At 55.1% G+C, this 57,671-nt stretch carries 43 protein-coding genes (1 of these 43 running past the window's edge); 17 read left to right on the forward strand and 26 right to left on the reverse strand.

Features of this window, described 5'->3' with window-relative positions:
* Positions 1 to 639, forward strand: a 639-nt coding sequence (locus VGM48_RS00005) for a hypothetical protein (RefSeq protein ID WP_331575305.1), incomplete at its 5' end; no start/stop codon positions are given.
* A gap of 2 nt (positions 640 to 641) precedes the next feature.
* Here the strand turns inward: VGM48_RS00005 and VGM48_RS00010 are convergent.
* Positions 642 to 1,325: a DUF1345 domain-containing protein gene (locus VGM48_RS00010; protein ID WP_331575307.1), complete on the reverse strand. Its 684-nt coding sequence runs from the start codon at positions 1,323 to 1,325 to the stop codon at positions 642 to 644.
* A gap of 73 nt (positions 1,326 to 1,398) precedes the next feature.
* Here VGM48_RS00010 and VGM48_RS00015 point away from each other — a divergent pair, with 73 nt between their 5' ends.
* A complete protein-coding gene (locus tag VGM48_RS00015; protein WP_331575309.1) occupies positions 1,399 to 2,982 on the forward strand; it encodes a M1 family metallopeptidase in 1,584 nt (527 codons plus the stop codon).
* Here the strand turns inward: VGM48_RS00015 and VGM48_RS00020 are convergent.
* From VGM48_RS00020 to VGM48_RS00060, 9 genes are all read right to left on the reverse strand, one after another.
* Positions 2,969 to 4,471, reverse strand: coding sequence for a M56 family metallopeptidase (locus VGM48_RS00020; RefSeq protein WP_331575311.1), 1,503 nt, complete (start codon positions 4,469 to 4,471; stop codon positions 2,969 to 2,971). The genes VGM48_RS00015 and VGM48_RS00020 overlap by 14 nt on opposite strands.
* Before the next feature lie 4 nt (positions 4,472 to 4,475).
* Positions 4,476 to 4,862, reverse strand: coding sequence for a BlaI/MecI/CopY family transcriptional regulator (locus VGM48_RS00025; protein WP_331575313.1), 387 nt, complete (start codon positions 4,860 to 4,862; stop codon positions 4,476 to 4,478).
* 93 nt (positions 4,863 to 4,955) lie between these two features.
* Positions 4,956 to 6,290 carry a TldD/PmbA family protein gene (locus tag VGM48_RS00030; protein WP_331575315.1) on the reverse strand — a complete coding sequence of 445 codons (1,335 nt, stop codon included), beginning with the start codon at positions 6,288 to 6,290 and terminating at the stop codon, positions 4,956 to 4,958.
* Positions 6,291 to 6,300: 10 nt separating this feature from the next.
* Complete coding sequence (locus tag VGM48_RS00035) at positions 6,301 to 7,941, reverse strand: TldD/PmbA family protein (RefSeq protein WP_331575317.1); 1,641 nt, start codon at positions 7,939 to 7,941, stop codon at positions 6,301 to 6,303.
* A gap of 31 nt (positions 7,942 to 7,972) precedes the next feature.
* Positions 7,973 to 9,661, reverse strand: a complete 1,689-nt coding sequence (locus VGM48_RS00040) for a hypothetical protein (RefSeq protein ID WP_331575318.1) — start codon at positions 9,659 to 9,661, stop codon at positions 7,973 to 7,975.
* The gene (locus VGM48_RS00045) at positions 9,658 to 11,745 is read right to left on the reverse strand and encodes a DUF4175 family protein (RefSeq protein WP_331575320.1); all 2,088 of its coding nucleotides are present in this window, start codon (positions 11,743 to 11,745) and stop codon (positions 9,658 to 9,660) included. The genes VGM48_RS00040 and VGM48_RS00045 overlap by 4 nt, the downstream gene beginning before the upstream one ends.
* Positions 11,726 to 12,826, reverse strand: a complete 1,101-nt coding sequence (locus tag VGM48_RS00050; RefSeq protein WP_331575322.1) for a BatA domain-containing protein — start codon at positions 12,824 to 12,826, stop codon at positions 11,726 to 11,728. Before VGM48_RS00050 ends, VGM48_RS00045 begins: the two co-directional genes overlap by 20 nt.
* Positions 12,823 to 13,701: a DUF58 domain-containing protein gene (locus VGM48_RS00055; protein ID WP_331575324.1), complete on the reverse strand. Its 879-nt coding sequence runs from the start codon at positions 13,699 to 13,701 to the stop codon at positions 12,823 to 12,825. Before VGM48_RS00055 ends, VGM48_RS00050 begins: the two co-directional genes overlap by 4 nt.
* Entirely contained in the window at positions 13,698 to 14,705 is a 1,008-nt protein-coding gene (locus VGM48_RS00060) for a MoxR family ATPase (RefSeq protein WP_331575325.1), read from the reverse strand. The genes VGM48_RS00055 and VGM48_RS00060 overlap by 4 nt, the downstream gene beginning before the upstream one ends.
* 92 nt (positions 14,706 to 14,797) lie before the next feature.
* On the opposite strand from VGM48_RS00060, the gene VGM48_RS00065 reads away from it, so the two are divergent.
* The gene (locus tag VGM48_RS00065) at positions 14,798 to 15,415 is read left to right on the forward strand and encodes a DUF4159 domain-containing protein (protein WP_331575327.1); all 618 of its coding nucleotides are present in this window, start codon (positions 14,798 to 14,800) and stop codon (positions 15,413 to 15,415) included.
* A gap of 57 nt (positions 15,416 to 15,472) precedes the next feature.
* Here the strand turns inward: VGM48_RS00065 and VGM48_RS00070 are convergent, their stop codons facing one another.
* Entirely contained in the window at positions 15,473 to 16,264 is a 792-nt protein-coding gene (locus VGM48_RS00070; RefSeq protein ID WP_331575329.1) for an SDR family oxidoreductase, read from the reverse strand.
* Between the two features lie 69 nt (positions 16,265 to 16,333).
* Positions 16,334 to 16,885: a hypothetical protein gene (locus VGM48_RS00075; RefSeq protein ID WP_331575331.1), complete on the reverse strand. Its 552-nt coding sequence runs from the start codon at positions 16,883 to 16,885 to the stop codon at positions 16,334 to 16,336.
* A 178-nt stretch (positions 16,886 to 17,063) separates the two neighbouring features.
* Here VGM48_RS00075 and VGM48_RS00080 point away from each other — a divergent pair, with 178 nt between their 5' ends.
* The 3 genes from VGM48_RS00080 to VGM48_RS00090 all read left to right on the forward strand — a co-directional run bounded on the left by VGM48_RS00080 (position 17,064) and on the right by VGM48_RS00090 (position 21,210).
* Entirely contained in the window at positions 17,064 to 17,543 is a 480-nt protein-coding gene (locus VGM48_RS00080; RefSeq protein WP_331575332.1) for a (2Fe-2S)-binding protein, read from the forward strand.
* 6 nt (positions 17,544 to 17,549) lie between these two features.
* Positions 17,550 to 19,724 (forward strand): molybdopterin cofactor-binding domain-containing protein, encoded by a 2,175-nt coding sequence (locus VGM48_RS00085; protein ID WP_331575333.1) that lies wholly within the window; start codon positions 17,550 to 17,552, stop codon positions 19,722 to 19,724.
* Between the two features lie 184 nt (positions 19,725 to 19,908).
* Positions 19,909 to 21,210, forward strand: coding sequence for an ATP-binding protein (locus tag VGM48_RS00090; protein ID WP_331575335.1), 1,302 nt, complete (start codon positions 19,909 to 19,911; stop codon positions 21,208 to 21,210).
* A 17-nt stretch (positions 21,211 to 21,227) separates the two neighbouring features.
* On the opposite strand, the gene VGM48_RS00095 is transcribed toward VGM48_RS00090, so the two are convergent.
* Positions 21,228 to 22,163, reverse strand: a complete 936-nt coding sequence (locus VGM48_RS00095) for a glycosyltransferase family 2 protein (protein WP_331575337.1) — start codon at positions 22,161 to 22,163, stop codon at positions 21,228 to 21,230.
* Positions 22,164 to 22,617: 454 nt separating this feature from the next.
* Here VGM48_RS00095 and VGM48_RS00100 point away from each other — a divergent pair, with 454 nt between their 5' ends.
* Positions 22,618 to 23,025: a hypothetical protein gene (locus tag VGM48_RS00100; RefSeq protein WP_331575339.1), complete on the forward strand. Its 408-nt coding sequence runs from the start codon at positions 22,618 to 22,620 to the stop codon at positions 23,023 to 23,025.
* Between the two features lie 98 nt (positions 23,026 to 23,123).
* Here the strand turns inward: VGM48_RS00100 and VGM48_RS00105 are convergent, their stop codons facing one another.
* The 4 genes from VGM48_RS00105 to VGM48_RS00120 form a co-directional block, all read right to left on the reverse strand.
* A complete protein-coding gene (locus VGM48_RS00105) occupies positions 23,124 to 24,446 on the reverse strand; it encodes a histidine-type phosphatase (protein WP_331575341.1) in 1,323 nt (440 codons plus the stop codon).
* A 6-nt stretch (positions 24,447 to 24,452) separates the two neighbouring features.
* On the reverse strand, positions 24,453 to 25,820 hold the full coding sequence (locus VGM48_RS00110) for a hypothetical protein (RefSeq protein WP_331575343.1): 1,368 nt from the start codon (positions 25,818 to 25,820) through the stop codon (positions 24,453 to 24,455).
* Positions 25,821 to 25,839: 19 nt separating this feature from the next.
* Positions 25,840 to 28,659, reverse strand: coding sequence for a TonB-dependent receptor domain-containing protein (locus VGM48_RS00115; protein WP_331575345.1), 2,820 nt, complete (start codon positions 28,657 to 28,659; stop codon positions 25,840 to 25,842).
* A 210-nt stretch (positions 28,660 to 28,869) separates the two neighbouring features.
* On the reverse strand, positions 28,870 to 30,483 hold the full coding sequence (locus VGM48_RS00120; RefSeq protein WP_331575347.1) for a tetratricopeptide repeat protein: 1,614 nt from the start codon (positions 30,481 to 30,483) through the stop codon (positions 28,870 to 28,872).
* A 169-nt stretch (positions 30,484 to 30,652) separates the two neighbouring features.
* Between VGM48_RS00120 and VGM48_RS00125 the strand changes: the two genes are divergently transcribed.
* Together VGM48_RS00125 and VGM48_RS00130 are read left to right on the forward strand one after the other, a co-directional pair.
* Positions 30,653 to 31,441 (forward strand): ABC transporter ATP-binding protein, encoded by a 789-nt coding sequence (locus tag VGM48_RS00125; RefSeq protein ID WP_331575349.1) that lies wholly within the window; start codon positions 30,653 to 30,655, stop codon positions 31,439 to 31,441.
* 23 nt (positions 31,442 to 31,464) lie between these two features.
* Positions 31,465 to 32,262, forward strand: coding sequence for an ABC transporter permease (locus tag VGM48_RS00130; RefSeq protein ID WP_331575351.1), 798 nt, complete (start codon positions 31,465 to 31,467; stop codon positions 32,260 to 32,262).
* Between the two features lie 10 nt (positions 32,263 to 32,272).
* On the opposite strand, the gene VGM48_RS00135 is transcribed toward VGM48_RS00130, so the two are convergent.
* Entirely contained in the window at positions 32,273 to 34,636 is a 2,364-nt protein-coding gene (locus VGM48_RS00135) for an ABC transporter permease (protein ID WP_331575353.1), read from the reverse strand.
* 132 nt (positions 34,637 to 34,768) lie between these two features.
* Between VGM48_RS00135 and msrB the strand changes: the two genes are divergently transcribed.
* The 6 genes from msrB (at position 34,769) to VGM48_RS00165 (ending at position 43,054) form a co-directional block, all read left to right on the forward strand.
* Positions 34,769 to 35,293, forward strand: coding sequence for a peptide-methionine (R)-S-oxide reductase MsrB (msrB, locus tag VGM48_RS00140; RefSeq protein WP_331575354.1), 525 nt, complete (start codon positions 34,769 to 34,771; stop codon positions 35,291 to 35,293).
* Between the two features lies 1 nt (position 35,294).
* Positions 35,295 to 35,939, forward strand: a complete 645-nt coding sequence (gene msrA, locus VGM48_RS00145) for a peptide-methionine (S)-S-oxide reductase MsrA (protein ID WP_331575355.1) — start codon at positions 35,295 to 35,297, stop codon at positions 35,937 to 35,939.
* Positions 35,940 to 36,044: 105 nt separating this feature from the next.
* On the forward strand, positions 36,045 to 36,764 hold the full coding sequence (locus VGM48_RS00150) for a hypothetical protein (protein ID WP_331575357.1): 720 nt from the start codon (positions 36,045 to 36,047) through the stop codon (positions 36,762 to 36,764).
* Between the two features lie 2 nt (positions 36,765 to 36,766).
* Positions 36,767 to 39,526 (forward strand): TonB-dependent receptor, encoded by a 2,760-nt coding sequence (locus tag VGM48_RS00155; protein ID WP_331575359.1) that lies wholly within the window; start codon positions 36,767 to 36,769, stop codon positions 39,524 to 39,526.
* Positions 39,526 to 40,656 carry a DUF4249 domain-containing protein gene (locus tag VGM48_RS00160; protein ID WP_331575361.1) on the forward strand — a complete coding sequence of 377 codons (1,131 nt, stop codon included), beginning with the start codon at positions 39,526 to 39,528 and terminating at the stop codon, positions 40,654 to 40,656. The genes VGM48_RS00155 and VGM48_RS00160 overlap by 1 nt, the downstream gene beginning before the upstream one ends.
* Positions 40,657 to 40,678: 22 nt before the next feature.
* Positions 40,679 to 43,054, forward strand: coding sequence for a hypothetical protein (locus tag VGM48_RS00165; RefSeq protein WP_331575363.1), 2,376 nt, complete (start codon positions 40,679 to 40,681; stop codon positions 43,052 to 43,054).
* Positions 43,055 to 43,056: 2 nt separating this feature from the next.
* On the opposite strand, the gene VGM48_RS00170 is transcribed toward VGM48_RS00165, so the two are convergent.
* Positions 43,057 to 45,015, reverse strand: a complete 1,959-nt coding sequence (locus VGM48_RS00170) for a gamma-glutamyltransferase family protein (protein WP_331575365.1) — start codon at positions 45,013 to 45,015, stop codon at positions 43,057 to 43,059.
* Positions 44,996 to 46,009 carry a proline iminopeptidase-family hydrolase gene (locus VGM48_RS00175; RefSeq protein WP_331575367.1) on the reverse strand — a complete coding sequence of 338 codons (1,014 nt, stop codon included), beginning with the start codon at positions 46,007 to 46,009 and terminating at the stop codon, positions 44,996 to 44,998. Before VGM48_RS00175 ends, VGM48_RS00170 begins: the two co-directional genes overlap by 20 nt.
* A gap of 112 nt (positions 46,010 to 46,121) precedes the next feature.
* On the opposite strand from VGM48_RS00175, the gene VGM48_RS00180 reads away from it, so the two are divergent.
* Complete coding sequence (locus VGM48_RS00180; protein ID WP_331575369.1) at positions 46,122 to 47,195, forward strand: alpha/beta fold hydrolase; 1,074 nt, start codon at positions 46,122 to 46,124, stop codon at positions 47,193 to 47,195.
* Positions 47,196 to 47,210: 15 nt separating this feature from the next.
* On the opposite strand, the gene VGM48_RS00185 is transcribed toward VGM48_RS00180, so the two are convergent.
* Positions 47,211 to 48,806, reverse strand: coding sequence for a hypothetical protein (locus VGM48_RS00185; RefSeq protein ID WP_331575371.1), 1,596 nt, complete (start codon positions 48,804 to 48,806; stop codon positions 47,211 to 47,213).
* Positions 48,807 to 49,138: 332 nt separating this feature from the next.
* On the opposite strand from VGM48_RS00185, the gene VGM48_RS00190 reads away from it, so the two are divergent.
* On the forward strand, positions 49,139 to 51,718 hold the full coding sequence (locus tag VGM48_RS00190) for a DUF3857 domain-containing protein (protein ID WP_331575373.1): 2,580 nt from the start codon (positions 49,139 to 49,141) through the stop codon (positions 51,716 to 51,718).
* A gap of 32 nt (positions 51,719 to 51,750) precedes the next feature.
* On the opposite strand, the gene VGM48_RS00195 is transcribed toward VGM48_RS00190, so the two are convergent.
* The 5 genes from VGM48_RS00195 to VGM48_RS00215 form a co-directional block, all read right to left on the reverse strand.
* A complete protein-coding gene (locus VGM48_RS00195; RefSeq protein ID WP_331575375.1) occupies positions 51,751 to 53,022 on the reverse strand; it encodes a TIGR03118 family protein in 1,272 nt (423 codons plus the stop codon).
* Positions 53,023 to 53,202: 180 nt separating this feature from the next.
* Positions 53,203 to 54,021 carry a sugar phosphate isomerase/epimerase gene (locus VGM48_RS00200; protein ID WP_331575377.1) on the reverse strand — a complete coding sequence of 273 codons (819 nt, stop codon included), beginning with the start codon at positions 54,019 to 54,021 and terminating at the stop codon, positions 53,203 to 53,205.
* A gap of 53 nt (positions 54,022 to 54,074) precedes the next feature.
* Positions 54,075 to 55,391, reverse strand: a complete 1,317-nt coding sequence (locus VGM48_RS00205) for an alkaline phosphatase family protein (protein WP_331575379.1) — start codon at positions 55,389 to 55,391, stop codon at positions 54,075 to 54,077.
* Between the two features lie 12 nt (positions 55,392 to 55,403).
* Positions 55,404 to 57,260, reverse strand: coding sequence for a RagB/SusD family nutrient uptake outer membrane protein (locus tag VGM48_RS00210; RefSeq protein ID WP_331575381.1), 1,857 nt, complete (start codon positions 57,258 to 57,260; stop codon positions 55,404 to 55,406).
* A 26-nt stretch (positions 57,261 to 57,286) separates the two neighbouring features.
* A protein-coding gene (locus VGM48_RS00215) for a SusC/RagA family TonB-linked outer membrane protein (RefSeq protein WP_331575383.1) crosses the window boundary here: on the reverse strand, positions 57,287 to 57,671 show its end. Its footprint extends 2,906 nt past the window's final position; only the last 385 of its 3,291 coding nucleotides appear in the window; its start codon lies off the right edge, out of view; the stop codon is at positions 57,287 to 57,289.

Consider the following 57,671-nt stretch of genomic DNA (forward strand, 5'->3'; position numbering starts at 1 on the left):
CAGCCACTGCACCCCACCCCCCCAGGACTCATGAAAGCCGGCACACCATATTATCTCATCCCGGCGATCGCCTTCCTGGTAACAGCAGCCACCTCCTGCGCCAAACTCAACATCACCAAATACTACCACCGGCACCACACCTCCCTCGATAGCATCGAGGATACCTATCGCCGCGCCTATGAAAAAAAGCCCTTCTCCATAGAGTTCACCGATCGCCCCTTCGACCGCGTCTCCCTCGAACTTATCACCGACACCCTCACCTACATCTACGAATATCACGTCGGCGAACTCCGCCTCAACGACACCCTCCGCAAATACGGCTACGACCCGCATCCCATCGATTGGCTCATCACCCGCATGCGCTCAATGGAATGCACCTGGATCGACAAACTCGACTACTACGGCGAAGAACAACAGCATTCTCTCATCTACCTCTCCCTCTGGCCCCGCACCTTCAACTCCCCCTTCGTAAATAAAAAATACTACATCCTCACCTACTTCCAGCAACCTCAATACTTCGACGCCCAGGACCGCCTCCTCACCGGACGCCGCCGCCGCCACATCCGTAAGATCAACGCCGAAGTCTTCCTCCGTCTCAATGACAAGGTCGCCTACACCATCTCCGATCGGTTTAGATAACCCTACCCCTTGAGGTCGACGATCACATTGATCGTCAACGCCACGATCACCGTATTAAAAAGGAAAGAAAGCAGCCCATGCAAAAGGGCCACCCTGCGGATCGTCCGCGAAGAGATCTCGATATCGGAAACCTGAAAGGTCATCCCGATCACAAAAGAAAAATAGGCAAAGTCAAGATAGTCCGGCCACAGTTCATTCGGTATCTGCAAACCCACCGTATGAATATCCGGGTCCATCGGGTGCTCGCCATAATATAACAGGGCGTACCGGTACGCAAACATCGTATGCAACAGGATCCAGCTGCAAATAACCCCGGCAAGATAGATACCCGTCTCCAACCCCTTTCGCAGCAGCCAATGGTTCTTGTTCTGCAACAACAGCAACACCCCCAGCAAACTCCCCAATATCGCGATCAGCACGATAATAAAAACGACGATCCGTCCCGCATCCTCCTTCTTGGCCAGCACGCGGATCTGTCGCGGCCGCATACTGGAAAAGATAATCCCGCTGATTACGATCATACAGATGCAAAAACAATCCCATCCGATCATGACCCGCGTCATCCCCTCCATTCGAATCGATAACAAACAAACGGAAATGATCGTGGCAACACAAAAACTGATGAGCAGCTTATAAATAGAGGGTAACCTGTGGAACCAGTTCGGACAATTCAGATATTCAGGCACACTAACGAATTATTGAGTAAGATAAAATTAGCATAAATAAATGGTATATTTATATGAAATTCTTCTGCCTGCAATGAACAAGCTCATCGTCCGCCTGACCGTCATCTACACCCTCCTTTGCACCCAACTCTCCGCCCAGCCCTACAACCCCGCCATCGATGTCCGGAATTATGATTTCACGCTGTCCCTCTCCGACAGCAACAATATCATTCAGGGCACAGCCGCGGTAACTGTCCAGTTCCGCGAAAAGGTCCCGGAATTCCACCTCGACCTGACAAAAAAGAACAGCGAAGGCAAAGGCATGACCGTCACCGCGGTAACCGAAGCAAACGCCCCCGTCCCCTTCTCCCAGGAAAACGACCGCCTCGTCATCCATTCCGCTGGAAAACCGGGCAACCAACACACCTATACGATAAAATACGAAGGTATTCCCGCCGACGGGCTCATCATCTCCAAGAATAAATTTGGCCGCCGCGGCTTCTTCGGCGACAACTGGCCCAACCGCGCCCACAACTGGCTGCCCTGCGTGGATCACCCCTCCGACAAAGCAACCGTCTCCTTTAATATCACAGCCCCCGATCACTACACCGTTGTGGCAAACGGCTCACTGAAAATCGAACAAACCCTCCCCGACCATCGCAAGCTCACCCGCTGGAGCGAAGCCCAACCCCTCGCCCCAAAGGTCATGGTCATCGGCGTAGCCGACTTTGCCGTCGACCACCCCGGCGACGCCATGGGCGTTCCCGTCTGGAACTATGTCTATAAGGAAAACAAGGAAGAAGGCTTTAAAAGCTATGCCTATGCACTCGACATTCTCCCGTTCTATATCACCCACATCGGCCCCTATCCCTTCGAAAAATGCGGCAATGTCCAGTCAAAGACCCGCTTCGGCGGCCTCGAGAACGCCAGCGCCATCTTCTACTACGAGAACTCGGTAGGCTCCCCCGGCGTCGAATCCCTCATGGCCCACGAGATCGCCCACCAATGGTTTGGCGACGCCGCCACCGAAACTCAATGGCAACACCTCTGGCTCAGCGAAGGCTTCGCCACCTATATGACGCTATGCTATCTGGAAAATAAATACGGCTCGGACACCCTCAAAAAAAGCCTCCAGAAAGACCGGGCAAAAGTCATCGCCTTCGAAAAACGCCGGCTCACACCGGTCGTCGATTCCACAATAAAGGATGATTATATGAAGCTCCTCAATCCAAACAGCTACGAGAAAGGAGGCTGGGTGCTCCATATGCTCCGCCGGAAGATCGGCGACCAGGCCTTCTGGAAAGGGATATCGACTTATTATGCCACTTATCGCAATAAAAATGCTTCCACGGCGGACCTCGAAAAAATAATGGAGACGGCCAGCGGCAAAGACCTGCACGGCTTCTTCCACGAATGGCTTAACACCCCTGGCCATCCCCATTTAACTATATCCTGGAAATACGATCCCGATAAAAAGGCCGTCCTCCTCGATTGCACCCAAACAAATCCCAATGGGTTCACCTTCCCCCTCGAGATCGGCTTCGACGGCACCACCCAACACATCGACATCCACGACAAGACCACCCACATCGAAATTCCCATGGCGGCCAAACCCACCACACTCATACCCGATCCCAATACAAACGTCCTGGCGGATTTCGAGGTCATTTCCCGGTAACGGTGATAAATGCCTTCTGGCGCTTTACAAGCAACGCCGCCAGGTCCCGCCTGTCCTCCGCGGTATATTCGTTATTCACGACGATCTTCGTCAGCAATTCATGCTGCTCTACCGCCATTGGGATGAGCCTTACGTCATCTTTATATTGATCCATCGCCCCTTGCACCTGGATCCGCACCGAATCCAACCGCACCCGGCTCAGCGGACCGGTATCCTCGCTCTTCTTTGGCTCATGCATATCGCGTACCAGCACCAGATCCATCGGTCGCCGCAAACTCAGAACATGCTCCACCAAATCCAACTCCTCCCGGTTCAACCGCCCCCCATCGACATAGGCCGTCACCGCCTGCTTTCCATCCTGCGTCTTTACCATAAATAACTCATGATCCCGGCCCGCCTTGGTATAATGAAAGACCTGCTCCTTATAACCCGCCTGGTTATCCGCTAACACCTCCTGCATCCTCTCCCCCACCGCCGGTAACGCATCCTGCGCAACAACGCTCCGCGTGCATTGCGTCAATACGGCCACCACGGCCACCGCGCCCAGAACGCCAAGCACCGTCCCCCTCACCGACAACGTCGGTCGCTCCTGTGGCTCGACAAGCCGCATCACCCGCCGGTAAAACGACCGCCGCGCCGGCGCAACCGACAATCCCAACGCCAACCCCTTCTTCGCCAGCCCAAGATTAGTCAACGCTACCGCCATCTTCCGCTCATCCCCGCCGATGCGCGCACCCCAATCATCACAACAGTATTCCCGCTCCTCCCGCACCGCCGTCGAGATCATCCGGAAAAAAGGATTAAAGAAAAGCAACGCGTCAAAAATATGCTGTACCAGGTTCACCAGATAGTCCCGCCGCCGGATATGCGCCATCTCATGCGCCAATATCAGTTCCAGCTGATCGGCCGGCACCTGGCTCACATAATGAAGTGGCAACACCACTACCGCCCGGAAAAATCCAAACGTCATCGGTTCCGATATCCGGTCCGTGATCAGCAACCGCACCGCCCGCGACACCCCCAGCCGCACGCGCAACTCCTCCAACAGACGGGAAGTCCCCGCATCCGCAACGCCCGACAACCGTCGCATCCTCCTCAATTCAAAACCGCTGAGCACCAACCGCCCCGTATAAAATAATACCCCCGCGATCCAAAGCATCGACAAATAAGGACAGCATTTTGACAGCCAGTACACAAGCGAAAAACCCGCCGCCCTTCCCGGTGCCAGCACAACATCCACCACCGGCCCCTGTCGAACCGCCCCACCGCCTGCCTCCGCTATCCCCATCCCCGAAAAAGCCCTCCACTCCCAAAAGAACGTCCCCAGCAAACAAAACATCGCCAATCCCAACACGCCCAGCGCCGCCAGATAACGGATCCCGCTCCGGCGCACGTCGACAAAACCCAAAAACAATTTCAACCCCGCCAACAACCCAAGGCATTGCCACAAACTATGGAGGATAGTCCATCCAATTACGCTGAATACCATAAGATTACTTTTTGTCTTTTTTTAATTTTTTTACCAGATCGAGCAGCTCGTCCAGATCTTCCTCCTTCGAAGACTGCCCCAGCGCATGCAGCGCCAATTGCGAATACGACCCCCGAAAGAACCTGTCGATCAATTCCTTTACCTGGCTGTTTCGCACCCTGGCCTCCTCCACCGCAGCCTCATACGTATGGACCTGATCCGTGATCGTCCGCCTGACCAGCCCCTTGGCCGTCATGTTCTGCATGATCTTCAGTGTGGAAGTATAGGCACATTTCTTCCGCTGCGAGATGAGGTCATACACCTCCCGCACCGTAGCCCCCTTGTGCTGCCAAAGGATTTGCAGGATCTCGAGCTCCGCATCCGTAGGCACGCTTTTTTTCTCTTTTTTCATATTACCCGTGTTATCGTACGACAATTGTCGTAGGCTAAGGTAGAAAAAAATCCGGATTCCCCGGATTTTTTGCAAATTTATTTTTCAGCGCGGCTAGACCGCATCCGAAAGAGAGGTAAAAGTAAAATCCCGCACCTTCATCGGCGGCACAAGATAACTCCGGTACGACTCCACACTGATACTCCGCTCCGGCTTCCCAAGCGCGTCCACATTGTTCAGCATGATCACCGGACTCTCATTGAACCGGAAGTTCTTCACCGGGAACTTGATCTCCCCGTTCTCGATATAGAACGTACCGTCCCGCGTAAGCCCCGTCAGCAACAAGGTCTGCGGGTCCACCATCCGGATATACCAAAGCCGCGAAACAAGAACCCCTTTCTCCGTACTCTTGATCATATCCTCGATACTCTCCGTTCCCCCCTCCATGATGATATTACCGGGACCGGGCACAGGGTCGACATTCTTCTTCGACGCCCAATACCGCGAATAACTCAAATTCTTGACGACACCCTTCTCGATCCAGTTGCGCTTGGTCAGCAACTGACCCTCGCGGTTCCAGGTCGACGACGGCAGCTCGGGGTGAAACGGATCAGAATAGATCGTCACCTTCTGATCCATCAACTGCTCCCCAAGCCGGTTGCCGCCACCGGGCTTGCTCATAAAGCTCCGCCCCTCATCCGCGTTCCGGGCGTCCAGCCCAAAGAACATATTCTCCAGCATATAGGCCACTGCCACCGGCTCCAGAATAACGGTATACTTCCCCGGCTCGATCGCCTTGGCGCCGATGGATCCATTCGCCTTGGCCGTCGCGATCTTCGTCGCCGAGAAGGTGTCCAGCTTCGACACGTCGTTAAACCCGCGCGCCGCATAACCCGAACCCGTCCCCTCCTCGTTCCGCGTCGTGATCGAAAAGATCACATCGGTGTCCTTATTGTAGGCAAACAATCCCTTCGAATTCATGATCGCCAGAGAATTGGTGCTGTTTTCCAGATATCCCGCGGCCTGCAGTTTAGCGTCCTTGGACACCTGGATACTCTTGGCAACAGCCGCCGCCCGCGTATCGGGGGTAATCGCTTCCGTCGCCGCCACATAACCGATGGACTCGGGAAATTCCTGCGGTCCCAACAAGGGCATATGCTCGGGATTCTCCGGCGCCAGCTGCGCCAGCTCCTCGCTCCGCCGCACCACTTTCTCCAGCGAGGCGTCATCGAATTCGTCGATGGTGGCCGTACCTGTTTTCTTACCAAAGCTGGAACTGACCGACAAGCTCAGCCTGCTGATCTCCCCCGCCGTCGACACCGCATTGCGGGCATAGCGGATATTCCCGGCCTCCGAACCGTTGAGCGATACTTCGCACTCATCGGCTTTGGAATAACCCAGCGCTTTCTTTAATAGCTTCTGTGCTTCTTCTTTACTAAAAATGGACATACAAATATTTTTAACCTATTTTTCTTGCGGTATTAATTACGTTGACTCCATTGAATCGCGAGGTGGCACTGCCATGCGATACGGCATTCGACTGCCCCGGCTGCCCCTTCCCATCGTTGAAGGCCCCGCCAAGCCGGTAATCCCGTTCGTCGGCAACCGCCGCCAGCGAGTTCCAGAACTCCTGGTTCGTCGCCTGGTAAGCCACATCCTTCAGCATACCCACGATCTTCCCATCCTTGATCTCATAGAAGGTCTGACCGCCGAACTGGAAATTGTACCGTTGTTGATCGATCGAAAAACTGCCGTCGCCGATGATATAGATCCCTTTCTGCACATTCTTGATCATATCATCCACGGAAAGCCGTCCCTTACCCGGCTGCAGCGAGACATTCGGCATTCGCTGAAACTGGACATCGGCCCAGCTCTGCGCATAACAGCAACCCTGTGACGCCTTCAGTCCGATGATATGCGCCTGATCCCGGATGGCCTGATAGTTCACCAGTACCCCCTCCTTGACAAGATCCCATTTGCCGCATTTCACTCCCTCATCATCATAACCCACGGCGCCAAGCGATCCCGGCTGCAGCTTATCCGCAACGATATTCATCAGCTTGCTTCCAAAATGGAAATTCCCCGACTTCCATTTGTCAAGGCTCAGGAAGCTGGTACCCGCATAGTTGGCCTCATAGCCAAGCACCCGGTCCAGCTCCGTGGGATGCGCCACGGACTCGTGGATGGTCAGCCACAGATGCGAAGGATCGAGGATAAGATCATACTTACCCGGTTCGACACTCTTCGCCGTGATCTTCTGCGCGACATCCGCCGTGGCATTCTTCACGTCCTCCAATATATCATAACGGTCTTTATACCGGGTAACGATCCCCTGAACCTTGCTCTCCGGCGTCGGCGTCAGGTATTCATATCCCATCCCAACCGGGCTGCTGAGACTCCGCCGCGTCTGGAACCTGCCGGAAGCCTTGTCTATTTTTGTTACATTGAAATTCGGATAAAGTCGGTGGATATCCTGGTCGATATACGACCCATCGGTCGAAGCGAAATATTTTTGTTCGTTGATGGCAAGCAACGCCGAATTCACAAAACTCGCGCCACCCGACATGGCAATCCCGTTCACTTGCAAAAGCAGATCGATCTTCTCCTTCAGCGGAACCTCGAAGACGTTCTTGATGATCGGCGTCTTCCAGGCCACTTCGCCATAACCCTTTTGCGGGGCAAGCTGAACCGGCTCGGTGATGATCTTCGAATTCGCCTTGGCAACAGCCACCGCCCTGGCTGCGGTCTTGGCCACCCCATCCGGCGTGACGTCATTGGTGGCCGCAAAGCCCCAGCTGCCGTTGGCAATAACCCGGATACCGAGGCCAAAAGATTCCGCATTGGCAATCCCCTGAACCCGGTTTTCCCGCGTGACCACAAATTGGTTGAGGTATCTTCCGATGCGTACATCGGCATAGGTAGCGCCTCCCGACTTGGCGGCATTCAGGGCGATGTCTGCAAGGCTCTTCTTGGTAGCCACATCCATCCCGCCCTGTAGCGCCTCGGCTTCATCGATCATCCGTGAGCCGAAAGGAAGCATTGGCAGAGCAAGGGCCCCTAGCCCCATCCCCGCCATGTGTAGGAATTCTTTTCTTTTCATAGCCCAAGCTATCGAAAATTCAAGTATCAATCTATCCGTTCATCCCGCCCAGCTTTCTCTCAACCCATAAAAAGGCCACCCCCAACAAAAACAACCCCCAAAACCAGACCCTTGAAAACTCCACCCACTCCCGTGAAACCCGATCATGCGTAACCCGCTCATGCGTAACCCGCTCCCGTGTATCCCTGTTCGCCCGTCCTCCGGCCGTCGTATCCCTGTTCGCCCGTCCTCCATCTGCCGAAACCCCTGCAGCCACATAATTCCTCGTCTCCTCCATCCGCCGCATCCGCTCCACACCCTTCCACGCCCCCACCGGCCATACATACCACCACGCAGTATCACCCATCGGCCTGTATACCATCTGCCATCCAGCTTTCTCCGGCCAGTACCTTCCCCGCCAGTCAAAAGGCAACCCCGCATCCTCCGCCAGGTACACCGCCGTTCCCCCGATATCCCCCTGTGGAAAGCCCGCCGCGGTCTGCAACTGCACCTCCACTTCCTCGCCCACCCTCGGCAGCTCAGGCGAAAAACTCCACTCCTCCCGCGCCTCCCCACGCCGCGCCGCCTCTCTCAACAACCCCGACCAGTAGGAAGCATACGCCTCCCGCTCTCCGGAAAGCAACCGGCTATAACTCGTATTCAAAGCTGTAAACACCACCTTCCCTCTTCCCGCAACAAACGCCCCCACTACCACATGCCCCAGGCTATCGCGTGCCAATATCTTCCCGGCCCGGCCCCGCATCACCCGGACCATCGAGTCGAGCCCCGCGCTATCCACCCTCAACAGCAATCCCATCCCCCGCTGCTCGATCTCCCTCCACAACGCTTTCGACTGCACACTTTCGCGAACGGGTAACACCGCCCCATCCGCCACCACCACATCAAATCCCCCAAGCAAACCCGGCGTCAGCACCCCCAACCCCGCCGCCTCCCGGTTCACAAACGCCTCCTCTGCTTTCCCCCGGCTCACGATCGTCCTACTGGCAACAGCGTGCCCATTTCCCGAAAGCCATTTCATCAAAAAGCTATTTTCAAAATCCGGTGAAGCCGCCAGCAATAAGATCTTCAACGGCGCGCCCGCCTCCACCTCCACCGGCAACTCTTCCCGCGCAACCGTATCCTTCCCCTCCACAACCGCCAGCCGGTACACCGCCCGCCCAACCTGCGCCGGTACAGCGCCCAATGAAAAATCACCCGCGGCGGTCATCTTCGCCGAGTCGATCACTTCACCCATCCCCATCAGCAATACGGTGCCCGTCCCCCCTGCCCATCTCCCCTGTACAACAAACCGGTCCCCCCGCTTCAGTTTCCTTCGCCAGTCGACATCCACCACTCCATGTAAAACCCCCGGATGAAAATCGATCGCCGCAGGCCGCATCCTCATCCATTCTTCTTTCCTTAACCCATACCCGAAAACATGCAACCGACCGCCATCCACCCCCACAGTATCCATGTCCATCCCCGGATGCGCCCGCAAAAATTCCCCCACACTGTCCCGATCGTATCCCTCTGTTAATAGCACCCGTTCATCGTTCACAATCCCCCGCTCGCGCCAATAACCGATCGGCAACCCAAGACAAGCCAGCGCCCCGACTGCCACCGCCGTAGCGATAACCCGCCACAACAGCCGCGCCCGGTCCGCCCGCCGCCACTCCTGCCACAACAAAAAACCCAGCAACGCCAGGCAAAGCCCCAATACGATATCGTCCCAGATGCTCATTTGATATATCCAAAATAAAGCCGCTCAAGCCCGCCATCCGCCGCCGCCCCTTGCGCCACCGGCCAGGCCTCCGCCACCGGCAACAACGCAACGATCGCCCTCTCCGCCGCCAAAATATCCATCGCCCCCGGCCCCGCCTCACCCTTCATCGTCTCCGCCGCCAAAATATCCTTCAATCTCCTCATCCCCTCATACCCCGCCAAAAACTTCCCCGGCCTCGCCGCCGCTTCACTGGCCAACCGCCGCTCCACCATTCCCAATATCGCCCTGTCCCCCTCACCCGGCCGCACCCCAACCCGCATCCCCTCCAACACCGCAAGCCCCATCCGCAAAATATCCTCTTTCGACATTCCATCGTCCCGCCCCAACCGCTGCACCGGCGCCTGTATCGCCCCCAACTCCCCCGTCAGCCGCCTGGCAGGATTCAACGGCGTCAGCTTCACCCCCGTCTTCGCAACATAAGCCCTCGACTGCTGCTGCAGGTCCTTCAACAACCGCAACGCCTTATAACAATAGGGCAACGCCTCCCGCGGTTTAAATGTCCGCAACCGCAATTCCGCACTCCACATCTCCGACAAGGTGGCCTTCAGCTGCGCCTTCACCCCCGGCTCAAAAAACGTCGCATCCTCCGCATTATCGTGTTTGTCCGAATAGACATCCAATATCTTCGCCGCATCTCCAAACGCCCCAAACGTCGTCGTATCATTCCCGCCCCGTTCTCCTTCCTGTGCTTCCTCCCCAAGGAACTTCCCATAACGCAGTCGCAACAGCTTCTGGTCGATCCCGAGATCATTGCTCTTATCTTTAAACGCCTGCGCCGCCAGCGTGTCCTTCGCCTTTAGCAACTGCTCCGTCTCAATGATGATCTGCCGCTCACTGCGGAACAACTCCGGCTTGATATCCATCGGCAGCGTCATCCCCTCCAGGCTCATCAGCTGCGCCGTATCGGCAAGCGAAAGGATATACATCTCCGAACGGGATTCCTGCCCCCGATTATCCCTCGCCTTGCAATAAAAATAAAGCTCATCCCCGGGTTTCAATCCAATCGCCGCCAGGTCCAGCACCCGGCTCAACGCATAATGCCTCCCGCCGTCAAATCCCTGGTTCCAGTGCAACTCCTGCTCCTTGAATTTCACCGCCTCTCCCTTGCCGCTCGACACAGTCGCGAAGACCGACGAAGCGACAATCCCATAATCGTCGGCCAATTCTACTTGCAGCGGCACCCGCGTCGGTTCACCGTAATCGATCACGGTATAGGGTTTCGGCCTTACCACCCGCACCTTCGGCGCCTCGTCCTTCACCACCTCGAACCGGTATAACGCCGACAGCTGCCCGCCAACTTTTACCTGGTAAAAACCGGAATGCAGCGCCGTACTGGAAAACCGCCAACGCAAGCCCTCCTCCCTCCGCAACAGCCGAACCGCCGTATCGTTAAAAATAAAGGCAACCGTATCCACAGCCCTCGTGGTTGCTATCTCCCAGCTGATCTGCGCCCCATCCTCTGCGTCCAGCGAAAAATTATCCTGGCTCCGCAGCGCCCTGCCCGTATAAGCCGGTGGCGTGATCCGCACCTGTACCGACCGGATACCGGGCGCCGCAACTTCCCGGATCACCGGCGCCGCCGCCACACCCGAAGCACCGTGTGCCTGAATTCCACTGATAAAAAAACTCCCACACAACGCCATCGCCAACAATCCCAGTGCCCATAGTAATCGCCCGCCCATCGGCCTCGGCACCACCGCCACCAAAAGCCGCCCCTCCACCCGCTCCACCTGCAATCGCTCCAGGACCCCTAACTCTTCCACCGGCCGCAGCAACAATCCACAACTTTCTTCCAGTTCAGGCAGCCGCCGGTCGAGATAACTCGTCACATCGGCAACCCCCATCCGCCACAAAGGGAAAATCAAAAGCCCGACCCCAAAGCACCCGGCAAACAACGGGATCGCCACCCACAACGACCAGCCAAAGCCCGCATGGACCACCGCCGTTAAAAGAACGGCAACCGCCAGCGACAGAAGCAGACAGTAGACGATAGTTTCCGCCCGCCATCGCCGCCAGATAGTTCTAAGCTTTTTGGCGCCCATCGCGAAAAACTTTTATTCGTTCCAAAACAAACAATCCAAACACGATCGCCCACAACACCGGCCGCAGATCGATCCGCTCGTTATAGGTCCGTTCGCGATCTGGTCCCCCGCCATCCGTCCTCCCGCCATCCGTCCGCACAACCGCATAGTTCACCCGCACCGGCGCCACCTGCTCCGCATCGATTACCCGACGATCCATCTCCACTATTCCCATACGCCCAAACACCTCCCGTCCCAACACCACCGGCAACCGCCCATTCCAGGCAGCGGCCGCCCACTCCGGTCTACAGCGGATCACCTGCGCATGGTTTGTCCCTGCGGAAACAACCCGCAATCTCCTTCCCGTATAGTCACCGAGCGCCCGCAACGCCGCCCGCAAATAGTCTCCGTCTTGCCGGTTCCCCCCATCATCGATCACCACTTCCATCGCCGCCGTATCCACAACAACACCCTCATATTCTGTCGCCCTCGACACAACCCGCTCCCGCCGAAACTCCGTCCCCGTACTCCGGCCGATCCCCCGCAACACCAGAATACTGTCGGCGGTAACCCTCCATACTCCCTCCACCCACCGATTCACCGAATCAACCGGCGGATATACCTTCCAGTGAACTTCCCGTTTCGTCTCAGGCCGATCCCCCGCAAACCGGCTCACCAGCCCCGGCGTAAAAACAAAAAAGGTCGCACCCGCGGGCGCAAGCGCATCCGCGCGCCGAAAAGCCTCCCAATAATCCTGTCCGCTATCGATCACATACCGCTCATACCCCATCTTCACCAATGAATCTGCCAATACATTATTCCCGGCTACCAATACCCATCCTTTACCCGCCGCCGCCGGGCGAATAACATAAGGCCCCGCCAGCAGCATCGCCAGGGCGATCACCAACAAACACCGCAGAATCAACAACAAAAGTTGCGTCAACCGCGGACTCCAGGCCGCCCGCCGCGAAGTCCCGGTCAGCAACGCCACACTCCCGATACGCAACACCTTCCCCCGCCGGTCATTCCACAAATGCACGATCACCGGGATCAGCACCCCGGCCATCGCCAACAGTCCTATCGGTTGTAAAAATTGGATCAAATCAACCCGGCCCCCATCCGGCTCTTCAAATATTTCCGCAGCCCCGCATCCATCGGCTCATCCATCCGCATCAGTTGATAATCGATCTGCAGATCGAGACACCGCATCCGCACCGCCGCCAACCAGGCCCCCAACCGCGCCGCATACTCCTCGCGACCCGAGGTTCCCACCGGCACCCTTTCTCCCGTCTCAAGGTCCTCCACCTGGCTATATCCGCCAAGATCCAGCGAAAGCTCATTCCCTGCCAGTACATGAAACACGATGATCTCATGGCGCAACGCAGCCAACAACTCCAGCAACCGCCCGATCTCGCCGGAACGCTCATAGTGATCGGTGATAAAGATCAGCAGCTCGCGTTTCTGCTCGCCAAGAAAGATATGCTTGTATGAGATCGCATCGCCCAACGTCCCTTCCGCCGACAAGCCCTCCAGCTGATAGAACAGCCGCGCCAGATGCTGCGGGTCCCTCCGGGCCGGCAGCGGGAATACCTGGCCCTCGCGAAAAACATATAGTCCGACGGCATCCCCCTGCGAATGCGCCAGCCAGGCCAGCGCCGCAGCAAGATGCCGGGCATAATCCATCTTGGTAAAGTCACCATCCCGGTGATCCATACTCTTGCTGGCATCCACCAGCAACCGCACCGAGATACTCGTCTCCATCTCCGACTCCCGGATATAATACCGGTCCGTCCGCGCAAGCCGTTTCCAGTCCAGCCAGCGCAGGTCATCCCCCGGCTGATAGCTGCGATATTGACTGAATTCCAACCCCGCCCCCTTGACGCTGCTCTTGTTGATCCCCGACATAAAGCCGTCGATCGTCCGGCGCGCCGCCAGCGAAAGGTCCTTGATCGCCAATATATCCTCCGGCCGGATCATTTTAACAATCCTCCCGGCCGGCCAATCGTTTTCATTAAATGCCGCGCCACATCATCGGAATGGATGTTCTCCGCCTCGGCCTTAAAATTCACAAGCACCCGATGCCTCAGCACCGGCAACGCCATCGCATGGATATCCTCCGCGACAACCGCATACCGCTGATGGAACAAGGCCCGCGCCTTGGCCGTAAGGATCAGCGCCTGACCCGCACGCGGACCCGCACCCCAACGCACCCACTCACGCACATACTCATCCGTACTGTCTCCCGGCCGCGTCGCCCGGATCAGCGTCGCGACATACTGTACAAGGTCGTCGCTGATACTCACCTCCCGCACAAGTTCCTGCAGCTGCCGGATCTCCGAACCGCCAAGCACCGCGTTCACCACCGGCTTCCGCGTACCCGTGGTCTGACTGAGGATCATCGTCTCCTCTTCCGCACTGGGATATCCGATCCGGATATACAAGAGAAACCGGTCCAGCTGCGCTTCCGGCAACGGATAAGTGCCCGACTGCTCGATGGGATTCTGCGTGGCAAGAATAAAGAAGGGGCGGTCCAGCGGATACGTCACCCCGCCATACGTGATCTCAAACTCCTGCATCGCCTCCAGCAAAGCCGACTGCGTCTTCGGCGGCGTCCGGTTGATCTCATCGGCCAGCACGATATTGGCAAATAACGGCCCCTTATTGAACTTAAAAAATCTTCTGCCCGTCGAATGATCCTCTTCCAACACCTCCGTCCCCAGGATATCCGTCGGCATCAGATCGGGCGTAAACTGGATACGCCTGAAATTCAAATCAAGCGCCTGCGCCAGCGTCCGCACCATCAGCGTCTTGGCCAATCCCGGCACTCCCTCCAGCAGACAATGTCCGCCCGCCAGCATCGCCACCAGAAGTTCTTCCACGATGTCTTCCTGGCCCACGATCACCTTCCCGATCTCGCTTTTTAATTGTGATAACTTTCCCAACAGGGAGTCCACCTGACTTGCTACAAGCTCTTTATTCATTCCGTAAATAACTTTTAGACATATATGAGGAAATTAGCCATAAATTCATCAACTTTAAAAAAATTACATGACCGGTGAATCCTTTTACATTTATGCGTCTGCGCTACCGGTCCGGCGACTGGGACACCGACCAGCGGATGCCCACTAACCTGCTGAATTCGCTCATCGAATACACTACCATCCCCGTCAACTTACAGGAAAAAGTGGTGGCGCTCGACAGCCCCGATATCTTCCAATATCCTTTTGCCTATCTCAGCGGCCACAAGCTCGTCCAGTTCGACGCACAGGAAAGCGCCAACTTCAAACGCTATGTTCAGAATGGGGGATTTGTCTTCGCCGACGACTGCGACCACGATATCGACGGCCTGTTTGCCCGCAGCTTCGAGACCCAGATGACCACCCTCTTCGGCCCCGCCTCTCTGAAAAAGATCCCCAATAACCACGCGATCTACAATTCGTTTTTTCATTTCGAGAAAGGACCGCCCAACACCGGCTTCGAACTCAACGGCTGGGGCGACGACCTGGTACACGACTACCTCAAAGCGATCACGGTCAACGGCCGCATCGGCGTACTCTACAGCAACAAAGACTATGGTTGTGAATGGGATTACGATTTCCGCAACAAACGCTTCCTGGCGGAAGACAATACAAAATTCGGCGTCAACATCATCTTATACGCGCTGAATTCGCTCGGAGGAGGCAGGCAGTAGCGCTGCTATGAAGCATCCATGCGACGCTCCGTTCATCGGCATCGGGCTCTTCGGCAGCTATTTCGGCACAAATTTCGGCGCCAACTTCATGACCAGTCCCGGCGCCAGCCGGTTCAGCACAAGCGCCACCCATTCCAAACTCGTCTTGCCGATATAGGCTTCATATTTCCCCTTGCGTATCGCCCGCATCATCTTCGCCGCAGCTCGGTCCACCGGCAACCCCTTCTCGATATTCTGCGACGCCACGCCCAGCTTCGACCCGTCCTTCGTGACGGCATTCTGCGAGATATTCGTTTGGATATACCCCGGCGTCAGCACGGTCACCTGGATATTCATCGCCGACACCTCCGCCCGCAAACAATCGAAAAATCCATGCAGCGCATGCTTCGCCGCCGCATACGCACTCCGCATCGGCGTCCCGATCTTTCCCATGACACTGCTCATCACCACAAACTGCCCCGACTTCCGCTCGACAAAATGCGGTAGCATCGCTTTGGTCAGGGCGACATAGCTGAAATAGTCCAGCTCCATCACCTGCCGCTGCACCTCAAGCCCCGTCTCCGCCACATAACCCCGCTGCGTAACTCCGCCGTTATGGACCAGAATGTCCACCTGCCCAAAGGCCCCGACGGCTTCCCGGATCCGCTCTTCAAAAGAAGCAGTATCCAGCAGATCCATCGGCAACACCCGGGTCTTATCGGGATGAGCACACTGCCCCTTCACCCGTTCCAGCTCTTCGGTCCTCCGGGCCGATAACAGCAACCGGGCCCCCGCCGCCGAAAAAGCATAAGCCAGCGCTTCGCCGATCCCCGAGGAAGCGCCGGTGATCCAAACGACTTTGTTCTTCATGGTCCAAAAATAGCGCCGCCGCGCGTATAAACGCGCGGCGGCGACTCTGTTTATCAGCAAACCTAAGTATTATTTGGTGCCGGACCCGGTATTCGGCTCGGGCTGATATTCCGGTCCATCGCTGGAAGAAGACCCATTGCCGTTCGACGGCGAATTGCCGTTATTCTTCGGCTGCTGTTGCGGCTGTTGCGGCTGCTGCGGGTTATAGTTCCTCCGGCTGCGATCGAAATAATCGTGGCGGGCCTGGACGATAGCATTCTCCTTATCCACTTTCAGCTGATCGACCTTCGCCCTTCTCTCCTGACGGGTCAGCGACTTATCGTGCTTCACATCCTTTATCTGCAGGTCAAAGTCGGCCCTGATATCCCGTACCTGCAGCTCCAGCTGTGAAGGCATCGCGCCGTAGCCGTAATAATAAGGGGGATAAGGTGCGCCCCAGGGACCATACCAGCCATAAGGATATCCCCAGGGATACCCAAAGCCGAATCCAACTCCTACCCGGGGTACAACGACAACTCTTCCGCCACCATGATAAAATCCGCCCCCGGCATAGTGGCCCCGCTGGGCCGAAGCGCCAAAGGCGAGCCCAATCGAGAACAATAGAACAAATATCCGTTTCATATTCTTGAGTTTTTTGTTTTCCACTATAGGACTGCAAAAAGGATACTGGGATTAATGCACGAACCACCTATAACGTATTGATAACGTAAAGAAATGTTAACGCGCTCCACCCGTCACATTTTTTTCCTCGCCTCCCATTATTTCAGTAACTTAACTTTCTACCAAATCCATCCTCGCCATGCCAAAATACACCCTCCAGATAAACGGGAAAGCCACCCCCATTGAGGCAGACGAGAAAATGCCCCTCCTCTGGGCCATCCGCGATCTCATCGGCCTCACCGGAACAAAATTCGGCTGCGGCATGGCCCAATGCGGCGCTTGCACCGTCCTGCTCAACGGCAACCCGATCCGCTCATGCTCTATCCCGGCATCTGCCGTCACCGGCCAACCCATCATCACCATCGAAGGGTTGTCGCCCGACAATTCACATCCTGTTCAAAAAGCCTGGATTGCCGAACAGGTCCCGCAATGCGGTTACTGTCAGAGCGGCCAGATCCTCGCCGCCGCAGCGCTTCTTGCTAAACACCCGCACCCCAGCGACGAGGATATCGACACCGCCATGCAGGGAAATATCTGCCGCTGCGGCTGCTATCCCCGCATCCGCAAAGCCATAAAGACCGCCTCCGCCTCCAGCAAACCTGCCTCTACACTCCAATAAACGACTATGCAACCCACCATTCCCGCGCAATCCCGCCGACAATTCATAAAGGACACCGGCCTCTCCGGTCTCGCACTCGTCCTCGGCGCCTACCTGCCCGGCTGCTCCGGCAACAGCGAAGCACCCAGGGTCATCAACGTCTCCGGCACACTGCCCCCCGCTACCGAACTCATGACATGGATCTCCATCGACAAAACCGGCCAGGTTTCGATCCTCAACCACCGCGCGGAAATGGGCCAGGGCTCCTGGCAGGTCGTCCCGCAAATGATCGCCGAAGAACTCGAGGTCAGCATGGAACACATTAATATCCTCTCCGCCCCAGGCAACCAAAAGAAATACGGCAGCCAGATCACCGGCGGCAGCTCCACCGTTAGAGGTTCATACAAACATCTCCTGCATATCGGCGCCTCCGCCCGCGAAATGCTCACCGAAGCCGCCGCAAAAAAATGGAACGTCGATCAAAAGGATTGCTACGCCGAAAATGGCCACATCTTCCATAAACCCACCGGCAGGTCCTTCACCTATGGCCATCTCGTTGAAGACGCCGCAAAACTCCAACCGCCGGCAAACATCAAACTAAAACAAAGAAAAGACTACAAACTCGTCGGCAAACCCCTCCCCCGCAAGGATATCCCGCTAAAGACAAACGGAACAGCCATCTTCGGCATCGATAAAAAGATCCCCGGCATGCTCTACGCCGTCGTCGAACGCAACCCGCGCTTTCGTGGTAAGGTCAAAAGCTTCGACGATACCCAGACAAAAACCATCCCCGGCATCCGCCATGTCATCATAGTAAAACGCACCGTCTTCGATCATCTCCAGGAAGGCGTCGCCGTCGTCGCCGACAATCTCTGGGCCGCAATGCAGGGGCGAAAATTATTGAAAGTGGAATGGGACGACACCGGCTTCGAACACCTGAGCACCGAACAACTCTACGCCCGGATGCACGAAGACCTGAAAAAACCCGGCCTCTCCGACCGCACCGGCGGCGACTTCGAAACCGCCTTTCAACGATCATCCACAAAGGTCGAAGCCATCTACGAAGCCCCCTACCAGGCACATGCCTGCATGGAACCCCTCAACTGCATCGCAGACGTAAAAGACGGCAGCATCGAGATCTGGGGCCCCATCCAGGGACCCGACTGGGTGCAGTCAGATTTGAGCGAACGCATGGGCGTTCCCCTCGATAAAGTCACCGTCAACATGACCTTCCTCGGCGGCGGCTTTGGCCGCAAAGCCTTCCTCGACTACCCCCATGAAGCAGCCGTCATCTCAAAGGCCATCAAGGCGCCCGTTCAGGTTATCTGGACCCGCGAAGACGATATGACCCAGGGCCCCTTCCGCCCCGGCGCCGTATACGCCTGCAAAGCCGGCCTCAGCAAAGAAGGTCAGGTAGAAGCCTTCCAGACAAAGACGGCCACCCAGAACATGAACCACGAGAACCCCGGTGCCGACCTTCATTCTTACAACGGTGACACCCTCGACGGGTTCTGCAGACCCTATTATGACTCTTTTGGCAATTATAGTTTCGCCGATATCCCCACCGTCTCCCCCATCCCCGTGATGTGGTGGCGATCGGTCTACGCATCCACAAACGGCTTCGCCTACGAGAGCTTCATCGACGAAATGGCCCACGCCGCCGGAAAAGACCCGCTCGAATTCCGCCGGCAACATCTCGACAATGATCGCTACCAGGCCCTCATCGACCAGCTCATCACCCTCAGCGGCTGGAAATCCCGCGGCAAGAACCAGGGCTGGGGCGTCGCCATCACCGAATGCTTCAACAGCATCGTCGGCGAAGTGGTAAAAGTATCCCGCAAACCCGATGGGAAAATAAAGATCGACAAGGTGATCGCCCTCATGGACTGCGGCTGGTACGTAAATCCCGATATCATCCGCGCCCAGGTGGAAGGCAGCATCGTCATGGCCATCGGCGCCGCCGTCAAGCATAATCTCCACTTCAAAGACGGCAAGGCCGTCGAAACCAACTTCGACACCTATAATATGCCCCGCATCCACGAGATCCCCGATATCGAGGTGCATATCGTCGACAACGACGAAAAAGCCGGCGGCGTCGGCGAACCCGGCCTGCCCCCCATGGCGCCCGCCCTCTGCAACGCCATCTTCGATCTTACCGGCAAGCGTGTCCGAAGGCTCCCATTCGATCTGAATGAAATCTAAATTATACCCTTAAGGAGCATGTAGCCCTAACCGTCAGTTTTTACAACAGGTAAAGTGGCGAAAATAAGCGAAAACCCCTAGGCTGGCTAAATAAACCCAGCTACCCAAAATACAACTTATCAGGGGCCGTTTACCATAGACCCTGAGGTCCTGTGAAATTTATTAAGCTCTGAAACCCAAGCCGATGCTGTCTATGTCCCTTAAAGCAACAGTACTGGCCTGCCTCTTCTTGTCTTGCCTGGTATACAGCCTGATCCTTATTCTCAGACTGAAAAAGAAAACCCGGCAATTGCAAGTTTCGGCAGACCAGCAAACCCGATTGGCCGATGAAGCGATGCGCACCAAAAGCCTTTTCCTCGCCAACATGAGTCATGAGATCCGAACACCCATGAACGGTATCAACGGTATGTCCTCCCTCCTTACCCAAACCGATCTGACAAGGGAACAACGTGGTTACATCGAAGTCATCCGCAGCTGCAGCGATACGCTGCTCTCCGTTATAAATAATATCCTCGACTTTTCAACGATGGAATCCGGCAAGATCATCCTGGAAGAAAGAGAGACCGATCTTCGGCTCTGCGTGGATGAAGTATTGGAAGTCTTTATGGCCCGGGCCCTGAAAGCCGGCATCCTGCTCCACAGCCGGATAGAACAAGACGTTCCCATCCGCATCCTCACCGATAACGCCCGCCTCCGGCAGGTGCTGATCAATCTCGTCGGCAACGCCATGAAATTTACCGAACAGGGCGAGATTCGCGTCCGTGTCTTTCTTCCATCGACACCATTGCCCCCGGATACCCCACCCGGCCATGTCCAGATCGGCTTCGAGATCCAGGACACCGGTATCGGTATCGACCCCGCCCAGTATACCCATTTGTTCCAGTCCTTCGAACAGGGCGATTCCTCCGTTAGCCGCAGATACGGCGGCACCGGTCTCGGACTCACCATCTCCGACAAGCTGGTACAATTGATGAATGGACACATCAGCGTCGAAAGCGTCCCCGGTAAGGGCTCCACCTTCATGTTCACGATCCTCGCCCATCCCGCCGCACTAAAAAGCATCCCCTCCAGCGTATCCATCCCGATCCTGGCCCATAAATATCCGCTTTGTATCCTGCTGGCCGAAGATAATCCCATCAACCAGCAGCTGGCCTTGATCATCCTGACAAAGATGGGCTATAATCCGATGGTCGCCGTCAATGGGAAAGAAGTCCTGGAGCACCTGGCAAAAGCCCCCTTCGATCTCATCCTCATGGATGTCCAGATGCCCGAAATGGATGGCCTCGAAGCAACCCGTCTCATCCGCCGGGGTGGCGGACATCAGCCCGTCATCATCGCAATGACCGCCAACGCCACCCAGCAGGATCGCGACGAATGCCTCGCCGATGGCATGAATGACTACCTCAGCAAACCGGTCGACCTCGACCAGCTGGTCATCATGCTAAAAAAATGGGGGCATCTGATAAATACCCCCCATAAAGTTTAAGAGAACGCCGGCTGTGTTTAAGAGAACGCCGGCTGTCGCATATCCTTGAACCGGTAACGGATCAGCAGCTTTAGATACATCTTGACGACAAAGTATAGTGTGGTCGGGTTCTTGTCCATTTGGAAGGCGCTCTTCGCCTGCGCAAGAGCCTGCTGCGGATGATGATAACTATGATAGACCATATCCGACGTCCGGGCGAAATACCGCGAATAATGTCGCTTCGCACGCTCATACAACTTCGCACGTTTCTCCGCCGGCAGATAATCCTGCACGATCTCAATAGCTTTCTCTATATCCCGGATATTCTGTCCGTTGCAAAAATAATTACTGGTGATATTCTTCTTATGGACCCGGTATTTGGCCAGATGCCGCGGGGAATGGGCCACCGGATAATGCGCCGCGATCCGTACCCACATCTCCCAGTCCTCCCCGTAATGAAAGGCAAAAAAACCGCCCAGGTGCTCATAGACCCGCCGCCTTACCACCATCGCGGGAGTTTGCACCCGCTGCCCCTCGGCGATGACGCTCAGCCAGTCCTCGATGACACAGGGACGTTCCGATAAAGGATCATTGGGATAAAGCACCTCCGTCTCTTCGTTGACGTGCAGATAGCCGGTGAAGGCAGCCCCCGCTTCGGGGAATTGATTGAAAAGCGATTCTATCTCTTTGTAAAAACCCGGTTTGACAAGATCATCCCCATGTAAAAGATGAACCCACTCCCCGGTACTGCGATTCAGACAGGACTCGAAATTCCGCAGACTGCCCACATTCCTCTCCTGCCGGAAATACCCTACTCTCCCCTTCCCCAATTCCTCGACAACGGCACGGACATCCGCATCCGTACTGCAATCGTCAACCACTTCTATCTGCATCTTATCCGCACCCGGATCCTGTGCAAGCACACTGGACAGCGCCTGACGCAAATAATGGGTGCAATTGTACGTCGGTATCATTACCGAAAACAAGGGCCGCTTTCCTCCGGGTTTAACCGGGGCGATCAAGGGTGGTATTATAGGTATACGCTCAATACTCATAGGGAGAATAGAGGTTGTAAAGCTGAATTTTTAACTCACGCGCAAACAAGATACCAACCTTTTTTCATGTGTCAAAAAGAGTTGGTTATCATTCAATACACTCCCCTAATCATTTATAAACCAATAATTTGAAAGAATACCCTACCCCGTTGACATAATAAACAACGACTAAATACGGTTTCTGCACCCCCATATTCCGTTCTACATTTGTGTAACAAATCAGCAAAACGGCGCTCCGCCGGACTCGAATTGTAAGATTGCCCGCCCGATTGTCTCCGCCATAACCTCGATTGTCTCCGCCACCAACTTCAACGCATTGCCTGCCGACAAACGCTTTTGTTAACAATTTTGTAAAATATAAATGAATAATAGTATGAAAGCTGTAGCAAAGATTCTCGCAGTAGCAGTAACCGCCGCCGTAATCGTAGTTAGCAATCCGACAAGCACACTCGCAAATGGCGGTGAAAACAAAAAGGCTGCAACCGAACAGCAGGTAACCGTAAAATACCAGGGTACCAGCAACAACGCCATCTCCTTTAAGGTAGAGTTCGACAACCCTACCGCCGAAAAGTTCTCCCTGATCATCAAGAATGACAACGGTGACGTAGTTTTCCACCAGCAGTTCAATGACGCTCACTTCTCCAAGAACGTATTCTTCGAGAACACGGATGCCGACATCCACCCGACGTTCATCATCCGCACTGCCAACAACACCGAGATCGTTCGTCAGTTTCAGGTTAGCAAGACAGTAACGGAGAACACAACCGTAACTCTTCTCTAAGAAACCAGATAAAGCAAATTAAAAAGCGGGCCGGTTCACCGGTCCGCTTTTTTACTTATCCGGTACACCCCCTCCACCTGTTTCCACAATAGGGTAACCTACTTCAAACGCTTTAGCCAGGCGATCATATCTTCCTGCAGCCCAGCCTGCACCAGCTTCAGCCGTCCCATGCAATAGGCCCGCAGTTCCTTCCATGGATAATAAGGTCCACCGCCGATCGGCAACCGCACCTCCCGTTCGTTCAACAGGATCTTCACCAGCGTCCCTTCCCCATTTTGATAGACGATCCATTGAATATTGGCACTCAACGGAATGATCTTCTCCGCCCGCCAGTGATCCTGGTAGTGCCCGATGCTCGCCGCCGGCACACTTGCCTCCGGAATACCCAGCAGACTGGCAAAAGGCGAGATCGCCTCGGCATGCGTAAACCGCAACACCGCATCCCTCCCGCGTCCCGCAACCGCCGCATCCGCCGTCTGGATAAAATCCGCCAGCAACGGCGCCGCTATCTTCACCTGGATACCCAACGGGTCTCGCCCCGGCCCCTTCTCCAAAAAATCCGCGGCCCCGCTTTGAAAATCCTCCCAGCTCAGGTCCTCCCGGCTAAAGACAGGCGAAAGATCGACACTGTCCGCGGCAAATCCTCCCGCCCTGACCTCACCCGGCAACGAGAATTGCACCGAATAAAGGTCATACAGGTCGTTCGAAAAAGCCAACGCAACCGCGGGCGTCCTGCCAGCCAGAAACCCCGGCGTAAAAACCCTCGCACCCACCGCAGCAGCAACCGCAGCCGTCCGCGGGTCGTTATCGATCGAATCCATCCCCTTCTTCACCACCGGCCCCTTCTTGTATTTCAGATATGCAGGCGAAAGGTCATAAAACCGCAAAACGGCTTCCTGCGAATCCGCCAGCCGCGTAAAATGCGTCTCCCCACGATACCCGGAAAGCCCCGGCAGAAACGCATCGGCGCTCTGCTTCGTCCTGATCTTATACGTAACCGCTACATCGATTCCCCTGCCCTGAAAAGCCCCGGCACACCGGCTGAACATCCGCTGACCGATAGCCTTCTGCTCGGCCGCCCCAAGCAGGGTGATATTCTCATACTTGCCTTTCTCGATAGCACATAGCCGTTTCACCACCGCACGAACCCGCTGACCCAACGGCGTAAGTCCCCGCTCACCGGCCGCCAGGTCCAACACCCGCAAAGCCCCGGTATCCGCGCCGGCCTTCGTAAGAAAACGCGCCCCATGCCGGCCCACATAGTTCACAAACACCGGCCGATAGCCCGCCGGCACCGCCGTATAGCCGGCATCCGGTGCCGTATACGGGGTCTTCGTCCCTAAAAAGGGCGGCGGGGCCACAGCAGACCGCTGCGCCCACGCCACCCCTGCTACCAGGAGAATCCATTTGAATTTTCTCATGCCCTCTTAATTTGTCGAACTCAGACTCGAAGTAAAATGCTTATTGCCGCTGCCATCGGTGGGAAAAGCGCCCATATCCACATTGGGATCGACCGTATTCGCTCCAAACGACCCGCCCTGCGGCACCGTTCGCAACGCCTGGAAATTCGTAACCCCCTTATGATAGGCCGGGCTGCTCTGCAACAAAGTAAGATCATAACCCGCATCCGTCACGATCGTCATCGGCATGGCCGAAGCAGCCAGCGGCGGAGCAACCGTATTATAATCGAATTGGTCGACGTCGTAGATCTTAAACCGGGGATTATTATCCTTCGGCGTGGCACTCATAATATCCGCACCCTGCTTGACACCCACCCCGTCCACGGAATAGAATTGATTCAACAGATACTGCGCATTCCCGTAAAAGAATTGGTTATTGTAGGTAATGTTCTTCACATCCGCATCCGGCGTGATCCGCATCCCAAACCGGCAGTTGACGATGACATTGTTGTAGATCTTCCCCTGACAGCCTTTCTCATAGTCGATCGACCCGCCACGTCCCGCCTTTAGCTGACGAAAACCACAGTTCACCATCGTATTGTTATACAGGTAGGTCTTGTTCTCGATCGGCCCGCCGCCACTGTTCGAAACCTTAAAGGCATTCGTGGCAGCCCCGATAATGAGATTGTAAGCCACGTCGCCGACACAGCCGTTCTTCAGGTTCAATCCTTCCCCGCCCGTCGTTCCGCAGTCCTCGAAAGTATTCCGCATCACGCTGACATGCCCGTGCAACAATCGCATCCCATCATCCGATGTGCCAAAGATCCAGGAGTCCTCGACAATCACATTCCCATCGATATTGGTATAGGACAGGCTGTTCCGCGGGTCGCCCGGCGCAAACACATTCGGATCCGCCGCGGGCCCCGCAGGGCCACCCGCAAATTCGATATGCGTCCACTTGATGATGACATCCCCACTGGTCTCGCCACACTGAATGCCTCCCCAAAGTCCCTTGCCGATGCTCGCGGCATCCCGCAGGTTATCCGGCACCGTGATATAGTTATTGCTGTCTGCCGACCCGATGCTGATGAGCGAGCCGTTACAGGTGATCTGCGGGCTGGTAGCCGTGGTCTTGCCGTCACCGATGGCAATCAGCCTGGACCCCGGTTGCATAAACAGGGTATCCCCCTGGTTGATCGTAATATCGGAAGAGAAATAATAGGTCTTGCCCGAAAGAAGCGTCCCGGACACCGACCCGGTGAGGCTGTCACTGGTTATCGGATGACTCGCCGACACCTGGGCGGGACTGACATTCACCTTCTCCTCCTTGTGACAGGCGCCAAGCCCGGCCAAAACCGCCGCCGCCAGACCCACTTTAAAAAATTTCGTATACATGATAATATTTTTTGGATTGTTAGAGTTTAAATTTCACACCAAGCAGGTAATTGATGCCGTACGTGTCCTTCCGCATAAAGATGTTCTTACCCGGTGTCTGATAGGGGGCATAAGGATTCACGGTTCCAACCGCATAAGGCTGATGTACCTCCAGCTGATAGGGCGTGTTCAGGAGGTTGTTCACCTTGGCATAGACGTACCAGCGATGTGCCACCCGCTTCTCCAGCGAGAAATCCAACTGCGCAAATTCCTTCTGCCAGATATCATAATTATAGAATTGGGACACCGTATTGATCCGCCCGCTGGTATACTGGAAAGCCAGCTGAGCGTTCAACCCAAGTTTGTTGTCATCCTTGAATAAAAGCGAAAGGTTCGCGATATGCTTGGATTGCCCCTGCAAAGGACGGGTCTCTTCCGGCGTCTCGGTCTTTGTGCCGCCCGCAACCGGGAAAGTATGCTGCTTGGTCGTCTTGATCTTCGAATCGGTATAGGTATAGTTCGCCCTTACCCCAAACCACCGCCAGTACTTCGTGATATCCACCTCGGCACCCTTGTTGGTGGCATTCCCGAAGTTCTCGGGGATATAATAGGTGTTATTGCTGCTCGACTGCGGCTGGCTGGGATCTGGGATATTCGTGATCGAATATTCTATCGGGTTCTTGATACTCTTATAAAAGACTCCAACCAACACCTGGTCCAGCCCCTTGGGATAATATTCATACCGCAGGTCGAAGTTGTCGGCCGTCGTCCGCTTGAGATAGGGATTGCCCTTCTCCGTCTGCCCGCTCTCGGGATCATAAAGCGTATGCGGGATCACCTCATAGAAATTGGGCCGGCCGATCCCCGAATAATAAGACAACCGAAGGGCTTCCTTCCGGTCGATCGAATACTTGATATTCCCGCTGGGCAACACATCGTAATAGGAGATGCCGCCGGTCTTTCCCTTGATGGTATTCTCTACATTGCTGTTCCAGGTCAGGTCCGTATGCTCATAACGCGCACCACCGGTGATCAGCCAGGGACCCGCTTCGATCTTCACCATTCCATATCCCGCACCTACTTTTTCCTGGGCCGTATAGTTCAACGGGTCATCCGAAGTACCCTGCGGGTTCTTCACGACCCAGCCGTTCTGGCTGACATCGCCATTATAATTCTGACCGCCGGGATTCGGATCGAGGTTGTAGACATCATATTCGCTGGTCCGGTTCTTATCGCGGTACATTCCCCCGATGCTCCAGTCCACCGAAGCCCCGCCGATCTTCGACACATATCGCAGGTTCAGATAGCCGCTCTTGTCCTCATCCGTACTGTGCGTAAATTCCCGGCTGGACCCCTGCAGCGTCGGCGGATCCTGCACCTTGGCGCCCGTAACGGGGTCCTTTTGTACACCGCCATCCCAGCTCAGCGTAGACTCATCCGGATTGTTCAGCGTCGCCCTCGAATAGGCCGCCGTCCAGTCAAGGAAGAAATTGCCGCCAAGCGCATGCTCTCCTTTCAAAGTATAGTTGGATATCTGCTGCACCTCATGAAGATCCCGGTTGCTGTTGGAGACCCTGCCAAAACCCGGGCCCACCCGGTTAAGTTCCAGGTTGGTGTCGGAGACATTGCGGAATTCCTGCCGCATCAGGTTCATATAGCCGCCATAAAAGCTCAGCTTATTGTTGTCATTGAACCGGTAGTCAAGTCTTACGTGCGTGCCGCTGCGTTGTTGTTGCACGGAGAGATGCCGGTTGGCAACGCTGGATAAGGGCAATCCGCCATCCACCAGTTGATCGGGTTGTTCAAAAAGCACCGACTTCACATTTCGGAAATTATTCTGGAAACTCCCGGCAACCAGGATGCCCAACTTGTTGTCCAGCAATCTTCCGCCAAGCGACAAACCCAACACTTCCCCAAACGGGTTATGACTCGTACTATGACTGAATGCATTATTGGGAAGATCCTTCATCGTCGCAAGATAACTGCCGCCATTGAGCACCCGGGGCGAACGATTCAGGCTCGCGCCGCTGCTGAATTTCGAGAAGTCCTGGGTAAAGAAGTCATTGGCATAACCCAGGGCCCCATTGGCATTGACACTGAATTTCGCCGGCGCGTCTTTCATGATCATATTGACGGCGCCCCCGATAGCATCCCCCTCCATGTTCGGGGTCAGCGACTTGGTGATCTCCAGTCGCTCCAGAAGATCGGCAGGGAAAATGTCCAAAGGCACATACCGGTTCTTATTGTCCGGGCTGGGGATCTTGATGCCGTTCACCAGCGTGTAGATATAGCGTTTCTCCATCCCCCGGATGATCACATATTGGGATTCTCCATTATTTCCACGCTCCGTCGTAACCCCCGACACCCGTTGCGCCGTGCTGGCAACCGAAAGATCGGGCGATACCTCGATCGCCCTCGCGGACAAAGAGTTTTGTACGATATCCGCACGGCGGTCCGCCAGTTGGGAACCCCGCTCGCTCCCGCGTCCGCCGCTGGAACCCATAACGCTGACAGCCGCCAGCTCCTTGCGGGTAGGCTCAAGAGTAAAGCTCATGGTCTTCCCTGAGCCATCCGCCAGATCCATTTCCTGGGAAACATGTTCGTAACCCACCACCCTTACCGAAACTTCATAATGGCCGGCAGCAATATGCCGCAACACAAAACTTCCGTCAAGCCCGGATAATAAATGGATCTCCTTTTTCTTGCCATCGGCCCCCTTGGTAGAAAGTTCGATGCCGGCGCCCGGAAGGGGCTCCCCCGTTCGCTGGTCTTTTACAGTTCCGGCAAAAGGAGCCGTCTGCGCCTGGCCGGCTATCCAGCCGCCCGATAAAAAAATAAGTAAAGGGATTAGTCGCTTCATATTAGCTAGTTTTTAATTTTCTCCGCCAAAGATGCACTGCCCAAAAAGCACTCGGAAAAAAGGGGAGTGAACAAAACGACAACAGCCCTCAGGACACCGTATACGCACCGGCAGCACCGTTAACATGCTGCACACAAATACTTGTTTATCAATAAACTTAAGTGAAACAGAAACTCCATTATGAAATTGTTACCACAGCGAACCTCGATGCTACACCGACTGAACAAACGTCGCGAGGTTCTCGTCGGCCCCAAGATTGAGCTTTTTCTTCAACCGGTACCGCGATACCCGCAGGCTGTCCTGAGAGATCCCAAGCAAAGTGGAGATATCCGCTGACGCCAGATTGAGCTTTATCAGGGACAGGAGCCGCAGGTCATTACCGGTAAGCTCTTCGGAGTGCCTTTTTAAGGTATCAAAGAATTGCTGGTGCACCTGCCCAAACGTTTCCCTGAATTCATCCCAGTATTGATCATGGTTGAAGTTCTGATTGATCTGCTGGATCAGTTGCTGTAATTGCTTTTTCTGGTCCCGCTTGTCCTCCTTCACCAAAAATGCCAGCCGGTCCCGCAAACCTTCCAGCAGTTGGTTCTTTTGGATCACATGAAGCGTGTAGGACGTCAACCCCTTCACCTTTACCTCCAGTTCCTGGCTCTTCACATCCAGCTCCTTTCTGTCCGTTTCGAGCTCCCGTTTGAGCCGTTCCTCCTCCAACTGCTTCCTGGCCAGCTCGGCCTCCATCCGCTCCTGCTGCCGCCGCGACATCGTCCAGCCAAGCGCCACCAGCAGCGCTACCACGATGATCACTGCCACCGTCACGATCATGGTTATCTTTCGGGCATTCTCAAGCCGCACGATCTCGTCATTCTTCTTGTCGATATCGAACAGGACACTTAAAAATGCCGTCTGCCGGTTATTTTCCTTGCTATAGACATCGATTGTCGCCCGCCGCGACAGCTCCAGGTAATGATAGGCGCTGTCCTCCTGATGCAACAGGTCATACGCCTTTCCAAGGTCGCGATATGCCGCTCCCTTCTCATAGAGGTCGTTGGTCTTCTCCGCCAGCGCCAGGGCCTTCCCCGTCTGAACGATCGCCTCCCGGTACCGCCCCGTCTTCCGGTAAATATCCCCCAGGTTGTTCACCACCTCGATACTCGCCACCTCCTCACCCGCCTGCTCGTACATTTCCAGCGAACGCTTAAAGTAGTCCCACGACGAGTCATATCGTTCCAGGTCCTCATAAATGCTGCCCATGTTCTCATAGATCTTTGCCATCCCCTGCTTGTGCGCGATCCGGCTATACTCCTGCAAGGCAAGCCGCTGAAAATAAAAGGCGCTGTCATACCGCTGCCGCTTCTCAAAAAGATGCCCGATCCGCCCATAAGTATCCGCTATCCCTTCGATATTCCCCTTCTCCCGGTAAATACCCAGCGCTTCTTCATACTGCTTCCAGGCCAGCGGCGTCTGCCGGTTATAATAATAAAGGATGCCCATATCGTTCAGGTTGGCCGCCACCCGCTCCAGATCGGGCGACCCACCCTCCCGGAAAAGCTTATCCGCCTGTCCATGAAAATCCAACGCCTTGGGGAAATTGCCGAGATAATAACAGATCTGGCCCATCTGCTGCAGACAGCTGCCCGTGCCAAGCCGGTCCTTTCGCGCCAGCGCCTGGCTATACATTTCCCGCAACAACAAAAAAGCGCTGTCGGGAAACCGTTTGCTGAGTCGTTGGGTATAGAGCAGCTCAGCCCGGTCGCTCTCCTGCGCGGAAACTCTCAAAGCAGTCAACAATACAACAATAAGAACCAGCCGGCTTAAATAAGACATGGGACGGCAAGTTCGGCCTTTAATATTATGTAATTGTTACCCCCTGCCCCCGTCTGACATCGCCACATCGGAGGCTTTCGCCGCCTCAGGTAGGTGTTTCACCGGCAATTCCCCCAAAAATGACCGCCCCGCCCTTGCCCCGACGCCTTGCACGCTTTATCTTAGTAAGATGAACACGCCAACCAACCAATACCAACCTGTCCTCGAAGTAGAGAACCTGGATGTCCGCTACGGGAACTTCCAGGCCGTTCAAAAGGTTTCCTTCGAGGTAAAAGCCGGTGAGATCTTCGGTCTCCTCGGTCCCAACGGCGCCGGCAAGACAAGCACGCTCAGCGCCATCGAAGGACTGCTAAAGCCAAATGGCGGCGCCATCCGCGTTGCCGGCTACGACAGCCGGAAACAGCCCCTCGAGGCCCGCGCCGCCATGGGAGTCCAGCTCCAGTCCACCAGCTTTCAACCCGAACTGACGATATCGGAGATCATCCGGCTCTTTGCCGGCATCCACGGCATCGCCCTCTCCGCCGAACGAACATCCGCCATCCTTACAGATATCAAACTGGATGACTCGGCGTCAAAGCGCTTCGGCCAGCTGTCCGGTGGCCAGCAGCAGCGGGTATCCCTGGTCATCGCCACCATCCACCAGCCCCCGCTGGTGCTGATGGACGAGCCCACCACCGGCCTCGACCCCCAATCCCGCCGCCAGCTCTGGCTACGCATCGAAGCCATGCGGGAAAAAGGCCACTCCATCCTCCTGACCACCCACTCGATGGAAGAGGCCGAATCGGTCTGCGATCGCATCGCCATCATCGACCACGGCCAGATCATCACCATCGATACCCCCCAGGCCATCATCGACGACAATCGCGATAGACCCGAGGTCATCCGCGCCTCCCGAAAAGGCAAGATCACCCTCGAAGACGTATTCATCGGACTCACCGGCGACGCCATCCGCTCTTAAAAACTCAAGTAAAACAAAAACTCATGTCATCCAGCATAACATCAACCCCAACGATCACCCGGGACAGCCGCCCCACCTATACGCTGCCCTCTTCCGGAACCGTTTTCTCCAGCCTGCTGAAGGCCGATCTCACATCCCAATGGCGTAACCGCCGGGCAAGCATCATGGTCATCCTCATCCCTTCCATCATCCTCATTTCCTGGAAGGGACTGGTCGCCAAATTCGGCGGCGCCTTCGCCCTCTCCAATTGCATCACCGTCGGCCTCAACGCCATCGGCCTCATGGGCTATACCAACGCCGTCGCCCGCGACCGCGACAAAGGCATCTTCCAACGCCTCCGCGTAACCCCCGCCCCCCGCTGGACCATCATCGCCAGCCGTCTCGCCGTCCAACTCGTGATGATAACCATCACCACCCTCGTACTCTTCATCATCGGCTACCAGGTAGACCATATTAAAATGACCGCAACCAATTATATCTTCGCCTTCATCGCAGCCATCGTCGGCGGAGCTGTTTACCTCAGCCTCGGCCAGATGATCGTCGGCCTCGTCAGAAACCCCGAGACCGTCAACGTCACCACCCGTCTCGTGTTCTTCGCCTTTATCATGATCGGCCAGTTCGCCTCCTTCGGCATGCTCGGGATACAAATAGGTGATATCGCCAAATGGTCCCCCTACGGCACCACCAGCAATCTCATCTCCGCCGCCCTTACCCCCACCGGCTGGACAAACGAGACATCCATGACCCTCCTCGTCACCCTCGGCTACACAGCCGTATTCACCATCTTCGGCATCCGCTACTTCCGCTGGAGCACAAAATAAAACACGTCGCCTATTCACTCCGCAGACTCCTCGCCGGATTCGCCATCCCCGCCCGGATAGCCTGGAAGCTAACCGTCACCAAAGCGATCGTCAGCGATAACCCGGCCGCCAGCGCAAACACCCACCACTGGATATTCACCCGGTAGGGATAGTCCTGCAGCCATTTATACATCGCAAACCAGGCAATCGGCGCAGCCACCAAAAACGATACCCCCACCAACTGCAGAAAATCCTTCGACAGCAAAGCCGTAATACCCGTCACCGACGCACCCAACACCTTCCGCACCCCGATCTCCTTCACCCGGTTCTCCGCCATATAGGTCGCCAGTCCAAACAACCCCAGACAGGAGATAAAAATGGTCAGCGCGGCAAACAATCCCGCCAGCGTCCCGATCCGCTTCTCGTCATCGAACTTGCGGCTGTACTCCTCGTCGACAAGCTGATACTCAAACGGATATTGAGGATTATATCTCCGGAAGATGGCCTCCGCCTTCTTCAGATTGGTCTCCGTGGAGTTCTTGGTGTTAAACCGGACATTCAGCACACTATACCACGACTGCTTCGCCCCCACGATCACCATCGGCCGAATCGGCGTATACGGTGACTCGATAATAAAATCCTTGATCACCCCCACCACATGAAAAGCAACATCGTCATCCTTTATTTCCTGCCCGATCGCATCCTTGAAATGCATGGCCTTCACCGCGGACTCATTCAGCAGAATACCAAGACTGTCCGTCGGATAATGCTCGAGATCCAGGTCCCGCCCCTGCGCAAGTTTGACCCCCGTGGTAGCCACCACCCCTTCATCCGCACACTCCCGGATAAAATCGGTCTTGTCATTCGGGTCCTTCCCCCTCCACACAAAACCCCAGGTGTCGCTGTACCGCTGCGTCCACGGGCTGTTCGTCCGGCACACCGACGTCGCCACCCCCGAAGACAAAAGCTCCTGCTTGATGAGTTTGTAATTTTTCCCGATATCTCCGGTCATAAAATGATACATCATATTGGCCCGGTCATATCCCACCTCGCGATCCCGCGCATAGTTGATCTGCTGCGTAACGATCATCGTACAGATGATCAAAATGATCGCAAACGTGAATTGCAGCACGACAAGCACCTTACGCGGGGTCACCAGGGCATTCGCCGCCCTGAACGTCCCCTTCAGCACCTTCACCGGCTGAAACGAAGAAAGGAAAAAGGCCGGATAACTCCCCGCCAATAACCCCGTAAAGAGGATGAACAATACCCCCGACAACCAGAACCAAACGCTGCCGAAGGGAACATGCAGGTGCTTCTCGGTAAGCGCGTTAAAACCCGGCAGGCTGATCACCACGATCCCGAGCGCCACCAATGCCGCAAGAAAGGATAGTAGAACCGACTCCCCGATAAACTGGCCGATCAGCCCGCTCCTCGGCGCTCCGACAACCTTCCGGATACCCACCTCCTTCGCCCGCTTCTCACTCCGCGCCGTACTCAGGTTCATAAAATTGATACACGCAATCAACAGGATAAAGCTCGCGATGATGGCAAACAGCCGCACAAACGTGATCCGCCCGCCATCTTCCACCGCTCCCTTGAAATCCGAGTACAGCCTCCAGCGGCTCATCGGGTAAAGGAACATCTCCCACTTCTTTTCGGTACTGTCATACCGCGTCTTCATTCCCTTTACCTTCGGCGCTATCGAGGCCAGGGTGGAATTGGACCTCAGCAGAACATAGGTCCGGGTGCTGTTGTTCCCCCACCAGATATCGTCATTGCCCTCCTTACGAAGATGCGCCCAGGGCAGCAGGTACTCAAAATCGAACCGCGTATTGTTCGGCAGGTCCTTCAACACACCCGTCACCGTATAATTTTCCTTGTTGTCGATACGCACCACCTTTCCCATCGCATCCTCATTGCCAAACAGCTTTTTGGCCAGGGACTGCGTCACCACCACGCTATGGTTATCCATCAGGGCCGTCTTCGGATCCCCCTTCAGCAAAGGATAGCTAAATACCTGCAGAAAAACGGAATCCACTATATTCCCCCTGATCATCAATCGTTTATCCCCAACACTAAAAAGCAGCCGCCCGGTCCAGTCGACCCGGCAGGCATGCTCTACCTCGGGATAATCCCGTTGCATCGCCGCCGCCGCCACCTTCGGCGTCGTATTCCAACTGTGCACCTCCCCGCTGAACTCCGCCCGGTTCCAAAGCTCATAGATCCGGTCCCGTTTCTCATGAAAATCATCATAGCTCACCTCGTTCTGTATCCATAAAAGGATCAAAACAGCGCTGGCCATCCCGACCGCAAGGCCAACAATGTTGATAAATGAGAACCCCTTGTTCTTCCAAAGGTTGCGAAAGGCGACTTTCAGGTAGTTTTTAAACATGAGATCCTTTTTTTCATAGGACGGCCCATAGGCAAAAATGTTGCAGCAATTCTAACAAAATCCTCACTTTTTCCGCTTTAACAAACCCTCGTACCCTTTCTTTCGTTACTTAGACATACTAAACAACAACTCATGAAATTTAGCATTTGGACACTCGCCATCGCTTTCCTGGGGGTCCTGCCCGCCTCGGCGCAATCAAATAAATACCCGGACCCACCCGTCGTGGGAGAAAAAACAACCTTCCCGATGAAGCTCTCCGAAGCCGACTGGAAGGGCCGCCTCACCTCGGATCAGTTCTTCATCCTCCGCGAAAAAGGTACCGAACGGGCCTTCACCGGGAAATATGACCATTTCTACCAGAAAGGGACATATTATTCCGCCGCCTCGCTCCAGCCCGTATTCAGCTCGGACACCAAATTCGACTCCCACACCGGCTGGCCCAGTTTCTTCGCTCCGATAAACCCCGACGCAGTCCGTCTTGTAAGAGATCTCAGCGACGGGATGGAGAGACTGGAAGTGGTGGACAGCAAAAGCGGCTCCCATCTCGGCCATGTCTTTGACGACGGCCCCTCGCCAACCGGAAAACGCTATTGCATGAATTCCGCGGCCCTCATCTTCGTCCCCGAAGGCCAACCTGCACCCACAAAATCACACTAAAATGAAAAAATTCATCATAACCCTCAGCAGCCTCTTTATGCTGGCGGCCTGCGGCAACTCCCAACCGGTGAACATCCCGGTAAAAGAACAAACAAAACCCTCGCCGAATGAAGCCGTAGCCTACTTCGCCGAAGGCTGCTTCTGGCACTCGGAGATCGTCTTCCAAAGCCTCGTAGGCGTTCGCGATGCAGTCTCCGGCTATGCCGGCGGCGACGATAAACACCCGGATTATGAAAAAGTCTGCACCGGTTCCACCGGTCACGCCGAGGCGGTACAGGTATTCTATGATCCGTCGAAGATCTCCTACTCCACACTCGTAGCCGCATTCTTCGCCAGCATGGACCCCACCGAACTCAATCGGCAGGGTCCCGACGAAGGCACCCAATACCGGTCCATCGCCTTCTATCGCAACAACGAAGAAAAAAAGACCATCGACGAAGAGATCGCAAAGCTCACGGCTTCGAAGAAATATTCCGGTAAGATCGTTACCCAGGTCATGCCCTTCAACACCTTCTACCCCGCCGAGCCTTACCACCAGGAGTATATAAAGAACCATCCCGGAAATCCCTACGTCGAACACGTATCCATACCCGATTGGCTCCGCTTCAAACAAGCCAACAAAGCGACTTTTAACTTCAAGTCCTGATCGATATTTCAATAAAAAGCCGGGGCTGTCTTGACGACAGCCCCTTTTTTAATTTGAGGCGATACCTTTTTTGGCTATATTTAGAAGCATAAGACTTGATTGCCAATGCCGACCATTCAAACTAGCTGCTGCGCGCAGATATTGCTATGCCTATGCATCGCCACATCCGCCTCCGCGCAATCTGCCCCCGCCGACAGCTCCCAGTCCATCGCAACCGCAAGGGCCACCATCTTCTACCAGTCTTATGTCGGGCCGGATGCCGCCATCTATAACGGTATCGTCTACCAGGCAAACTACCGCGACACCCAGGGCGATCAATGGTTTCAGTCGGGTAACCTTACCACCGGAACCCTGATCTACGAAAACCTCACCTATACCCATATCCCATTATTATACGATCTCGTCCATGATCAGCTCGTCATCTCCGACCCCAAAGGCCAGCTCCTCGTCCCACCGCCGGGAAAAGTACGGCAATTCACCTTCGCCGACCACCTTTTCGTGTATCTCTCGGTAAACAACAGCCCCGGCTACTACGAACAGCTGTCCTCCGGCTACGCCTCCCTCTTCGTTCGCCACACAAAAAAATGGGAGGAAAGGATCGAAGGCGCCGAACTCCATCACTATATCACCTCCCACGACGAATATTTCATTTATAAACAGGATCACTTCTACTCCGTAGGATCCGACAAACGCCTGCTCACCCTCCTTTCCGACAAAAAGAAACAGCTCCAGCAATTCCAGAATGCACAGCATCTCCGGTTCAAAAAAGACCCGGCAACGGCCATGCAGGCCATCGTCGATCACTATAACCAACTATCCCACTGACTATGCGCCGGCCCTTCCCGCTCTTCCTTCTTGCCCTTATCCTCACCGGTATAACGGCCCACGCCCAACAACACCCGGCTCAAAAAGGCCTGAACCTAACCCTTAGCCATGTCCGCATCGACAGCCTCGTATCCGGGATCGAAGCCACGCTGCCCGTTCACTTCTACTACGATCCCGCCCAGTTCGACAGCCTGGACATCGTTCTCAGCGTAAAAAATGTCCCGCTCGACCAGCTGCTGGACCAGCTTTTTAGAAATACCCCCTATCACTATGCCATGGATGAGGACGGGAATGTGTTTCTTACAAAAGGCTGGATGATCCAGACCGGCCTGGCCCCCGCCGTCTCCAATCAACCCGATTCAACCTCCCGTACTACCGTCCGCTTCGGCGAAGAAAAGAATCTGCGGAGCAAAGGCAGCTCCGAATCCAAATTGTACGACATCGGCCCCAGAACCAATACCCTGGCCCCCGGAAAATCCGTGATCTCCGGTTATGTCCGCAATACCCGCACGGGTGAGCCCATCTCCGGCGTCGTCATCAGCCCCGAACCACCGGGCGTAGCCACCGTCACCGATCGCTATGGCTATTTTTCACTCTCCCTGTCCCGGGGCCACCACATGCTCAATGTACAGGGCCTCGGACTCCGCGACAGCCACTTCCAGGTGATGCTTTACTCCGACGGGAAAATGGATATGGACCTGCGCGAACAGGTGACCACCCTCCGCGAAGTGATCGTCTCCTCCCAAAAAACCCTCAACGTCAACCGCGTTCAGTTAGGCGTCGAACAACTCAATATCCAACAGATAAAACAGGTGCCCACCGTCATGGGCGAAGCCGATGTCCTCCGCGTCGTCCTTACCCTTCCCGGTGTCAAGAGCGTCGGCGAAGCAAGCACCGGTCTCAACGTTCGCGGCAGTTCCGCGGACCAAAACCTGATCCTCTTCAACGACGCCACGATCTATAACCCCTCTCACTTCTTCGGCTTCTTCTCCGCCTTCAACCCCGAAGTGGTAAAAGGGGTCGAACTGTTCAAAAGCAGCATCCCCGCCCAATACGGCGGTCGCGTAGCCTCCGTGCTGGATATCACCGCCCGCGAAGGCAACAAAAAAGATTTTACCGGCACCGCCGGCATCGGCCTGCTCACCAGCCGCGTCACCATCGAAGGCCCCCTCGACAAAGGCAAAACCTCCTTCATCGTCGGCGGCCGCTTCACCTATGCCGACTGGCTCCTCAATCTCCTGCCCGAACAATACAAACACAGCCGCGGTTCCTTCAACGACGTCAATCTGCTCATCAGCCATAATATCAACGAAAAGAACAATCTCTACTTCAGCGGCTATCTGAGCAACGACCGTTTCAATCTGAATAGCGACACCTTCTATAAATATGGCAACCGCGACGTCAACATAAAATGGAAACATGTCTTTAGCAGTAAGGTCACCGGCTCCTACCTGGTCGGCTACGATCGCTATCAGTACAATATCAACAGCGACGGCAACCCCGTCAACGGTTTCAAGCTGGATTTCGACATCAGCCAGTTCAACGTAAAAGCCGACCACACCTGGTATCTCAATTCGCATAACACGATCGATTTCGGCCTTAGCAGCATCCGCTATATCCTCCACCCGGGCGACTATGAACCCTATAATTCCCACTCCCTGGTGACGCCAAACAAAATGCAGGCGGAATACGGCCAGGAAAGCGCGGGCTATATCTCCGACCGGATCACCGTCACCCCCGCTCTATCTGTCGTCGCCGGTATCCGTTATTCCCTGTTCAACTATCTCGGCCCGCACACCGAATACAACTACCCCGCCGGCCAGCCGAAAACCGTCCTGGACCAACTCGGGTCCACCGAATACGCAAAAGGGAAATTCATAAAGACCTACCAGGGCCCCGAATACCGCCTCTCCGCCCGTTATGCCATTACCAACTCCTTCTCGATAAAAGCCGGTTACAACTCCCTGCGCCAGTACTCCCACATGCTCTCTAACACGACCTCGATGGCGCCTACCGACATCTGGAAACTGAGCGACCCCCATATCCGCCCGCAACTGGGCGACCAGCTGTCCCTGGGTTTCTATAAGAACCTTCACGCCAACAGCATCGAAACCTCCGTAGAAGTCTATTATAAAAAACTCCACGACTACCTCGACTACCGCTCCGGCGCCACCCTCATCCTCAACCCCCATATAGAAACAGACGTCCTCAACTCAAAAGGCAAAGCATACGGCGTCGAGCTGAGCATCCGCAAAACCGCCGGTAAGCTCAACGGCTGGGTTAGCTACACCTGGTCCCGCACCTTCCTCAAAACCGACGACCCCACAGCGGGAGAAGTAGTCAACCACGGCAACTGGTATCCCGCCGACTTCGACATTCCCAATGATGTTTCGGCAGCACTGAACTATAAGTTCAACCACCGCTTCAGCGTGTCCGGCAATATGCTCTACTACACAGGCAGACCCATCACCCTGCCCATTGCCGAATACCTTTACGCCAACTCGGCAAGAGTCCTCTACTCCGATCGCAATGCCTATCGTATCCCGGATTATTTCCGTGCCGACTTCTCCCTGAATATCGATGGTAACTATAAAGTCCACCAACTGACCCATAATTCCTGGACCATCGGCGTATACAATCTCACCGGCCGAAAGAACCCCTACAACGTCTATTTCGTCTCCGAGCACGGTGCGGTCAACGGATACAAGCTTTCCATCTTCGGCAGCGCTATCCCATTCGTTAATTTCAATATTCATTTCTAATGAACCATTATAAAACACTCTTCCTCATATTGCTGATTGCGTCGCTGGGCTGCCGGCAAACCTATCAGCCGCCCGCCATCGCCAACCCACCCGATTACCTCGTCGTGGAAGGATTTATCAATACCAATGCCGGCGACACCACGTTCTTCAACCTCTCCCATACCGTAAAGCTGGATACCAACGCCTACCATCCGGAATCAGGCGCAATGGTCACGGTGGAAGGCAACGACAACAGCTCATTCCCATTGAGAGAAATTACTCCCGGGATATATGGTTCGCAGCTTCCCGCACTCAACTACAGCGTTCCCTATCGCCTGCATATCGTCACCGCGGCCGGGAAACAATACGCCTCCGATTATGTCCAGCTCGTCGCCAACCCGCCCATCGACAGCATCAGCTGGAAACGACTGGACAACGACGTCCACCAGGGAATTCAGATCTATGCCAACACCCACGATCCGCAGAATAAGACCCACTACTATCGCTGGGACTACTCGGAGACCTGGGAATTTCATTCGCCTTACTTCGCTACCGTTAAATATGTCCCCGGCACCGGCCTGGTGGGATACTCTCCGAACACGATCACCACCTGCTGGCATAGCGATCGTGCCACCGGTATCTTCCTCGGGACATCGACCCAACTCTCCCAGGACCTCATCTATGAGGCCCCGCTCGTCCTGATCCCCATCGGCTCCCAGCAGATCACCGTCCGTTACAGTATCCTCGTCACTCAGTACGCACTGACACAGGAGGCCTTCAACTGGTGGCAGATCCTGCAAAAGAACACAGAACAGATCGGCTCCATCTTCGGCGTCCAGCCCTCCGCCAATAAAGGCAATATCCGCTGCCTCACCGATACCGCGGAAACGGTCCTGGGCTTCGTCAGCGGCGGCAATATTCAGTCACAGCGTATCTTCATCACAAACGATCAGGTCTTTCCCTGGTATTATGACCCCGATTGTCTGGATCAAAAGGTCACCAACAACATCGATAGCCTCAAATATTGGTTCAGCATCGGTTACCTGCCCTGGAGTCTCGACCTGAGTCCACCCAACAAGGCACATTTTGCCTATAAGACCTGCGTGGACTGCACCCTCACGGGCACCAATGTAAAACCCTCTTTTTGGTAACAGCACAACCGCCAAAAACAAAATGAAAAAACTCGCTCTCCTGCTCTGCCTTCTTCCCGCCCTCCCCGCACTGGCGCAATCCGATGCCCTCAACTCCGTGCAGACCCGCGCCGATACCTGGCAGAACGTCGTGTTGCAGGAAAAGCTTTTCGTTCATATCGACAAACCCTTCTACCTCGCGGGCGAACTGCTCTGGTGCCGGCTTTATTGCGTGGACGGTAATACCCATCGCCCGCTCGGCGTCAGCAAACTGGCCTATCTCGAACTGCTGGACATCGACAACAAACCGGCCCTCTCGGGAAAAATAGCCCTGGAAAAAGGGTTTGGCGAAGGCTCCTTCTTTATCCCTCCCGGTATCCCGACAGGCAATTACCAACTCCGGGCCTATACCAACTGGATGAAAAACTTCGGCCCGGAAACCTTCTTCACCCAACCGGTCACCATCGTCAACACCATCAAAGGGATCGATACCGCCGCCCTGACCCACGCCGACACCGTAGCCAATCCTTTTTCCCTTTCCTTCTTCCCCGAAGGCGGCGATTGGATCGCAGGTCTGCCCGCTACCCTCGCCTTCGAAGCCACCAACGACCAGGGTAAGGGTATCGAGGCCGAAGGCGCGATACTCATCGGCGCCAACGACACCGTCACGACCTTCCGCCCGCAAAAAGAAGGAATGGGAACCCTCCACTTTACCCCATCCTCCGGCCAGTCCTATAGAGCGATCCTACATTGCCCCGACGGGATCACCCGCACCTGGCCCCTTCCACCCGTTCTGCCCCAGGGCTATTCCCTCCACCTCCGCGAGGACGGCGGCCCTGATCTTACCCTGATCATCCGCGCCAGCGCCGGCCTCAACCCACAAAATACCCGGCTCTTCGTGCATTCGGGAACCCGCTCCGCCTTCACCGGCCGGCCACCCACGATTGCCGGCGACTCCGCAGTCTTTACCATCGATAGATCCGGTCTCCAGGATGGCAATACCCGGTTCACACTCTTTGACGCCGCCGGCCGCCCGCAGGCCGAACGGCTCTATTTCATTGCTCCCCGCAACAAACTGAACATAACCGCCGCCACCGACAGACCCGAATACGGCATAAGACAAAAAGTAAAACTCGATATCTCCGCATCCGACACCTCCGGCGCCCGGCTCTCCGTCGCCGTCTATCGTCTCGACTCCCTGCAAGGTTATCCCTCAACCGATATCCTTCGCTATCTGTGGGGATCCTCCGAGTGGATCGGCCGCATTCCCACCGATCATCTCTTCGATGACCCCACACTCGCCGGCCTCTATTGCTTAACCCATGGCTGGACAAGGTTCCGCTGGAACGAGGTCCTCTCTCATCCCTCCGGCCCCCGCATCTACCCGCCCGAGATCCGCGGACAGTTTATCACCGGCCGCCTTACCGACCCCCATACCGGCGCCCCCGCAAAAGAGGTCACCACCTGGCTGTCTACCCCCGGCTTTACCTTCCAGTTCGCTTCCACCCAAACCGACAGCGCCGGAAAATTTCAATTTGATATAAAAGATTTCTACGGCAGCGATGGCATCGTGATCCATACCGGCACCGACGGATACCCGTATAAAGTGGAAGCCTTCAGTCCTTTCTCCGAACAATACGCAAAGAACCCGATCCCGGCCTTCCATCTCGCCCGCGGACAGCTTCAGGGGCTGACCCGGCACAGCATCGGCATGCAGGTACAAAATATCTACACCGGCGATAGCCTCAGACACTATACCGCACCACGCATCGACACGACCCCGTTCTACAGCCACGCCGATTATACCTATTTGATGGATAATTACACCCGTTTTACGAGCGTGGAGGAAGTGTTGCGCGAATACGTTCGCGAGATCAATGTCACCCAACCCCGCGGTCACCTCCATCTGGTAATGCTGAACGAGCCCTTACACTCCACCTTCACCGACAACAAAACGCTCGTACTCCTCGACGGGGTACCCGTGCCGAACGATCGCATTTTCACCTATGATCCACTGAAACTAAAAAGACTGGACGTGATCCCCCGCGAATATATTCTCGGCCCCTCCCATTTTAGCGGGATCGCCAGTTTCACGACCTATAAGGGCGATTATGAAGGCCTGGAACTGGACTCCAGCTCCCTGCTGATCGAATACGAAGGAATGCAATATCGCCGGCAGTTTTATGCACCGGCCTATAATACAATCCGGCAGACGCAAGGGCGCCTGCCGGATTTCCGAAATGTCTTATACTGGTCGCCCGATATCCACACCGGGATAAATGCCACACCGGTTGAATTCTTTACCTCGGACCTCCCCGGGAATTACCTCATCGTCATCCAGGGCCTTTCCGCCGATGGCCGCGCAGGAGTCACCTACCGGCAATTCACCGTAAGACCCGCAGGCTCGGCCACCCGCTGATCCTACCATCCAATCCCATAATCCTCCCCGTTATTACTGCTGCCGCCCCAAAGGGTCCCATGTTTCGAGTCGATCATGATCGCATTGATGGGCCCGCTGGTGCGGTCACCATAAGTGGAGATATACCCCATCTTTCTCAGGTCCTGCCGGACATACGGCGGAGTCACATTCCCCAAAAGGATATGCCCCGGACGCGGCCGCCGGTCTTCCATCCGCTCTCCACCAAGCGAAAGCCATAGCTGATCGGAGTTGACATTAGGCGCTTCCGTAGCCTGCTGAACCGTCATCCCAAACTCCACCATATCGAGGAAGAATTGCAACAAATTCTGATCCTGCGTATCCCCACCCTGGACACTGAAACAGAGATACGGCTTGCCATCCTTCAGGGCCAGACTGGGACTGAGCGTTACCCTCGGCCGCTGATGGGGCTTGACGACATTGAACGGATCGATGATCGAATCCAACACAAAACTCTGCATCCGCTGACTCATCCCCACACCCGTATGCCCGGCAACACAAGCCGGATTCCAGCCACCGCTCGGCGTCACCGAGATCACCCAGCCGTCCTTATCCGCCGCTTCGATACTCGTAGTCCCCCGCCACAACCGGTCGTGATAAAGTGACTCATCGATCGGTACCCCCGGAGTCGTATGATCAAAAGCAAGATCATTGCTCCCCACCAACGCAGCACCCGAATTCATCGCTCCACCCGTACTCGGCGCACCCATCCCGGGACGCCCGCCGCCCATGGGCATGTGCGCCCTTTCCTTCAACAGTTCGGTAAAAGGATTCGTACGCCCTTCGAATGGATACGGATCACCCGGCGCCGCCATCGCATCGTTACGATCGAAGTTGATCAGCTTCGCCCGGTCCTTCGCATATTCCTTACTCAACAAACCCTTCATCGGCTGCCCCGTATTATTATAGGGATCCCCATAATAGAAGTCCCGGTCCGCAAATGCCAGGTTCATCGCCTGATACACCGTATGGATATATCGCGTGCTGTTAAAGCCCATCCCCTTCAGATCGAAATTCTCCAGGATATTCAAGGCCTGCAGCATCGAAGGTCCCTGCGTCCACTGCTGCAGCTTATATACTTCGATACCCTTGTAGCTCACATGCATCGGCTCCTCTTCGATCGGCTTCCACGCGGCAAGGTCCTCCATCGTGATCAAACCGCCCTGCTCCTGACAACCCCGCACGAATTCCTTTGCAATATCCCCCTTATAAAACCGGTCATAAGCGGCATAGATCGCCTCTTTCCGCGTCTTCTTGTGTTTTAACGCATCCTGCTCCGCCTCTACCATCTTGGTAAGGGTTTCGAGAAGATCCTTTTGCACAAAGACCTCCCCCGCCTCCGGCGCCTCCCGCTTCTCACCGGCATGCGGCAGGAACAGCGCCTTACTGTAGGGCCATTCCTTCAACCGCCGCTTCTGCCCTTCAAAGCTGTTCGCCGTCTGCGCCTCTATCGCATACCCCCTGGCCATCTCCATCGCCGGCGCAAGCACCTCCTTAAGACTCATCGTACCATATTCCGCCAGCATATAACAAAGCCCACCCGGCGTACCCGGCGTAACGGCCGCCAGCGGACCATACTCCGGCGGGAAATTATATCCCTTGCTCTTGAAGAAAGCCGGCGTCGCACCCGTGGGCGCAAACCCAAGCGCGTCAATCGCGATCACCTTGCCCGTCTTCGGATTATAGATCAACGCCTGCGTCTCCCCACCCCAGCTAAGCACATCCCACATGGTACACACCGCACCAAGCATCCCACACGCCGCATCTATCGCGTTTCCCCCCTTCTGGAAGATCTGCGCCCCCGCCTCGGCCGCCAACGGCTTACCCGTCACCGCCATCCAGTGATTTCCATGCAACGGCGGCTTCTCGGTCGGTTGGGCTTGCCCGGATAAAGAAATAAACAACAAAGCGGCCACGCCGGTCTTAGTTAGTTTGGTCCACATCTTTTAAAAATTTTATAAGTCCAGGAAAATAATGCGCCTGATCGTCCCACATATCACAATGACTCCCCTGCGGACAATATACATAACTCCCATTCTTCACCTGCTTGCTCATCCACTCCATGTACTTGGGGTCCATCGTGTCAAACTCCCCGCCAATCGTCAGCGTCGGGACCGTGATCTGCCCCAGATCCTTGCTCCGGTCCCAGGTGATCAGCCTGCCACCCGTCTTAAACTCACTCGGCCCCTGCATCGTGACATAGATCCCCTCGCTAAGATGGTTGAACATCCGGTTGATAGGGTCCGGCCAGTCCGCCAGCCGGCACAAATGCTGCTTGTAGTACTCCTTAAAGACCAACGCCTGGTATACACTGTCCTTATATAAGCCCTTATCCTCATACGCTTTCAGCGAGTCCACAAGAGATTTCCGCATCTTCGAACGCAATATGCCATTGTATTTTTCATACTCCGGCATACTGGCCATCATATTGGAAATGATCAGCCCCTTTAGATTCGCCTGGTACTTCAGCGCGTATTCCATCGCAAGGATACCGCCCCAGCTATGACCCAACAGATAGAAATTATCCTTGTTCAGACCCAGAGCCTGCCGCACCTGCTCCACTTCCTCCACAAAATGCTCCGTCGTCCACAGACTGCTGTCATTGGGCCGGTCGCTATACCACGAGTCCAGCTGATCGTAATAAATAAACTCGATCCCCTCCTTCGGCAGGAAATTCTCAAAACATTCAAAACACTCATGCGTCCCGCCGGGTCCGCCATGCAACAACAACACCCGGATCTTCGGGTTATGACCAAACCGCTTGGTCCATACATGGAACCTGCCCTTCGGCGTGGTGATCTCCACCATCTTCACATTCCCGGTCTGTACCCCGGAATCCTGCGTAGCAAAATAATCAGCCAATCCGCGTCCCGGCACAGGCTGGACACAGGAGGCAAAGCAAATCAATACAAGGACGAATAAAAAGCAATATCTCATAAGACTCATTTTTTGCGTAGTGAAGCAGAAAGGTAAAATCCGTATAACATTCATCAAGATCGGGAAACCGCAGAAAGAGCTTCAATTTAAGTAAAAATCCTACATTCACTCCATGAAAAAGCTCCTACTACTTTTGCTGCCTGCCTTTCTGATCTCCGCGCGCGGGTTGGCCCAACTCCCTGACTCAACCGAAGTCGATTACGAATTAAAGGACTTCAAATTCGAAAGCGGCGAAACGCTGCCCATACTAAAGCTGCACTACACCACCTTCGGCAAACCCATCAAAAACGCCAAAGGCCAGGTCACCAACGCCGTCTACATCATGCACGGCACCACCGGCAACAGCCACAACTTCACCGGTCGCCAGTTCGCCGGCAATCTCTTCCTGGCCGGCCAGTTACTCGACGCCAGTAAGTATTTTATTATCCTTCCCGACGGCATCGGTCATGGCAAATCCAGCAAGCCCAGCGAAGGCCTGCATATGAAATTTCCAAAATATACCTATGACGATATGATAAAGGCGGACTACACGGTCCTCACCGAAAAGATGGGCGTCAACCACCTCCGCCTCATCCTCGGCACATCCATGGGCGCAATGCATTGCTGGGTATGGGCCGAAACCTATCCCGACTTCATGGACGCCTGCATGGCCAACGCCAGCGAACCCGTCGAGATCGCCGGCCGCAACCGCATGACCCGCTTCGCCGCCATCCAATGCGTCGAGAACGACCCGGCCTGGAAAAATGGTGAATATACAGAACCACCCGCCGCTGGCCTGCGCGGCGCCTACACATCCATGATGTGGATGACCAGCAGCCCCTGGCAAATGCAACGCCACGAACCGACCCGCGAACTGGCCGAAAGAGCTTACAACAGGAGCGTGGAAGGCTTTATCAAGCGCCAGGACGCCAATGACATGATCTACGCCTTCGACGCATCCCGTTTATATAACCCCGAACCAAATCTGGAAAAGATAAAATGCGTCTTCTATGCCGTCAACTCCGCGGACGATGAATGCAACCCGCCCGAAATGAACGTCATGGAACCCGCCATCAAAAAGGTGCCAAAGGGAAGATATATCCTGCTGCCCATCACCGAAAAAACCACCGGTCACGGCACGCATTCCAACCCCACCATCTGGGGCAACTATTTAAAAGAATTACTGGACGCCAGCGCATCGAAATAGCAAGCGAAAGATCGATCATCGGAACAACACGACGGCAAACCCAACCTTTCCATTGGCGTTCCCGTTGACATAAATGTCATACGGGATCACCACCTGGTCCGGCGCCACCTGCCGTGAATTCTGGAAGTCAAGCGTATTCTTCAAACCCCAGAAAAGGATACCCTCATTGGTCACCTGTTCACCGCGGGGATCGATCACCGTTGTGGAAGCAAACATCTTTTCCCCATGGATAAAGCTGTTGTACAGGAGCACGATCCGGTCCTGCATCGGCACCATCATGTAGGAAAGATTGGGGGAGTTCAGCTCCGTCACCTGCGCCTGACTGATCATCCCGCTCCAACAACTGTCCCTCCTGCTGGCCGGGAAAAAGTACAGGCTTAGATCGCCGCGATCATGATACACCGGGTTTGCCGTCGCCCGGTACCGCGCATATCCATACCTGGGCTCGGGCAGCCGCATCCGCGCAGGCGAAGGCCCCGCACTGGCATCGGGGATATCATTGGACGCAAACAGAAAGGCCGGATCCCACCCCTCATCATAGTCCTGATCATCCATCTCCCGCTCATAAGCCCGGCCATATTCCTTCATCAACAAAAATCCCCGGCCCGGCACCGCGACAAAATTCTCTTTCACCAGGTTGTCGTTTCTTATCCGCCGGCCGCCGAGCGTGTTCAACCGGTACGAGGAATCAAAACTAAAGGTCTTCGTCCTCATAGAATAATGCACAACCTGCACATTCTTCAATGGCGAATAATGAAAGGTGGAAAGGATGCCCGCAACCGCATCTCCGGTACCATTATCGATCGACAGGCAGATATCCTCCATCATCGAAGTCCCCGGCAACATAATTTCCCGGCAGGAGATCGCGGTGTCCACGGGTGAAAACTGGTAAAGATTGAAATTACTGTTCAACCGCGAAGGCGTCAGCATCAGCCACTGCCCGTCATCGGCTAATTTGATCGGCGTCTTATCGAAGTCTTCCAGCGGATAAGTGGAATAGTCGTCCTGGATGATCGGCTGCGTCAGAAAAGGATGCCGGTAAACCCGCTGAGACAGCAGATGCCAGTCCTGGTCGTATAAAAAGGCATGCAAACGGGGCGGCGAAGAAGAAAGGAATTCAAACCCCAGCAGCAGACTACGCTTGCGGTCCAGGCTGCGCACCAGCATAAAACTCGTGCCCGGCTCGGTAAAGGGAAAGATCCCGATCGTATGATCGGGCTCGAGCGCCTCGCCCCCCGCCTCATACCGCTGCAACCTTACCTCCGTCTCACGCCCGCTCCTCAGCAGGTTGATGCGATCAAAGTGCTCGTCCGCCACCACCAGGTATTCCCGGATGGAATTCATCGTATAAAGCGGGTCCTCGATCATCCCCTTCACGCCCATCCGGCCATCATAGACCACAAAATCACGTTCTTCGGTAGTCGAAAATTCATTCCCATGACGGATCATCCGCTTCCGGTTGATCGCCGACACCCAAAAGTAGTCCCCGACTTTTCCCAGCATCTCCTGACGAAGCGTAAACCGGTCACTGTACGGCTCGCAATACGAAACCTGTTGGGCAAAAAGAGAAGAACAGCTTAGTGATAATAAAGTGTGTAGTGTTATCGTCATCCGCCATCCCATACCGACTCCTTCTTCTTGAAGTTAATTAATATTATTTAATACATCGGCCCACCCGCAGCATTCCTGCAATGGGAAAATTTTTCCTTTCCTGGGAGAAAAACGGCCATGCTTTTATTCCTGCCGTTTCGCATAACAATGGATACAGAATCGTAAACACCTAAAAATCAATAGGGTAAAAAAGATTTTTGAACCCCGGGGTCCGGTTGCCCGTTCCGGCACGCAGGTTGCCTTATACTATTCGGTTTTTCATAGGATATTGGATTTAAAAACGGGGCTGGATTTCTATCCTGGCCCTTTTTTTTTGTTTTAAATTTGTCTTCATGCGTATCGCATTGTCCATCATCCTGGGCCTGTTCCTATCCCTTAAAATATCCGCCCTTCCTACGGTCAAAACCGGCGCCCTCCCCGGCTGGCTCTTTATCACCCATCCCAACCTCGAAAAGCAACCCGCCCGGGACGAGATCAGCGACGGCTACTACTACCAGCTCATCGATTGGCAGACCAGCCTCCCCAACAAGACCAGATACATCCACTATATCATAAACATCGCCAATGAATCCGGCGTCCAGAATGCCTCGGAAGTCTCCGTCACCTTCACCCCCGAATTCCAACAGGTTGTCTTCCATCGGATCACGATCATCCGCGACGGCGCCACGCTCAACCGGCTGGATGTTTCCCGGATCAGGGTGATCCAGGAAGAAAAGGATGCGGACGAGTTTGAATACAACGGATTAAAAAGGGCGTTTATCACCCTGAAAGATGTTAGGAAGGGAGATCGGATCGAGGTAGCTTATTCGATTATCGGCTTCAATCCCGTTTTTGGAAACAAATATTCCGACGACTTTTCCTTTAGCAGCAAAACGGCCGTTTGTAATTATTATGAGACGGTTCTCACCACCGCCGCCCGCCCCCTCCGGATCCTCCCGGTCAACAATGCGCCGCAACCCACCGAACTGCACCAGGGCAACAACATCATCTATACCTGGACCAATCCCAATCTTGAAACAAAGGACGCCGGCGACAATACCCCCTCCTGGTTCGACAGGGCACCTACGATCTATATCACAGAGTACAAAAATTGGGCAGAAGTGATCGACTGGGGACTGAATACTTTTAATCACTATCGCTTCACCCTCCCTGCCGGCCTGCAACAAAAGATGACCGGCTGGAATACCCGGGCAAAAGGCAATAGAGACCTCTTTGCCAATATCGCCGCCCGCTTCGTACAGAACGAAGTTCGCTACCTCGGCCTGGAGATCGGCGTCAACACCCATCAGCCCCATGCCCCTTCGGATGTATTCAACCAGCGCTTCGGAGACTGTAAGGATAAGGCCTTGTTACTCACCGCGATCCTAAAGCAGGAAGGGATCCCTGCATCCGTAGCCCTCGTCAGCACCGACACCCGCGGCCACCTGGCTGACATCGCACCCTCCCCCGGCGACTTCGACCACGCCATCGTCGCCATCCGGCGATCAAAAGGAGTCTACACCTATATCGATCCAACCAACTCAGACCAGCGTGGTGAACTGACTAATCTCTTCATCCCCGCTTATGGTTACGCACTGGTCCTGGAAGAAGGCGAAACCGGGCTCCAATCCGTCACCCCCGGCCACATAAATGACTTTACCATCTCCGAACAGCTGATCACCAGATATTCCGACAGCTCCCGATTCAACATCACCTCTGTCTACACAGGCGGCGCGGCCGACGATGTCCGCAGTTCCTTCGAAGAAGCCAGCCTGAAAGACATCGAAGAAAGTTACCGCAAATATTATGCTCCACTTTTCGAGGGCATCCACCTGACAAGCCCCATCACCTATACCGACGACAGCATAAAAAACGAATTCTCGGTTCACAAACAATACGCTATCCCGCATCTATGGAACTCCGATAAAAAGGGCAGAAAATATTTTGACTTTACCGCAAGGATATTGGATCAGGCGTTCCCCGACCCCACAGACGCAGCCGAAGACGAACCGCTGGCCCTTCAATATCCCTACACCGTTCACTATACCTTGAACATAACCTTCCCGGAAGCCTGGGAGTTCGGCAGCGGCGAATTACATATAAAAAACGACTCCTATCAATTCGATTTCACCCCGGTCGTCAAAGACAGCAACATGACGCTCGTCTATGTCCTGACAACCTTCAAAGACCATATTCCAGCAGCCGACATCCGCCAGTATAAAGAAGATTACAAAAATATCCTTGGAAAGGTTTCCTTTCAGCCCTTCAAGGCCACCATCCCCGACGCCTCCGTTTCGGCAGGATCCCCAACTTCAAAGCCCGCCGGCTCTCCGGCCGTCGTCACCCACGTCTGGAAGGTCTGCTGGCCCGCCATCTGGCTCACGTTTTTCTTTTCGCTGTTCTTCGCCCGCCTCTTCATCTGGCTCAACCCCCGCAGCGAAGAGACCCTCTACGCCCCGGGTACCGGCTACCCCCTCGGCGGCCGGGTTATCCTGCTGGGGTTCAGCATCGGCCTGAACCTCCTCATCGAGGGACTCGAGCTCTTCCGCGGGAATTATTACAGCAACGCCAATTGGAACCTGTTCGGCAACGCCGGCGGATCCAACCTGCAATACCTGTTCATCTCCGACCTCGCACTCCACCTTAGCTTTATCGCCGGCGGCGGAGCCGTATTATTCTGGTTTATAAAAAAACGGGACATCTTCCCGCGCATGTTCCTCTGGTACCTCGGCATCCTTCTCTCCGGCCGTCTCCTCCAGGCCCTCCTCTATACGGTCGTCCCCGTCCCCGCATCACTCAACACCTATACCTATGAACTGACCGGGCATCTGCTCCGCACCATCACCTACGCCGCCATCTGCGTCATCTTTGTCCTCCGCTCCGGCCAGGTAAAAAGCACCTTCCTCGAACCCTTCCGCGAACGGATCCGTTAAAAAATAGGGGGCCACTCAAGACCCCCCTGTCATTATTCTTTTATCAAATACCCAAACAACCCATCAGTTTCCTTAGCCGGTCCAGCCGTAAAGTACAGCCGCATCGGATCGATGGCAGTCGCCGTGGTCGGCGCAAACCTGATCGCCCAAAGCCCGCTGATCACGATCACCTTGTGCTGCGTCATCAGCTGACCAAGATATTTCCCCTCTGGCGAGAATACGTTGATCCGGCCGTCACCGAAGTTGCCGATAAGGATTACCGGTCCCATCGTAGCGGTGTCGCCGCCATTGTTCCCGCCATTACCCGGTCCACGATTGTCATCTCCACCGCCATTTCCACCCCCACCTCCGGGACCCCGGTTGTCCCCACCACCACGGTTTCCGCCATGATCATCCGTCGTCTGCGTACTATCAATGTCACTCCTATGCAGGAATCCGGCCGGCGCCATCGTAACACCCCAGGGCGCATTCAAACTCCCACCGGAAGCAAACCGATCTACAAAAGAACCATCCGTATTGAAAATATCGACAAAACCCTTGCCGGCGCCGGCAGCCGACCGGCCATCAGGACCAACCTGGGCATACGTCACGTACAACCAGCTTCCCACCGCCTGGATATTAAAGGGTGCATAACCCGAAGGGATCGAATGGTCCCGGAACGAAAAATGCATCTCCGACCAGGCCGTATCCCATACATCGATCCTGCCCGCACGGAAATTAGCCGCATAGATAAAAGACGTGCCGCCAAAAGACGCCAGCGCAAGCCCCGTATATGCGGAATGCGCACTCCGGTCGGCAATCGTCTCCGCCCGGGCGCCAGCGGCACCATTCCAGGCCGATACGATACCATCCACCCCTACAAAGATGAACGACGCCGCTGTCCCGTTTGTCAGCTTGAATCCCTTCGTCGAATTAAAGACAATACCCGTAGGATTGCCGCCAATAGTATCCCCCGGCGAAGGGATCTTCACCGGTGCACGAACGATCGCCCCTTCCGCCGTATACAACGCACTGACATGCCCCGCCTGCGAATTCACCCAGGCAATACCATTCGGCGACCAAGCCAGCCCCCAAGCATTCTGCAGGGTGGAATCAACCAGCTTGGGGTCATACCCCATGTTGTTCGCAACAAGATTCACCTGCGTAAATCCCGCAAGGTCTTCATTGTTGTTGTTATTGTTATTATTATGGTCGTGAATAATGAGCTTCCGGCAGGCAGTCGTAAGCAGAATACAGGCAAGCAATACGTAGCCCAGCCTCAACGGCAGGAGACGTACTTGCCATTTTCTTAAAATGTAATTCATAATCAGCAATTTTTTGTTGTTAGATTTTGATTTGGCATAAAAGTGGGGTCACTTCGCCTGAAAAGGCGAATAGTCAACTGGCCGGCCGGCATTTCTACGGGAAGATCAAAAACAACAAACGAAACATTGTTAATGGCAGTTGCCTGTACCGCAACTGCCTCGTTACAATCACCATTTCCGCTAATTCAGGGTCTTCACCACACCCCTGAAATACCCCGCGGATTCAGCAATCCCCGGCAAAGGATCATTCATATCCAGCTCGTGCTCGATACTGCAGTACCCGGTATACCGGTTATGTCTAAGCGTCCTCAGGACCCCAACGATGTCTAACACCCCCGTGCCCAGATCGATAGCATGTTCTTCCTTCGTGATAACAGACAAGTCCTTGAGATGCAGGTCAAGTACGCGCGGCGCATAGTCCCGCAACATCTTCACCGGATCGGCTCCCGCCCGGGCCGTATGCCCGATATCCACGCAAAGCCCTATCCGCCGGTCCAATCCCTTGATATGCTCATATACCTCTACCGGCGTCGGATACAAATCCCCGGGCCCATGATTATGAACGGCTACCCGGATATTAGTGCTCTTCACCTTCTCCTCCATATACGCCAGCAACTCAGGATTGGGCACCCCGATGATCAAATCGATCCCCAGCATCTTCGCATACTCGAAAGCCCGGTCCACCTCCCCCCGGGTCTTCATATATATAACTCCCGCCGCATAGATACGGATGCCTGCAGCGGAAAATTTATTCACCACCCCCTTCACCGCCGCCGCATCGCTGTCCAGCGGCAGATAGAAGTCCTTGATGGACAAAGCGTCGATCCCCACCCGCTTCATCATCGCAATCCCTTGATCGATCGGCACATGCGCAAAACTATACCCCGCAATCCCAAGCTTGAGCGGCGCGGCGTCCGGCACCGCGGCAGGGATCGCAGGCATTTTCAACCCCGCAAATCCCAATCCCACCGTCTGTATGAACTTTCTTCTGGCTACCATAAAAAAAGGGTCCGCAGATACGGACCCTTCTAATATACTGATTTATTCGGTACTTACTTAAACACTTCCTTCGGCGCCTTCCCATCCGCACTCGGGAAATCCAATCCCAGCAGCCTCGCAACCGTCGGCGCAGTATCCCGCTCATTCATCTCGTGGATAACCCCTCCGGCCCGGACCCCCGGACCCGCAATCACAAAACCCGTCCTGATCTCAAAGAAATCCGGGAAATACCCATGCGTCCCGCCATGCCCCGGCCGCACCGCCTCCCCACTCATCGCATTCCCAAAAGAAGCGCCATTCATCGCACTCAACGCAAACTCAACATCGGGATTGCCGCCTATCTTATCCAGTTCCTTCCGGCTGATGACCCGGATCAGCCGCTTCACACTATCCGGCTGGCCGTCCAACACCTCCCGCACCCGCCGCAACGTCTCCTTATCACTCCGGTCCTTTAAATTGAGATAGCTCGATCCGCCGACGGAAAAAAACTGCGCCTTCCATTCATCCTTCTTCACATCCGTGATCAACCCCGCCTGCACAAGCCATACATTGGGGTTCACCGAAACGGTCACATTCCCAAATCCATGATCCCCGGTAACGATGATCGCCGTCTCCCGCCAGATACCCGCCTTCCTCAACGCATCCATTATGATCCCAACCGCACTGTCCGCACCCATCACAGCCTTCCGCACAAGCTCCCCATCCCGCCCCTGCAGATGTTCATTGTGATCCACCGAGAACAAATGAATGGTCATCAGGTTGGGCTTCGCCTGCTTGATCACATAGGCCGCAATCTGCGCCACATTCACATCCCGCCCGTACTCGATCTTCTCCTCCCCGCCAAAAACATCCTTCCGAACCTCATCCACAAAACCCGCCGGCTTGGAATACTGCTCCCGCACCTTCTCCCCCATACTCCCGATATCCGGAATATCATACTGCACCGGCGCATCCGCACTCACCGGCCAGAAAAGCGCCGCCACCGTCATGCCCTTCGCCTGCGCCGCACCCCAAAGGGTCGGCACATGAATGCTGCTGGCATTCCAATACATCTTCCCCGTTGGGCCATTGGGCTCGAACATATTGTTATAATAAATACCATGCTTCGCCGGCTGCACCCCCGTGACGATCGTCGTATGCGAAGGATAGGTCATCGAAGGAAAAACACTGTTCACTCCCTCCGCATACGTCCCGTTCGCCATCAACTCACGGATATGCACCGCATGCCAGCTGCTGTCCAGATAAAAATCCGGCCGGAAGCCGTCAACCGTGATGACCACGACATGTTTCGCCAACGGCGCCTCCTGGGCAAAAGCCCCGCCGGCTACAAAAGCCAGCAGGGTCGCCATCATAATCAAGATTTTTTTCATTGTACGTTATTTTTATTGCCAGACAGGATTCTGCCCAAGATTCGGATTCAGCAGCAACTCGCTGTTAGGTATAGGGTAAAGATATTTATAATTGTGCCATTGCCGCGGCACATTGTCCAGCCAGTGGATCTCGCCATATGTCCCATTCGAAAGCTGCATCGGATTCACCGTTCCATTCAGCGTCGGCGATACATTGATAAAGGTCACCCCGCTGATATTCGCAGGCTGCGTCCCCTGATAAAAACATACATCCAGCACGCCATCCCCATTCAGGTCCATCGGTACGTTCAACGCCGGCACATACATCCCGTTCCAGGATTGCTGCAACAGATCGCCCAGCCGCCACCGGCAAAGGTCGTTAAACCGGAACCCCTCCAGCACCAGTTCGATCCCCCGCTCCCGGCGGATCTCCAGCAACACCGGATCGGCTATCTTCGCCACCGCCGGCGAGGTCTGATCCGTCGGCGTGTAATATTGCTGGATATACGGATCAACCGTCGTAGGCAATCCCAGATTCCCCGTGATCCCGGCCCGGCTCCGCAACGCACCGATCGTCTTCGTCCACTCTGCACCACTCAGCCCCGGTCCTCCATAATTCTTCAGTTCCTCCGTCGCCTCCGCATAGTTGAGCAACATCTCCGCATATCGCATCAGACACACGGAATTGATATTGGTCGTATTGGCATCATAATAGGTGTCATCCATGGACCACTTTATCGGCATATAACCCGTATAGGTATAGGAGAAGACCGGCGGTGCCGCAACCGTCTTGCCGCTGCTGATCCGCGTATAGCTGCCCATCCGGATGGTCTGCGAAAGCCGGCCGTCCCGATTCTTCGTCTCCTTGACAAAAGGGAGGGTGTCATATCTCGTAATATCCGTAAACGGCGTCCCGTCCGCATTCAGATACGTGTTGATGAACCGGCGCGTAAAAGAATACCGCGTGCCATACGTAGCACTCGTATAATACCAGTTGGCATCGTTCAACACCGCCAGCGACTGACTCATCACAGTCGACAGCATCACCTCAGAGCTCACCGGGCTCGTGCTGATAAACAGGTTGCGATAAGCAAGGGTATTGCCGCCCGCGGTATTCAGCGTGAATCCGCTGCTGTCCATCACAGCCTTCGCCGCACTGGCCGCGTTCTGCAGCCAGCTCTGAGCCTCGCCCCGCATCGCCGCCGTCTCCAGCGAGTCGCTTTGATACCGCCGCCAGGTACCCTCATACAAACACATCCGCGATTTCAACCCATACGCCACCCACTTGGTAACCATACTCGAAGTAGGGTCGGTCGTCACATTGATATTCGCGATCGCATAGTTGATATCGGCCAGAACAGAATCCATTACAGTCGTCCGGTCCGTCCGCGCCGAATACAACGCACTGTCACTTACTCCCAGCGGCTTGCCTACCCAGGGCACATTCCCAAACTGCTGCACCATGCTGAAATAGAAATAGGCACGGAAAAAACGGGCCAGCCCGATATAGCTCAGCCGCGTGGCCTCCGGCACACCCGGGTTGGGAGCCGCATTCGCGATAAAATAGTTGAGGTTCCGCAACGTCGTCCAGGTCCAGCCCGTCGCCTGCCGCGAACCGAAAGCGCCGTCCTGCAGATAGATCGGCGCGGCATTCCGGGCGCCATAGTCGGCATCCCCATACTGGTCATCGCCCCGGACCGTGGTAGCCGCCGTAGGCAGCCCGTCATAAAAAGAATTGGCATAAAGCTGTAACCCCTGCACACTGCCGAAGACCGCCGAATTGGTAGCCGTCGCCTGTGGCACCTGGTTGAGGTTCTTGCTGCAGCCATTGAGGATCACCACCGCCAGCGGCAGCGCCAGAAAGAGAGGCAATCGGATATTTTGTCTCATATAAGTTGATTTAAAAGAATAGATGGTTATAAGGTGACGGAAAGACCCAGCGTATAACTCTTGAGAAAAGGATAGTTGTTCGTATTGCCGCTGCTGCTGTACGTCCCGGCATTGTTCGTCCCCAGCACAGGATCACTGCCGCCGATACTTTCCGGATCGACATTATGCGTCAGCTTGAACATCGGAGTATAGGTCCACAGGTTCTCCGCCGACAAATAGACCCTGACGGCCGTAAGATGCGCCCGCTGCACCAATCCCCCAGGCAGGTTATAGCCTACCTGAAGGTTCTTCAACCGGATGAAGGAGGCATTCTGCAGGTACTTGGTCTGCGGATTGTATAGCTCGCCCGCGCTGTTCTGCGCAACATATCCCCGCAGTCTCGGGAAATACGCATTCGGGTTCGAAGGCGAC

It is taken from the genome of Puia sp., from assembly GCF_036500295.1.
In the GTDB taxonomy this organism is placed as follows: domain Bacteria; phylum Bacteroidota; class Bacteroidia; order Chitinophagales; family Chitinophagaceae; genus Puia.

Coding starts and splice junctions, on each gene's coding strand:
- VGM48_RS00150 (WP_331575357.1), top strand. CDS start 36,045: ATGCCGACCATTCAAACTAGCTGCTGCGCGCAGATATTGCTATGCCTA.
- VGM48_RS00195 (WP_331575375.1), bottom strand. CDS start 53,022: ATGAATTACATTTTAAGAAAATGGCAAGTACGTCTCCTGCCGTTGAGG.
- msrB (WP_331575354.1), top strand. CDS start 34,769: ATGAAATTTAGCATTTGGACACTCGCCATCGCTTTCCTGGGGGTCCTG.
- VGM48_RS00040 (WP_331575318.1), bottom strand. CDS start 9,661: ATGAGCATCTGGGACGATATCGTATTGGGGCTTTGCCTGGCGTTGCTG.
- VGM48_RS00130 (WP_331575351.1), top strand. CDS start 31,465: ATGTCATCCAGCATAACATCAACCCCAACGATCACCCGGGACAGCCGC.
- VGM48_RS00015 (WP_331575309.1), top strand. CDS start 1,399: ATGAACAAGCTCATCGTCCGCCTGACCGTCATCTACACCCTCCTTTGC.
- VGM48_RS00210 (WP_331575381.1), bottom strand. CDS start 57,260: ATGAGACAAAATATCCGATTGCCTCTCTTTCTGGCGCTGCCGCTGGCG.
- VGM48_RS00170 (WP_331575365.1), bottom strand. CDS start 45,015: ATGTGGACCAAACTAACTAAGACCGGCGTGGCCGCTTTGTTGTTTATT.
- VGM48_RS00200 (WP_331575377.1), bottom strand. CDS start 54,021: ATGGTAGCCAGAAGAAAGTTCATACAGACGGTGGGATTGGGATTTGCG.
- VGM48_RS00070 (WP_331575329.1), bottom strand. CDS start 16,264: ATGAAGAACAAAGTCGTTTGGATCACCGGCGCTTCCTCGGGGATCGGC.
- VGM48_RS00020 (WP_331575311.1), bottom strand. CDS start 4,471: ATGGTATTCAGCGTAATTGGATGGACTATCCTCCATAGTTTGTGGCAA.
- VGM48_RS00095 (WP_331575337.1), bottom strand. CDS start 22,163: ATGATACCGACGTACAATTGCACCCATTATTTGCGTCAGGCGCTGTCC.
- VGM48_RS00180 (WP_331575369.1), top strand. CDS start 46,122: ATGAAAAAGCTCCTACTACTTTTGCTGCCTGCCTTTCTGATCTCCGCG.
- VGM48_RS00120 (WP_331575347.1), bottom strand. CDS start 30,483: ATGTCTTATTTAAGCCGGCTGGTTCTTATTGTTGTATTGTTGACTGCT.
- VGM48_RS00035 (WP_331575317.1), bottom strand. CDS start 7,941: ATGAAAAGAAAAGAATTCCTACACATGGCGGGGATGGGGCTAGGGGCC.
- VGM48_RS00135 (WP_331575353.1), bottom strand. CDS start 34,636: ATGTTTAAAAACTACCTGAAAGTCGCCTTTCGCAACCTTTGGAAGAAC.
- VGM48_RS00085 (WP_331575333.1), top strand. CDS start 17,550: ATGCAACCCACCATTCCCGCGCAATCCCGCCGACAATTCATAAAGGAC.
- VGM48_RS00190 (WP_331575373.1), top strand. CDS start 49,139: ATGCGTATCGCATTGTCCATCATCCTGGGCCTGTTCCTATCCCTTAAA.
- VGM48_RS00055 (WP_331575324.1), bottom strand. CDS start 13,701: ATGATCCGGCCGGAGGATATATTGGCGATCAAGGACCTTTCGCTGGCG.
- VGM48_RS00185 (WP_331575371.1), bottom strand. CDS start 48,806: ATGACGATAACACTACACACTTTATTATCACTAAGCTGTTCTTCTCTT.
- VGM48_RS00105 (WP_331575341.1), bottom strand. CDS start 24,446: ATGAGAAAATTCAAATGGATTCTCCTGGTAGCAGGGGTGGCGTGGGCG.
- VGM48_RS00090 (WP_331575335.1), top strand. CDS start 19,909: ATGCTGTCTATGTCCCTTAAAGCAACAGTACTGGCCTGCCTCTTCTTG.
- VGM48_RS00165 (WP_331575363.1), top strand. CDS start 40,679: ATGAAAAAACTCGCTCTCCTGCTCTGCCTTCTTCCCGCCCTCCCCGCA.
- VGM48_RS00100 (WP_331575339.1), top strand. CDS start 22,618: ATGAAAGCTGTAGCAAAGATTCTCGCAGTAGCAGTAACCGCCGCCGTA.
- msrA (WP_331575355.1), top strand. CDS start 35,295: ATGAAAAAATTCATCATAACCCTCAGCAGCCTCTTTATGCTGGCGGCC.
- VGM48_RS00025 (WP_331575313.1), bottom strand. CDS start 4,862: ATGAAAAAAGAGAAAAAAAGCGTGCCTACGGATGCGGAGCTCGAGATC.
- VGM48_RS00160 (WP_331575361.1), top strand. CDS start 39,526: ATGAACCATTATAAAACACTCTTCCTCATATTGCTGATTGCGTCGCTG.
- VGM48_RS00115 (WP_331575345.1), bottom strand. CDS start 28,659: ATGAAGCGACTAATCCCTTTACTTATTTTTTTATCGGGCGGCTGGATA.
- VGM48_RS00110 (WP_331575343.1), bottom strand. CDS start 25,820: ATGTATACGAAATTTTTTAAAGTGGGTCTGGCGGCGGCGGTTTTGGCC.
- VGM48_RS00030 (WP_331575315.1), bottom strand. CDS start 6,290: ATGTCCATTTTTAGTAAAGAAGAAGCACAGAAGCTATTAAAGAAAGCG.
- VGM48_RS00080 (WP_331575332.1), top strand. CDS start 17,064: ATGCCAAAATACACCCTCCAGATAAACGGGAAAGCCACCCCCATTGAG.
- VGM48_RS00045 (WP_331575320.1), bottom strand. CDS start 11,745: ATGGGCGCCAAAAAGCTTAGAACTATCTGGCGGCGATGGCGGGCGGAA.
- VGM48_RS00125 (WP_331575349.1), top strand. CDS start 30,653: ATGAACACGCCAACCAACCAATACCAACCTGTCCTCGAAGTAGAGAAC.
- VGM48_RS00175 (WP_331575367.1), bottom strand. CDS start 46,009: ATGAGATATTGCTTTTTATTCGTCCTTGTATTGATTTGCTTTGCCTCC.
- VGM48_RS00060 (WP_331575325.1), bottom strand. CDS start 14,705: ATGAATAAAGAGCTTGTAGCAAGTCAGGTGGACTCCCTGTTGGGAAAG.
- VGM48_RS00065 (WP_331575327.1), top strand. CDS start 14,798: ATGCGTCTGCGCTACCGGTCCGGCGACTGGGACACCGACCAGCGGATG.
- VGM48_RS00075 (WP_331575331.1), bottom strand. CDS start 16,885: ATGAAACGGATATTTGTTCTATTGTTCTCGATTGGGCTCGCCTTTGGC.
- VGM48_RS00155 (WP_331575359.1), top strand. CDS start 36,767: ATGCGCCGGCCCTTCCCGCTCTTCCTTCTTGCCCTTATCCTCACCGGT.
- VGM48_RS00205 (WP_331575379.1), bottom strand. CDS start 55,391: ATGAAAAAAATCTTGATTATGATGGCGACCCTGCTGGCTTTTGTAGCC.